Below are 55543 nucleotides of genomic sequence, written 5' to 3'. Positions count from 1 at the left end.
GCAGCAGAGCTTCGTGAAGACCGAGGGCGAGGTGCGCGAGGCCAACCTGATCCTGGAAGGCATCGTCTGCGCCGCCTGCGTCTGGCTGAACGAGCGCCATCTGCGCCAGCTGCCCGGCGTGCTCGCCGCCGACATCAACTTCTCCACCCACCGCGCCCGGGTGCGCTGGGACAGCGGCCGCATCGAGCTGTCGGAGATCCTGCACGCGGTGCAGGAGATCGGCTACCTGGCCTACCCCTTCGACCCCGGCCGCCAGGAAGAGCTGTTCCGCAAGGAGCGGGAGACGGCGATCCGGCGCCTGGCCATCGCCGGCCTCGGCATGATGCAGGTGATGATGTACGCGGTGCCGGTCTACCTGGCCGACGCCGGCACCATGGGCCTCGACCTCCAGGCCCTCATGCGCTTCGCCAGCCTGATCCTGACCACGCCGGTGGTGTTCTATTCGGCCTGGCCGTTCTTCCAGGGTGCCTGGCGCGACCTCAAGCTGCGCCGCGCCGGCATGGACGTGCCGGTGGCGCTCGGGGTCGGCTCCGCCTACGTGGCCAGCATCTACGGCACCTTCACCAGCAGTCCCGACGTCTACTTCGACTCGGTGACCATGTTCATCTTCTTCCTGCTCACCGGCCGCTTCCTCGAGATGAACGCGCGCAAGCGCTCGGCCGAAGCCGCCGAGTCCCTGGTCAAGCTCATCCCGGCCGCCGCCACCCGGTTGCCGCACTGGCCCGGCGGGCGCGACGAGGAACTGGTCGCCGCGGTCAAACTGACCCCGGGCGACCACGTCCTGATCGGGCCGGGCGACAGCTTCCCAGCCGACGGCACCGTGGCCGAGGGCGAATCGAGCGTCGACGAGTCGCTGCTCACCGGCGAATCGCACCCGCTCGCCAAGCACCCCGGCAGCACGGTCATCGGCGGCACCATCAACCTGGCCAGCCCGCTGGTCATCCGGGTCGACAAGATCGGCGCCGACACCGTCCTCTCCGGCATCGTCCGCCTGCTCGACCGCGCCCTCGCCGAGAAGCCCAGGCTGGCCCTGCTGGCCGACCGGGTGGCCTCGTGGTTCGTGCTCGGCCTGCTGGCCGTGGCCGCCACCGTCGCCACCACCTGGTACTTCGTCGACCCGGGCCGGGCATTCTGGATCACCGTCTCGGTGCTGGTGGTGTCCTGCCCGTGCGCCCTCGCCCTGGCCACGCCGGCCGCCCTCACGGCGGCACTCGGGCGCCTGACCCGCATGGGCCTGCTGTCCACGCGCGGCCACGCCCTGGAGACCCTGGCCCACGCCAGCGACTTCGTGTTCGACAAGACCGGCACCCTGACCACCGGCGAGTTCCAGTTGCGCGCCTGCGTCGTCGAGCGCGGCGACCGGGCCGCCGCCCTGGCCCTGGCGGCCGCCCTGGAACAGGGTTCCACCCATCCGGTCGCGACCGCCCTGCGCGAGGCGGCCGGGCCGCTGACGACGGCCGCCAGCCAGCTCCGCTACCAGCCCGGCCAGGGCATCGAGGGCCATGTCGACGGCCGCGTCTACCGGCTCGGCACGCCCGCCTTCGTGGCCGCCCAGGCCGCCGCCATGGAGGCCGGCATGACCGTGGTCGGCCTGGCCGACGCGGACGGCCCGATCGCCTGGTTCGGCCTCGGCGACGAGGTACGCCCGCAGGCGGCCGAACTGGTCGCCCGCCTGAAGGGGATGGGCATGCGCCTGCACCTGTTCTCCGGCGACCGGCCCGAGAACGTGGTCGCCCTGGCCCATCGCTTGGGCATCGAGGACGCCCGCGGCGGCATGCTGCCGGAGGACAAGCTCAACGCGGTGAAGGCCCTGCAGGGCGCGGGCGCCGTGGTGGCCATGACCGGCGACGGCGTCAACGACGCCCCGGTACTGGCTCAGGCCCAGGTCTCGGTGGCCATCGACCAGGGCGCCGAGGCCGCCCAGGCCGCGGCCGACATGGTCCTGCTGTCGAGCGAGTTGTCGCGCCTGGCCGACGGCGTCCGCGTCGCCCGCAAGACCCAGACCATCATCAAGCAGAACCTGGCCTGGTCGGTGCTCTACAACGGCATCGCCATCCCGGCCGCGGCCATGGGCCACGTGACGCCCTGGCTGGCCGGCATCGGCATGTCGCTGTCGTCGTTGCTGGTGGTGCTCAACGCCATGCGCCTGTCCGGTTACAAAGGCGACCCGTCGGAGTACAGTCCGGCCACCGGAACCCAGGAAGGCTGAGGAATGGAAATCCTATACATGCTCATCCCGATCAGCGTCATCCTGGTCGGCCTCATCGCCCTGCTCCTGCTGTGGGCCGTCAAGCACGGCCAGTTCGAGGACATGGAGGGCCCGGCACACCGGATCCTGCTCGACGACGACTCCCCGGTCATACCAACAACAGAGGAGGAACGCGACGCAAAAAAATAGGGAAAATGATCGAATTGTCAATATGACATTTAGCCGCATTTTGATTGACATCAGTCAACCCCGTTTATTAGGATGCCGAAGTCGATTTTCGGCGCTGCAAAAGTAGAACCCCGTCATCACCTGCGAAGGAGACCCCGTATGGAAGCGACATACAACTACAAGGTCGTCCGACAATTTGCCATCATGACCGTCGTCTGGGGCATTGTTGGGATGCTGGTTGGCGTACTCATCGCCGCCCAGTTGATCTGGCCTGATATCACCCTGCAACTACCCTGGCTGTCTTATGGCCGACTGCGTCCCCTGCACACCAACGCGGTCATCTTCGCGTTCGGCGGCTGTGGCCTGTTTGCCGCCTCGCTGTACTCCGTGCAACGCACCTGCCAAACCCGTCTGCTGTCCGACGGCCTTGCCTCCTTTGTATTCTGGGGCTGGCAACTGATCATCCTTTCGGCCGCCGTTTCCTTCGTCCTGGGCATCACCTCGGGCAAGGAATACGCTGAGCTGGAATGGCCGATCGACCTGATGATCGCCGTGGTCTGGATCGCCTACGCCATCCTGTTCTTCGGCACCATCATCAAGCGCAAGACCCAGCACATCTACGTGTCGAACTGGTTCTTCGGTGCCTACATCGTGACCATCACCCTGCTGCACGTGGTCAACAACCTCGAACTGCCGTGGATCCTGGGTGGCAGCACCTCCCTGTTCGGCATTTTCAAGTCCTATCCGGTCTACGCCGGCGTCCAGGACGCGATGGTGCAATGGTGGTACGGCCACAACGCCGTGGGCTTCTTCCTGACCACCGCCTTCCTCGGCATGATGTACTACTTCGTGCCCAAGCAGGCCGGCCGTCCGATCTTCTCGTATCGGCTGTCCGTCGTGCACTTCTGGTCGCTGAACTTCATCTACATGTGGGCCGGTCCGCACCACCTGCTGTACAGCGCCCTGCCCGACTGGGCCCAGTCCCTCGGTATGGTGTTCTCCCTGATGCTGATCGCTCCGTCCTGGGGCGGCATGATGAACGGCATCATGACCCTGTCCGGCGCCTGGCATAAGCTGCGTACCGATCCGATCCTGAAGTTCCTGATCACCTCCCTGTCCTTCTACGGCATGTCGACCTTCGAAGGCCCGATGATGTCCGTGAAGACCGTGAACGCCCTGTCCCACTTCACCGAGTGGACGGTCGGCCACGTGCACTCCGGCGCCCTCGGCTGGGTCGCCATGGTGACCATCGGCTCCATGTACTACCTGATCCCGCGCCTGTTCGGCCGTGAAGAGATGTACAGCACCCGCCTGATCAACGTCCACTTCTGGTGGTCCACGATCGGCGTCGTCCTCTACATCGCCTCCATGTGGATCGCCGGTGTCGCCCAGGGCCTGATGTGGCGCGCCACCAACGCGGACGGCACGCTGACCTACAGCTTCGCGCAGTCGGTCAACGCCATGTACCCGTTCTGGACCATCCGTCTGGTCGGCGGCACGATGTTCTTCCTGGGCATGCTGATCATGGCCTACAACGTCTGGAAGACCGTCGCCATGGGCAAGGCCGTCAACGACGCCGCCATCCCGCAAGCCGTCCACGCCTGATCGAATAGGAGAGACGAAACATGTTCTCGCATAAGCTGATCGAGAAGAACATCGGCTGGCTGATCGTGCTGACCTTCCTGGTCGTCAGCGTCGGCGGCCTGGTCCAGATCGTGCCGCTGTTCTTCCAGAAATCCACGACCGAACCGATGCCGGGCCTGAAGCCGTACACCGCCCTGCAACTGACCGGCCGTGACGTGTACATCCGGGAAGGCTGCTACCTCTGCCACTCGCAGCAGGTGCGCCCGTTCCGTGCCGAGACCGAGCGTTACGGCCACTTCTCCGTGGCCGGCGAATACGTCTACGACCGCCCCTTCCAATGGGGTTCCAAGCGGACCGGTCCGGACCTGGCCCGGGTCGGTGGCCGTTACTCGGACAACTGGCATTACGTGCACCTGATGAACCCGCGTGACGTCGTTCCCGAGTCGAACATGCCGGCTTACCCCTGGCTGGCCAATTCGGCCGCCGACGTTGCCGACATCCAGGCCAAGATGCGTACGCTGAACGTCGTCGGTCACGGGTACACGGAGGAAGAAATCGAGGCCGCGCCTGCCGCTCTGGAAGGCAAGACCGAGTTGGACGCCCTGATCGCCTACCTGCAGAGTCTGGGCACGACCCACGGTCCGAATCCTGAACCCCTGAAATTCTGAGGCAAAGCGAATATGGACTCCGGCATCATCGGTTCCGTCGTCACGGTGGTCTTCTTCCTGCTCTTCGTCGGCATCGTCTGGTGGGCCTACCACAAGGACAACCGGCAGAAGTTCGAGGATGCGGCCAACCTGCCCTTCGAGGAGGGCGACGACGGCATCGACCGCCGGCGTTCCTGACCCGATCGCGAGGAGATATAAATGATTGCAGGCTACGCAGTACCTGACTTTGTCAGTGATTTCTGGCACTTCTACATCGCGGGGATCACCATCGTGTCGATCATCGCCGTGATGTGGTTCCTGAAGGCCCAGACCACCCAGAAGCTCGCCCCCGGTGAAAAGGCCGAGCTGATGGAGCACGCCTGGGACGGCGACCTCCAGGAGTTCAACAACCCGCTGCCGCGCTGGTGGCTGTATGGCTTCTGGGGCCTGATCGTCTTCTCGATCATCTACCTGGTGCTGTACCCCGGCCTGGGCAAGTTCGCCGGCGTCTGGAACTGGTCTTCGGCCACCCAGTACTCCGAGGAAAAGTCCCGCGTCGACGCCGAGTTCGACAAGGTGCTCGAGCCCTTCAAGGGCAAGGACATCATGGCCGTGGCCGCCGACCCGACCGCCAAGGAGATGGGCCAGCGTCTGTACCTGACCTATTGCATGCAGTGTCACGGTTCCAACGCCCAGGGTGACGGCAAGAACTTCCCGAACCTGACCGACGGCCAATGGCTGTTCGGTGGCGATCCGGACAGCATCCAGGCTTCCATCTCCGGTGGCCGTCTGGGTGAGATGCCCGCCAACCTGCTCGGCGACGAGCAGAGCGCCAAGGAAGTGGCCAACTACGTCCTGTCGCTCGGCGGCAAGCCGCACGACGCCGCTCTGGCCGCCGCTGGCCAGGCCAAGTTCGCCGCCTGCGCCGGCTGCCACGGTGAAGACGGCAAGGGCATGGCCGCTGCCGGCTTCCCGAACCTGACCGACGACGCCTGGCTGTACGGTGGCAGCGAAGCGGCCATCGAGGAAAGCATCATCAAGGGTCGCAAGGGTGGCATGCCCGCCTTCCAGGACATGCTGGGCGACGCCAAGGTGCACCTCCTGACCGCCTACGTCTGGGGCCTGGGTGGTGGCGAGAAGCCGGCCGCCGCGCCTGCTCCGGCCGCCGCCGCTGAAGCCGCACCGCAGCAGTAAGCAAAGCTAGTTCCGTTCGGATGCCCCCTTCGGGGGGCTCCGCGGGCAAGCGGATTGTCCCAGTCCCCTTACCCGCGGGTTCCCGCGCAATACACATAAAAAGCCCGCGTCCCTTTGTTTGGAGGAGAACCAGACAATTGGCAACTACGCAGCAGAGAGAGAAGGAGCCTCAAGGTGGCGGAAAAGGATACCAAGCAACAAGAAATGAGCACGGAACCTGAAGAGATTCAGCTTTACGAGGTAAAGCAAAAGATTTACCCGCGTGCCGTTCAGGGCGTGTTCAACAACTGGCGCATCGCGCTGGTCCTGTTCACCCAGATCGTCTATTACGGTCTGCCCTGGCTGACTTGGGACGGCCGCCAAGCCATCCTGTTCGACCTCGGGGCGCGCAAGTTCTTCCTGTTCGGCTGGGTGTTCTGGCCGCAGGATTTCGTCTGGCTCGCCGCCATCCTCATCATGTCGGCCCTCGCGCTGTTCCTGTTCACCGCGGTCGCCGGACGTCTCTGGTGCGGCTACGCCTGCCCGCAGACCGTCTACACCGAGCTGTTCATGTGGGTGGAAAGCTGGATCGAGGGCGATTACAAGAAGCAGCAGAAACTCAACGGCCAACCCTGGAACGCCGAGAAGATCGTCAAGCGCGGCGGCAAGCACGTCGCCTGGGTGGTCCTGTCGCTGTGGACCGGCTTCACCCTCGTCGCCTATTTCACCCCCGCCACCGCCCTCCTCCAGGAACTGGTCACCTGGACCCTCGGCCCCTGGGAAACCTTCTGGATCTTCTTCTACGCCCTGGCCACCTGGGGCTTCGCCGGCTTCATGCGTGAGCAGGTGTGCAAGTACATGTGCCCGTACGCCCGCTTCCAGAGCGCGATGTTCGACGACGACACCCTGATCATCACCTACGACTACCAGCGCGGCGAACCGCGCGGCTTCCGCAAGAAGGACGTCGACCACAAGGCCCAGGGCCTGGGCGACTGCGTCGACTGCGGCATCTGCGTCCAGGTCTGCCCGACCGGCATCGACATCCGCAACGGCCTGCAATACATGTGCATCGGCTGCGCCGCCTGCATCGACGCCTGCGACCAGGTGATGGAGAAGGTCGGCTATCCGAAGGGCCTGGTCCGTTACTCGACCCAGAACGTGATCGACGGCAAGTACCCGGACCAGGACATTCTCAAGCACGTCTTCCGGCCGCGCACCTTGTTCTACACCGTGGTCTTCTCCGGCATCATCGTCGCCTTCCTGGTGACGCTGGCGATGCGCATACCCCTGCGCGTGGACGTCATCCGCGACCGCCTGACCCTGTCGCGCGAGAGCGCCAGCGGCGGCATCGAGAACATCTATCGCCTGCAGATCATCAACATGGACAGCAAGCCGCACCAGTACACGATCTCCGCCAAGGGCATCGACGGCATCAAGGTAGCCAGCGGCGACAAGATCGACATCCCGGCCCTCGGTACCGAGAACCTCAACGTCACCCTGGAAGCGCCCCGCCTGTCGATCAACCGGCCCACCCAGCCGGTCATGTTCGAGGTCCGCGCCCTGGATGACGAGCGCTTGGTCCGCGAGGCCAAGTCCAGTTTCCTGAAGTGAGCCGAAAAGACATGAATACGACCATGCTGGAGAAAAAGACGGTCTGGTGGAGCGAGCCGATGGTGTGGCTGCTCATCACTTTGCCGCTGACCGCCGTGATCGCCGGCACGCTGACCGTGTGGATCGCCGTCAAGAACGCCGACACCCTGGTCAAGGAAGAACATGTCAAGGACGGCATGGGCATCGCCAAGGTCGCCGATCGCGACATCAAGGCCGCCCAGCTCGGTGTCGTCGCCACCCTGCAGGCGGAGCCCGGCCGGCTCGTGCTCAAGCTGAGCGGCCACTTCGCCAAACCGCAGAGCGGCCTCACGCTCACCCTGGTGCATCCGACCGACGAGCGCCAGGACATGGTGCTGCTGTTCAGCCCGGCCGGGCCGGACAGCTACGCCACCGCCTACGCCAGCCTGCCGGCCGGCAAGCGCCTGCTCGAACTCGCGCCGGGCGACCGCTCCTGGCGGCTCGCCGGGCAATGGCAGGCCCCCTTCACCGGGACGCTGCAGCTCGCTGCCGCGTCCCAATTTTCCTCAACGCAGCACTCACCAAACCAGCCTTAAGGCATAGCTCTAGGAGAAGACGATGGACGTCGTAATGAAGGAACTTTTCGGCAGCGATATTGGCCTGCTCAGCCTGTTCACGATTGGCTTCATCATCGCCATGGGCCTGTTCATCTGGTATCGCCTCGCCAAGAACTCGCACGAACAGTGATCCCCCTTGCCCGGCCGGTGTCCCGGCACCGGCCGGCAAGCCTTCAAGCCAACAGCGCGGACAACTGCTCGCGACTGGCTTGGTAGTTCTCCCGATCGAAGAAGTCCTGCATCAGGAAGGCTTCCATGCGGGGGTAGAGGCCGATGGCCTCGTCCAGCTGGGCATCGTTGCCCTTGGCGTAGGCGCCGATGGTGATCAGGTCGCGGCTGCGCTGATAACGCGCATATAGGCTCCGAAAGCGGCGCACCTGCGCGAGTTGTTCCCGACCCAGCAATTCCGTGATGACGCGCGAGATCGACTGTTCGATGTCGATGGCGGGGTAATGCCCCTGGTCCGCCAGATGCCGCGCCAGGACGATGTGCCCGTCCAGGATGGCACGGGCGGCATCGGCAATCGGGTCCTGCTGGTCGTCGCCTTCCACCAGCACCGTGTAGAACGCCGTGATCGAGCCGGTGCCCGGGCGGCCGTTGCCGGCCCGCTCGACCAGCTGCGGCAGCTTGGCGAACACCGAGGGTGGGTAGCCCTTGGTCGCGGGCGGTTCGCCGACGGCGAGGGCGATTTCCCGCTGGGCCTGGGCATAGCGGGTCAGCGAATCCATGATCAGGAGCACGTTGAGACCCTGGTCGCGGAAGTATTCGGCGATCGCCGTGGCATAGGCGGCGCCGTGCAGGCGCTGCAGGGGCGGCGAGTCGGCCGGCGCGGCCACCACCGCGGCCCGGCGCAGGCCCTCGTCGCCGAGAATGTTCTCGATGAATTCCTTCACCTCGCGGCCGCGTTCGCCGATCAGGCCGACCACGACGACGTCGGCCGAGGTGTAGCGCGCCATCATGCCGAGCAGCATCGACTTGCCGACGCCGCTGCCGGCGAACAGGCCCATGCGTTGTCCGCGTCCGACCGTCAGGAGGGCGTTGATGGCCCGGATGCCGACATCCAGGACGTCCTTGATCGGCTCCCGTTCCATCGGATTGAACGGCCGGCTGTACAGGGGCACCCGCTTGGACGGCTCCAGGCCGCCCTGGCGGTCGAGCACCCGGCCGACCCCGTCGACCACCCGGCCGAGCATCTCCGGCCCCACCGCGACCTGGCGGATGCGGTCCTCGATGCGCCGTTTCCGGGTGTAGGCGATGCCGATCCGGGGGTAATCGAAGTTGCAGCTGCGGTAGGGTTCGACGATGGCACCCGGGCCGAGGCCGTAGACGTCCGTGGACGGCATCAGGTACAGGCGGTCGCCGTGGAAGCCGACCACCTCGGCGTCGACCTGCTGCCCCTCGGGCATGTACACCTTGCAATTGACGCCGGTCGGCAGCTTGATGCCGGAGGCCTCCATGACCAGGCCGGCGACCTTGGTCAGGCGCCCGGTGACGCCCCAGGGCGAGGCCTGGGCCACGGCCTCCTGGCAATCGCGCAGATAACCGGCGAACGCCTCCGCCCTCACTCCAGCCATTCGGCGTCGCTACCGAGACAGTCGACGATCTCGCGCCAGCGCACCGGCAGGCGGGCGTCCACCTCGCTGTGGCTGGACTCGATGCGGAAACCGCCGCGCTCGATCCGGCTGTCCGCCACCACCTTGAACGAGAAGTGCGCGTGCTCGGTTTCCATGAACTCGCGCAGCGGCTCGACATCGTCCGGGTGCGCCAGGATGCGCAGGTGTCCGGTCAGGCTGGGCAGCGCCGTCATGGCCTCGCGGACGATCTCCTGGATCATGCCCTGCTTGACCCGCAGGCTGGTGCGCACCATCTGGCGGGCCACCGCCAGGGCCAGGTCGAGCAACTCGGCGGCGATCGCCTCGTCCTGGCGCACGCCCTCCTGGTCGAGCGCGTCGGCCAGCGCAGCGAGCTGCGCGGCGACGGCAGCGGCAGCCGCGCGACCGGCCTCGTAACCGACCTTGTAACCTTCCTCGTGGCCGATCTTGAAGCCCTCCTGGGCGGCCTGCTGGTGCATGCGCTCGAGTTCCTCGGCGGTCGGCAGGGCCATCGGCAGCTTCTCCTCGGCCGCCGCCGGCTTGGCCGCCGGGCTCTCGTCGAAGCCGAGCAGCTCCCAGCGCTGGTAGGCGGTGAGGCTCTCCTTCGGGATCACGGGCGAGGCCATGCTACTCGACCATGCCTTCCTCGCCGCCCTTGCCGCCGAGGACGATCTGGCCCTCGTCGGCGAGACGGCGGATGACCTTCAGTATCTCCTTCTGTTCCGCCTCGACCTCCGACAGGCGCACCGCGCCTTTCGACTCCAGGTCTTCCTTGAGCGCCTCGGCGGCCCGGCTGGACATGTTCTTGAATATCTTGGCCTTGAGTTCCTCGGAGGTACCCTTGAGGGCGATGATGAGGGACTCCGACTGGATCTCGCGCAGGAGCAACTGCACCGAGCGGTCGTCGAGGTCGAGCAGGTTGTCGAAGGTGAACATCTGGTCCTGGATCTTCTGCGCCAGGTCGGGATCGTTCTCGCGGATGCTGGCCAGGACCGAGGCCTCGATCGCCCCGCCCATGTAGTTGAGTATGTTGGCGGTCGACTTGACCCCACCCAGGGCGCTCTTCTTGCCCCGTTCACCGCCGGCGAGCAGTTGCGTAAGGACTTCGTTCAGCTCGCGCAGGGCCATCGGCTGGACACCTTCCAGGGTGGCCACACGGAGCAGGACGTCGTTGCGCAGGCGTTCCGGCAACAGGTTGAGCACCTCGCTGGCGTGGTCCGGCTCCAGGTGCACCATGATGGTGGCGATGATCTGCGGGTGCTCGTTGCGGATCATCTCGGCCACGGCCGCGGCGTCCATCCATTTCAGGCTCTCGATGCCGGCGTTGTCGTTGCCTTGCAGGATGCGGTCGAGCAGGTGGGCGGCCTTGTCGTCGCCCAGGGCCTTGGTGAGTACGCTGCGGATGTATTCGTCGCTGTCGGCCAGCGAAACGCGGCCCTCGGTCTCCTTGCGGAAGTCGCTCAGCACCGTCTCGATCTGGCCGCGGTTGACGTTGCCGATGTTGGCCATCGCCGCGCCCAGGCGCTGGACCTCCTTGGGGCCGAGGAACTTGAATACCTCGGCCGCCTCGTCGTGGCCGAGGGCGAGCATGAGGATGGCGCTCTTGTGGATGCCCTCTTCGCTCATTCCTTGGCCATCCATTCCTTGACCACTTCGGCGACGATCTTCGGATTCTGCTTGGAGAAGTCGCGCACCGAGTTGAGGTTGTGCTGGTAGGCATCCACCTGCGAGCGCACCTCGGGCGCCATGGTGTCGCCGTAGTCTTCATCGAGCCCAGCGCCGGCACCGCCGTGGCCCTCGCCGGGCAGCGTCTCGGGAACGCGTACCAGGTCGCGCAGGAGCGGCCGCAGGACACCGAACACGAGATAGAAGGCGAGACCGAAGATGAGCAGGTTCTTGAGCAGCTCCTTGGCCAGCGAGATGTTGTCCGGGTCCTTCCAGACCGGCGCCTCGACCTCCTCCGCCTTGGCCTCGGTGAAGGCGGCGTTCACCACGTTGACGGTATCGCCGCGCGCCTGGTTGTAGCCGAGCGCCTCCTTCACCAGATTGTTGATCTGGTCCAGTTCCTGCGCCGGGATCGGGGTCGGCTTGGCATCCGGCTCGTTGCTGGCGCGATAGTTGACCACGACGGCCGCCGACAGGCGTTTGATGCGGCCGAGCGACTCGCGCACGTGGCGGATGGTCTTGTCCAGTTCGAAGTTGGTGACGCTGTCGCGCCGGCTGCTGCCGCCCGCCCCCGCCGCCGCGTTGGCGCCCCCGGCGGCCCCCGCGTTGGCGCCTGTCGGGGCCGTCAGCGGGGCGGTGGCCGGGCCGGGCGGCTGGTTGGACAGGGCGCCGGGGATGCCGCCCGCCTGGTTGCCGCCGCCACCGCTCTCCTGCGACGACTGCTGGCTGCGCACGGCCTGGGTTTCCGGGCTCGGATTCGGCTTGTACGACTCGCTGGTCGACTCGTCCTCGGAGAAGTCGAGATCGGCGCGCACCTCGGCCTTGACGTTGTTGGCGCCGACGATCGGCACGACGATGGCCTCGATACGCTGGGCGTAATAGCCCTCCAATTCGCGCACGTAGTCGAACTGACTGGAACTGAGGCCGCGCAGGGAGGCGGAATCGCTGCGGCTGGTGAGCATGTTGCCGGCCTGGTCCACCACGGTGACGTGGTCGGCGGCGAGGTCCGGCACGCTGCTCGACACCAAGTGGGCGATGGCGCCGACCTGGTTGGTATCGAGGGTGCGCCCGGCGTACAGGTTGACCAGCACGGAGGCCGACGGCTTCTGCTGCTCGCGGATGAACACCGAGGGCTTGGGGATGGCGAGGTGGACCCGGGCCGCCTCGACCGGGGCCAGGGTCTGGATGGTACGCGCCAGCTCGCCCTCGAGGGCGCGCTGGTAGGTCACCTGCTCCTGGAACTGGGTCATGCCCAGCTTCGGATTGTCCATCAGCTCGAAGCCGACCGAACCGCCGCGCGGCAACCCCTGCGAGGCGAGCTTGAAGCGGACGTCGTAGACCTGGTCGGACGGCACCATGATGGCCCCGCCGGCCTCCGTCTTATAGGGCACGTTCATCTGCTGCAGGGTCGCGACGACGCTGCCCGCGTCGCGCTCGGACAGGCCCGAGAAGAGCACCCGGTAGTCGGGCGTGCGGCTCCACAGCACGGCCCCGACCAGCAAGGCGATGGTCGCGGCCAAGGCCACCACCACCCCCATCTTGCGGGAGCCGGGAAGGGCGTTGAATCGTTGGAGCGGGTTACTGGGGAATTGCTCTTGAGGTGTGGCCATCCGCGCGCCGTGTCAGGTCTCAGATCGTTCGGCCACAGGCATCAGACCTGCATGTTCATGACTTCCTGGTAGGCGGAAACCAGCTTGTTGCGGACCTGCACCATGGCCTGGAAGGATAGGCTGGCCTTCTGCAGCGAAACCACCACGTCCTGCAGGTTGGCGGCATCGCCGGCGGCGTATTGTTCGCTGAGCTGCTTGGCCTCCTGCTGGGTGTTGTTCACCTCGGCCACGGCGGCCTGCAGGAGCGCGGAGAAGTCCTGCCCGGCACCGGCATCCTGAGCGGGCGTGACGTTGCCGGCGGCCTGCGAGGCCACCGCGCGCAACTGATTCACCATTTGCTCGATGCCTGGATTCACCATGGCCCCATCTCCGCTCGGACTGCCTGCATTATAGGCCGCAATCCTCCTCCAACTCACCATCCTCGCGATATTTTTGCAGCTTGTAGCGCAGCGTGCGCTCGCTGATCCCGAGCGCCTCGGCGGTGCGCTTGCGCGATCCCTGCAGGCGGCGCAGGGTATCCAGGATCATCGTCTTCTCCATGTCCTTGATCTGGCCCGGCCGGGCCTCCGGCTCGGCGTCGCGCTCGGCAACCGGGGCCGCCTGCGGCCGGCGCGGCAGCATCAGGTGTTCCGGGTCGATCCGGCTGCCGGCCGCCAGGATCATGGCACGCTGCACGACGTTGCTCAGCTCGCGTATGTTGCCCGGCCAATCGTGGTTGCTGAGTTCCGTCCCCGCCGCCGCCGACAGGCTGAAGCCGTCGCGCCCGACCAGGCCGGCATGCAGCCTCAGAAAATGCCGGGCGAGCGGCAGGATGTCGTCGCGCCGGGCCCGCAACGGCGGGATGTCGATCGGGAAGACGTTGAGGCGGTAATAGAGGTCTTCGCGGAAGCGGCCTTCGCGCACCCAGGCGGCCAGGTCGCGGTTGCTGGCCGCCAGGACGCGCACGTCGAGCGGGGTCGGGCTGCGCGCGCCCAGGCGTTCGACGGCCTTCTCCTGCAGCACGCGCAGCAGCTTGGCCTGGACGTGGAGCGGGATCTCGGAGACCTCGTCGAGCAGCAGGGTGCCGCCCTGGGCCTGTTCGAACTTGCCGGTATAGGCGCTCGCGGCACCCGTGAAGGCGCCCTTCTCGTGGCCGAACAGGGTCGACTCGACCAGATTCTCCGGAATGGCGGCACAGTTGACCGCCACGAAGGGCCCGGAGCGGCGTGCCGAATGCTCGTGCAGGTAGCGCGCCACCACTTCCTTGCCGACCCCGGACTCGCCGGTCAGCAGGACCGTGGCATCGGTGCCGGCGACCCGGTCGGCGATGGCCAGCAGGGCCCGCATGCGGTCATCCTCGGCGATCAGCTCGGCGCTCCCCGCCAGCCCCGGCGCCGGCAGGTAGCGGGCCACCACGGCGAGCAAGCGGTCGGGCTCGAACGGCTTGGCCAGGTAGTCGGCGGCGCCGTCCTTCATCGCCTCGACGGCGCGCTCGATCTGGCCGTAGGCCGTCATCAGGATGAATGGGATGCCCGGGCGCAGCGCCTTGACCCGGCGCAGCAGTTCGTGGCCGTCCAGGCCCGGCATCTGGACGTCGGACAACACCATGTCGACGTTGCCGCGCGCCAGGGCGGCCAGGGCCGCCTCGCCGTCGGGCGCCACGACGACGGCGTGGCCGGCCAGCTCCAGGGTATCGGCCAGGGCCTCGCGCAGGGCCGCGTCGTCCTCCACGACCAGGATGTTCGGGCGCCGCTCAGGCATCCTGGCCTCCCTTCGCATCGGCCCGGCCGGCGACCGGCAGGAAGAGCGCGAAGCGGCTGCCCTGCCCCGGTTCGGACTCGACCTCGACCCAGCCGCCGTGGGCGTCCGCGGTCTGCTTGACGATGGCGAGGCCGAGGCCGCTGCCTTCGCCGCGGGTGGTGAAGAACGGCTCGAACAGGCGTTCGCGATCGGCCTCGGCGATGCCGTGGCCCTGGTCCGCGACCCGGAAGGCGACGAAGGCGGTGCCGGTGACCACGGTGAAAGTGACGGTGTCGCCCGGCCGGCTCGCCTGGACGGCATTCTCGAGCAGGTTGATGAGGGCGCCCTGGAGCGCCTGGCGGTCCGCCTCGATGCGCTCGTCGTCACCCTCGCGATGCAATTGCACGGCCACCTCCAGGGTGGCCGCCTGCGGCTCGATCGCCTGCCAGACCTCGTCGGCGAGGGCGTGCACGGCGAACAGAGTGCGCCGGCCCTGCTGGCCCTTCACGAAGGCCAGCATGTCCTGGATCAGACGTTCCAGGTAGCGCAGCCGGCCCAGCGTCTTGTCGGCGAAGCGCACCCGGTCGGCCTCGGCCAGGCCCGGCCTGGCCAGGTGGCCGACGTAGAGCAGCGCGGTGGCGAGCGGGGTGCGCAGCTGGTGGGCCAGCTTGGCGGCCACCTCGCCCAGGATGGACAGGCGCTCGCGCCGGGCCAGCTCGCCGTTGGCGGCGGCCAGTTCCGCCGACAGGCGGGCGACCTGGCCCTGCAGCTCGGCATAGGCCCCGGACAGCCGTTCCGAGGTCTCGCTGAACAGCTTGAAGGCCTCGCGCAACTGCTGGTCGTCGAGCGGCGGGATATCGGGTTCCATAGCGGCGATTGGATACCCGATTGCCGGAGCCGCGTCAAACCCGGCCGCGCCGGTCACGGCCCGAATACGAACACCGCCGCCGCCTTCGCGAACAGGGCATCGCCGGAGGCGTGGCCGTCATCCGAGGTGCGCACCCGGGCCACCAGAACCAGTCTGCGGACCTCCTTGGCCTTGGCCTGGGCGGTCTGGACGGTCTGCTCCCAGGCCGCCGGCAGGGGCAGGAGGACACGCTTGGCCAGCTTGCCGCCGGTTGCCGCCGGGAATTCCCCGGCCGTCACGCGCAGGGGCGCGGGCGCCGGTCCCGGGCCGACGCCCGGGCAGGCCATCTTGGCGAGGTCGGGCAGGCCCGCCACCCCGCGCGCCTCCAGGTTGTCCAGCCAGCGCACCACCTCCAGGCGCGGCGCGCACACGGCGGCGAGCTCGAGGTCCACGTCCAGGCCGCCGGCGGAGGCGAGGCCGACGGTCTCGGCCGCGAGGTCGAGGTCCACCGCCAGGGCCTCGCCGGCCGTCCAGGTCTCCGGCACGGCGCGCCAGGCCACCCGCCAGTGGCGCCGGAACATCTCGCGGTGCTCGTGGCCACCGTCGTCCTTGCGCCACAGATAGCCTTCGAGGAAGCCGTCCAGGGCGTTCGCCTCGCCGCTCAGGCCGAGGCCGGTGACCGGACCGTCACTGCCGAGCAGGCGGCCTTCCGCTTCGGCCAGGGCGGGCCATTCCTTGCCGCCGGGCGCGACCATGACGCTGCGCAACAGGCGCCATTTGGCGGCCGCCTGGACCGCCGGAACGGCCTTGGCCGGTGCCGCGGGCGGGGCGGCCGGAGCCGGCGCAGGCGGCACGGCCGCGACCGGCGCGCTGGCCGCCGGCACGGGTGCCGGCGTGCCGGCCGCGGGGGCGGGCATCGGCTCCGGCACGGCCGCCGGCGTCGCCGCCACCGGCGCTGCGGGCACTGCTGCCGGTTTGGCCGGCGCTTCCGGCGCGCGCGGGGGCGGCGGCACGTCGGGCTTCGCAAGCATGGCCGCGCTCGGCAGCATATCGGGCAGCGGCAGGTTGCGTTCGGCGGCGGCGACATCCCAGGTGGCGCTTTCCAGGAGCGCCTTGACCGCGATCGGCAGGCGGCTGGCGTCGACCGGCGCGACGGCGACCAACTGGTATATCTCGCCGCCGTGCATGGTCACGATCTGGAAGACCTGGCCGTCGCCGCTCTGGCTGGGTCGCCGGCAGATGCGCCAGCGCGTCCCGGCCACCTCCAGCCAGTCGAGCTGGACGCGGTCGCCGTAGCGGCGGCGCCAGCTGCGCTCCAGCTGATCCATGAACTGCCCCTCGCCGCCCTTGAGCTTGGTCCGGTGCCGGGGCAGGAATATCTCGAGCATGGTGTCGTGGGAACCCATGCGCAGGACCAGGCTGTCGAGGTCGTTTTCCTCCGTGCTGCTGCCCCGTTGCCACACCTCCGCGACGTTCAGGCCAAGCGCGCCGACCGCCATGTCGACCGCCGCGGCCGGCACGGCCAGGGCCAGCAGCCCGGCGGCGAGCCAAGCCAGCCCGAATCCCCGATAATTCATATCTATGCCTTCTCTCTCTGAAAACATGGCGCCGCAGGCGCGCATCGAATTCCCCGAACACCTGCCGGTTTCCGCGCGCCGCGAGGACATCGCCGCGGCCCTGACCGGGCACCAGGTCGTCATCGTATGCGGTGAAACCGGTTCCGGCAAAACCACCCAGCTGCCCAAGATCGCCTGGGCCGCCGGGCGCGGCCGCACGGGCCTGATCGGCATGACCCAGCCGCGCCGGATCGCCGCCAAGAGCGTCGCGAGCCGCCTGGCCGAGGAGACCGCCACCCAGCTCGGCGGCTTCGTCGGCTGGCAGGTGCGCTTCACCGACCAGGTCGGCCGCGACAGCCGGATCAAGGTGATGACCGACGGCATCCTGCTCGCCGAGACGCAATCCGATCCACAGTTCCGTGCCTACGATACCCTGATCCTCGACGAGGCGCACGAGCGCAGCCTGAATATCGATTTCCTGCTCGGCTATCTCAAGACCCTGCTCGGGCAACGCCCGGACCTGAAGCTGATCATCTCCTCGGCGACCCTGGAGGCGGACCGCTTCTCGGCCTACTTCGGCGCCGCCCCGGTGGTCGAGGTATCCGGCCGCACCTACCCGGTCGAGGTGCGGTACCGGCCGCCGGCCGAGACCGGCAAGGCCGCCAAGGACGCCGACAAGGGACGCGACGAGGAAGAACCCGACCTCGAGGCCGCCCTGCTCATGGCCGTGGACGAACTGGCGCGCGAGGGCACCGGCGACATCCTGGTCTTCCTGCCCGGCGAACGGGAGATCCGCGACGTCCAGGAGGCCTTGCGCAAGCACCACCCCCCGCATACCGAGATACTGCCCCTGTTCGCCCGCCTGTCGGTGACCGAGCAGGAGCAGATCTTCAAACCCCACAGCGGCCGCCGCATCGTCCTGGCCACCAACGTGGCCGAGACCTCCCTCACCGTACCGGGCATCCGCTACGTGGTGGATACCGGCCAGGCCCGGGTGAAGCGCTACTCGATCCGCAACAAGATCGAACAGCTCAAGGTGGAGAAGGTCTCCCAGGCCTCCGCCAACCAGCGTACCGGGCGCTGCGGCCGGGTCGCCGAGGGCATCTGCATCCGTCTCTACGACGAGCAGGATTTCCAGTCGCGGCCGCCCTACACCACGCCGGAACTGCTGCGCTCCTCCCTGGCCGGGGTGATCCTGCGCATGAAGTCGCTGCACCTGCCCGAGATCGGCGCCTTCCCGTTCCTCGACCCGCCCGAGCCGCGCCGCATCCACGACGGCCAGGCCCTGCTCCGGGAACTCAACGCCCTGGCCGAGGACGGCCGCCTGACCCGGATCGGCCGCGAGCTGGCCCGCCTGCCGCTCGACCCCCGGCTCGGCCGCATGCTGGTGGCGGCGCGCGAGAAGGCGGTCCTGCACGAGGTCCTGGTCATCGCCGCCTTCCTGTCCACCCAGGACCCCCGCGACCGGCCCCTGGAACGCCAGGCCGCCGCCGACCAGAAGCACGCCCGCTTCGCCGACGAGAACTCCGACTTCGTGGCCATCCTCAAGCTCTGGCGCCACGTCGAGGAACTCAACAACCACCGCAAGTCGCAACGCAAGTTCCGCGACGCCCTGGCCGAGGACTTCCTGTCGGCGCGCCGCGTGCGCGAGTGGCGCGAGGTGTACGGCCAGCTCACCACGCAGGTGAAGGAACTCGGCTGGAAGGTTGCCGACGCCCTGCCCGCCGTGCCCACCGAGGAGGCCGGAGCCGACGCGCCGGCCGGCTATGCCAACCTGCACCAGGCCCTGCTGCCCGGCCTGCTCGGCAACCTGGGCATGCTCACCGAGGAAGGCCTCTATCTGGGGGCCCGCGAGACCAAGTTCCTGCCCTTCCCGGGCTCCGGGGTGAAGAAGAAGCCCAAGTGGGTGATGGCGGCCGAGATCGTCGAGACCCGCCGGATCTACGCCCGCACCGTCGCACGCATCGAGCCGGACTGGATCGAGCATGCCGCCCGGCACCTGCTCAAGGTCAGCTATTCCGATCCGCATTGGGCCAAGAAGCCGGCCCACGTCGCCGCCAGCCTGCGCGCCACCCTGTACGGGCTGCCCGTGGTGAACGGCCGCAAGGTCCACTACGGTCCCATCGACCCGGTCCAGGCGCGCGAGATATTCATCCGCGCCGCGCTGGTGGCGGGCGAGTACGACACCCGCGCGGCGTTCTTCGGCCACAACCGCAAGCTGCTCGCCCAGATCGACGAGCTGTCCCACCGCTCGCGCAACGCCCGCATCGCCGTCGACGAGGAGGACCTCTACCGCTTCTTCGACGACCGCATCCCGGAGGGCATCCACAACGGCGCCGCCTTCGAGAAATGGCTGCGCGAAGCCGAGGTCAAGTCGCCGAAGCTGCTGCACCTGCGCCGCGAGGACCTGCTCAGGGAACGCGGCGCCGATGCCCGCGACTTCCCCAAGGAACTCGACCTGGGCGGCGTGAAGTTCGCCCTGGCCTACCGCTTCGACCCCGGCGCCGAGGACGACGGCGTCACCCTGCTGGTGCCGCTGGCGGCCTTGAACCAGGTACCCCAGGGCCGTTGCGACTGGCTGGTGCCGGGCCTCCTGGAGGAGAAGGCCCTGGCCCTGATCAAGGGCCTGCCGCAATCGGTGCGGCGCGCCTTCGTGCCGGTGCCCGAGTTCGCGCGCGCCGCGGCCGAGGCCCTGCGGCCGGGCGAGACGCCGCTCACCGAGGCCCTGGCCGATTTCCTGGCCAAGACCACCGGCCAGGCCATCGCCCGCGACGCCTGGCGCCCGGAGGCCCTGCCGGCCCACCTGACCATGAACTACCGGGTCCTGGACGAGCGGAACCACATCGTCGCCGAAGGACGCGACCTGCCCGCCCTGCGCCGCGAACTGGGCGGCGAGGCGGCGCGCAGCCTGCAGCAGGCGGCCGCGCCGGACGAACGCGCGGACCTCGGGCGCTGGGATTTCGGCGACCTGCCCGGCCAGGTCGAGCTGACCAGCGGCGGCCGCAAGATCGCCGCCTACCCGAGCCTGGTCGAGGACGCCGGCCAGGTCGCCCTGAAGCTGCTCGACAGTCCGGCCCTGGCGCGGGAACAACACCGGCGCGGGGTCTGCCGGTTGCTCTGGCGCGCCTTCCCGGACCTGCTCAAGCAGGTCGAGAAGGACCTCGGCGTGCGCCTGAAGCCGGCCGCCATGCAATACGCCCTGCTCGGCAACGCCGTGGCGGCGCCGGCCGCTGCCGGCGGCAAGCCGCAAGACGGCCGCGGCCAGACGAACCTGACGCTCAACCAGCTCCTGGCCGACGTCCTCTACTCCGCCGCCCGGGCCGTCCTCGCCGTCGACCCCGCCGACCTGCGCCGGCAGAACGAGTTCGACAGCGCCGCCCAGACCGCCCGGCCGCGCCTGGCCGAACAGGCCCGGGAGACGGCACGCCTGGCCGCCGAGTGCCTGGAGCACGGCCATCGCCTGAACCAGCAACTGGCCCGGGCGCCGGCCTCGAAGGAGGCGGCCGCCGACCTGCGCGCGCAGTTGCCCGGCCTGGTCTTCCCCGGCTTCGTCGGCCGCCTGGCCCCGGCCGTCCTGGTCCACCTGCCGCGCTATCTCAAGGCCATGGAGCGGCGCCTGGAGAAACTGCCCGGCCGCCCCGAGCGCGACGCCCAGATGATGCGCTCGCTCACCCCCCTGCTCGGGCAATGGCAGGCCCGTGCCCGGCGCGAGGAGCAGACCACCGGCCTCAGCCCGGAGATGGAGGCGTTCCGCTGGCAGCTCGAGGAACTGCGCGTATCCCTGTTCGCCCAGGAACTGAAGACCCCGGAACCGATATCCGTGAAACGGATGGAGAAACGCTGGGCGGAGCTGATCGCACGCTAGGGAAACGGGGCGTCGTTCCCCATGCCCGTACAGGCGGGCATCTTCGCCTTCCATGCAACCGGGCCCCCGCCCTCGGGGGAACCGGACGGAACGGACCGGACAACCCCGGTCACGAGCGGAAGCGCGCCTGGGCGGCCCGCCAGGCCCGGGTCTTGGCGCTCCAGACCCAAACGTAGTGCAATCCGGACACCGACACCAGGGTGCCGGTCAGGAGGGTCAGGTAGCCCAGGAAGGTGAGCCCCCAGCCCAGCGCGAGGTCGGCCAGGGCGAGGGCGACGAGGACGAACTCGGCCGCCGTGGCGGCCTTGCCCCACCAGGTCGGCGCCACTTCCAGGCCGCCGGTCAGTTGCCGGAACGCCGCGGCGCCGAGCAGCACGATGACGTCGCGCAGGGCGACCAGCGCGCCCAGCCAGAGGGGCAGGATCTCCAGCCAGACCAGCATCATCAGGGTGGACAACAGCATGGCCTTATCGGCGATCGGGTCGAGCCAGGCGCCCAGGACGCTGCGCTGGTTGAGCAGACGGGCGAGGTTGCCGTCCAACAGGTCGGTCAAAGCGGCGGCGGCGAACAGCCAGAAGGCGACATCCAGGCGATCCTGGGCCAGGTACCAGACCACGAAGGGCACCAGCGCCAGCCTGGACGCGGTGAGCAGGTTGGGAACCGTCAGGTTGGCCCGGTTCATGACGCGGCGGCAAGGGCCGGCAGGACGGCCCGGGCATTGGCGCTGGTGGCGCGCGCCACCTCGGCCGGGTCGAGGCCGCGCAACTCGGCCAGGGTGGCCGCGATGCGGGCGAGTTCGGCCGGTTCGTTGCGGGCACGGCCGAGCCAGGCGGGCGGGATGTCGGGGCTGTCGGTCTCCAGGACGATGGCCTCCAGGGGCAACTCGACGGCCAGGGCGCGCAGCCGGGTCGCCCGTTCCCAGGTGAAGGCGCCGCCGAAGCCGAGCCGGAAACCCAGGTTCAGGAACGCATCGGCCTGCTGGCGACTGCCGTTGAAGGCGTGCGCGATGCCGCCCGGCACCCGGGTCCGGCGCAGGTGTTTCAAGATGGCGTCGACCGCCCTGCGGCAATGCAGCAACACCGGCAGGTCATAATCGCGGGCGATTTTCAGCTGCTCGGCATAAAAGAATTCTTGGCGGACGAAATCCAGACCGGGTACGAACAGGTCCAGACCGATTTCCCCGATGGCCACCGGGCGCCATGCCTCGACCTGCCGGCGCAATTCGGCCAGATCGCCTTCGGCGTGGCTGTCGACGTAGATCGGATGCATCCCCCAGGCCGGCCGGCAACCCGGATAACGCTGGCAGGCCGCGGCGACCGCGCGGCCGTTGGCGGTGCTGATCGCCGGCACCACCTGCGTCGTCACGCCGGCCGCGCAGGCGCGCCCGTAGACGGCGTCACGGTCGGGATCGAATTCCGCCGCATCCAGATGGCTGTGGGTATCGACGAGGTCGGCCAGACTCATAGCATGAATTTTATTGATATTGAAAAATACGGTACCTGTATGACGAAATAAATATACGTAATAAATTAGGACTTCCTTATATTGATATGGTAATAATTTGAATTGTGAGCTAACCATAACCTAGTTATTTAGGACCGGCAGCATCGGCTGGAGTATCCGGCCAACACCGGAGCGTAACAACTGGAAAGGACGATCATGGCGAAGATCGACATCATCTCGATGGAAGACCTGCCGAGCGTGCAGGCGGTGGAAAAGCGGCTGGGCGTGTCCCGCCGCGAGTTCCTTAAACTCTGCTCAGGCATGGCAGCCACTCTCGGGCTCCCGGCCACCGCGGCAGCGGAAATCGCCGAGGCAGTGGCGAATCCGACCAAGCGGCCGTCGGTCATCTGGCTGCACTTCCAAGAGTGCACGGGCTGTTCGGAGTCGCTCCTGCGCGCCGAACATCCGACGCTTGAACGCTTGATCCTCGACGTCATCTCCCTCGACTATCACGAGACCCTGTTCGCCGCCGCCGGCCACCAGGCCGAGGCCGCCCGCAAGGCCGCCATGGAAGCCAACAAGGGCAAGTACCTGCTCGTCGTCGAAGGCGCCATCCCGACCAAGGACAACGGCATCTATTGCAAGGTCGGTGGCCAGACCGCCATCGACTTGGTCAAGGAATGTGCCGCCGGCGCCGCCGCCGTGGTGGCGATCGGTTCCTGCGCCTCCTGGGGCGGCATGCCCTCGAGCGGTCCGAACCCGACCGGCGCCTCCAGCGCCAGCACGGTGCTCGGCAAGCCGGTGGTCACCATCCCCGGCTGCCCGCCCAACCCGTACAATTTCCTGTCCGCCGTCGTCTACTACCTGACCTTCGGCAAGCTGCCCGCCGTCGACCAGCTCGGCCGCCCGCTGTTCGCCTATTCGCGCCTGGTGCACGAAAACTGCGAACGCCGTCCGCACTTCGACGCCGGCCGCTTCGCCCTGGAATTCGGCGACGCCGGCCACCGTCAGGGCTGGTGCCTGTACAAGTTGGGCTGCAAGGGTCCCGAGACCTACGCCAACTGCCCGGTGATCGGTTTCAACGATGTCGGCGAGGTGTCCTGGCCGGTAGGTTGCGGCCACCCCTGCATCGGCTGCACGGAACAAGGCGTCGGCTTCACCAAGCCGATCCACGCCCTGGCCGAACTGAAGTCGGTGCAACCGCCGCTCGGTTACCCGAAGGTCGACGAATCGCGTGGCGTCGGTGCCACGATCGCTTCGGCCGCCGCCGTCGCGGCGCTGGCCGGCGCGGCCACCGCGGCCACCTACAACCTGACCAAGAATCTGGGCAAGAACCTGGCCGTCGAGTCGGATGAGCCCAAGGACAAGGAAAGGGCCGAATCATGAGCATGGACCGTCGTCAGTTCCTGAAAGGGGTGCTGGCGGGCGGCGCGGTCGCGGCTACGGCGGCCCCGGCGCCGGCCGAGGCCCGGGGCAATCTGACCATGCCACCGAAGGCCATGGGCCTGCTGTATGACGGCACCCTGTGCATCGGCTGCAAGGCCTGCGTCTCCGCCTGCAAAGAATCCAACGGCCTGCCGCCCGAGTTCTCCACCGAGGACCACATGTGGGACACCCCGCTGGACATCTCCGGCAAGACCAAGAACATCATCAAGATGTACAAGGACGGCACCGGCGAGGTGAAGGATCGCGAGAAGGACGGCTACGCCTTCATGAAGCATTCCTGCCTGCACTGCGTCGACCCGTCCTGCGTGTCGGCCTGCCCGGTCTCCGCGATGCGCAAGAATCCGGAAACCGGCGTGGTCACCTACGACCCGCATGACTGCATCGGCTGCCGCTACTGCGTCCTAGCCTGCCCCTTCGACGTACCCCGCTTCCAGTACGACAAGGCCTTCCCGCAGATCGTCAAGTGCGAGCTGTGCAGCCACCTGGCGTCGCCGGACAACCACACCCGGTTCGAGTATTCGGCCTGCGCCCAGGTCTGCCCGACCGGCGCGACCATCTTCGGCCCGACCGACGAGCTGATGGCCGAGGCCAAGCGCCGTCTGGCCCTGAAGCCCGGCACGGACTACATGGTGCCGCGCGGCAAGCTGGGTGGTGGCGACTGGCAGATGGCCAAGGCCGCCAACTACGTGCCGCAGGTCTACGGCGAGAAGGAACTGGGCGGTACCCAGGTCCTCAAGCTGTCCGCGGTCCCGTTCGACAAGCTCGGATATCGCGACCTGCCGGAACGCTCGTTCGCCTCCATCTCGGAAACCATGCAGCACAGCCTGTACGGTTACCTGATCGCCCCGGTCGTGGTGCTCGGCGGTCTGGTGGTGGCGGCCAAGCACAGCTTGCGCGATCAAGACGAAGACCAGGAGTAGCCAGATGTCGAATCACGCACATTCCGCTCCCGCCCCCCTGGGGGGCTCCCTGGTCACCTCGCTGACCAAGACCATGGCCCTGCTGATCCTGATCGCCGGGGCCGTCCTGGTGGTCCGGCTGGTGCTGGGCATCGGTTCGGTGACCAACGTCAATGACGGTTACACCTGGGGTATCTGGGTCGTCTACGACGTCATGGTCGGTTCCGCCTTCGCCTGCGGCGGCTATTCGGTCGCCCTCCTGGTGTACATCTTCAACAAGGGCGAATACCACCCGCTGGTCCGGCCGGCACTCCTGGGCAGCCTGTTCGGCTATACCCTGGCCGGTGTCTCGGTCATCATCGACCTGGGCCGCTACTGGAACACCTGGCACATCTTCACGCCCGGTTGGGCCCAGATCAACTCGGTGATGTTCGAAGTGGCGACCTGCATCTCGCTGTACGTGGTCGTCATGTGGATCGAGTTCTCGCCGGTGTTCATGGAGAAGTTCAACAAGGACGAGCTGCGCAAGAAGCTGGGCCGCTGGATGTTCCTGTTCATCGCCCTCGGCGCCCTGCTGCCCTCCATGCACCAGTCCTCGCTCGGTTCCATGCTGATCGTCCTCGGCACCCAGCTGAACCCGCTCTGGCAGAGCCTGCTGATCCCGGTGTTCTACCTGCTGACCGCCATCAGCGTCGGCTACGCCATCGTGATCTTCGAATCGACGGTATCGGCCATCGGCTTCAAGCGGCCGTTCGAGCTGGGCATCCTGGCCAAGCTGTCCAAGGTCATGTGGGGCGTCATCCTGGTCTATCTGGTCGTCCGCGTGGCCGACCTGGTGGTGCGCGGGGCCGTCGGCGAAGCCTTCAAGCCGAACATCATGGCCCTGATGTTCTGGATCGAGATGGCGTTCTTCGTCGTCCCGGCCGTGCTCCTGGCCAAGGCGTCCAACCGCCGGCGTCCGGACAAGCTGTTCCTGTCCGCCGCCTGCATGATGACGGGTACCTTCCTGCTGCGCATCAACAGCTACCTGGTCGGCTACGAGACCGGCGACGGCTGGAACTACTTCCCGTCCCTGGCCGAAATGGGCCTGACCATCGGTATCATTGCCATCGAGATCCTCGGCTACGTCGTCCTCGTTCGTCTGCTGCCCGTGCTGCCCAAGCACGAGGCCGCCGTCAAATAACCCTGGAGCAGAAACATGAGCAAACGCATCACCATCGATCCCATCACCCGCATCGAGGGTCACCTGCGCATCGACTGCGAAATCGACGGCGGCAAGGTCAAGAAGGCCTGGGCCTCCGGCCAGATGTGGCGCGGCGTCGAGCAGATCCTGCTCGGCCGCGACCCGCGCGATGCCTGGACCATCACCCAACGCATCTGCGGCGTCTGCACCACGGTGCACGCCATCGCCTCCGTACGTGCCGTGGAAAACGCCCTCGACCTGGAAATCCCGGTCAACGCCCAGTACATCCGCAACCTGATCATCCTGGCGCACGCCGTCCACGACCACATCGTGCACTTCTACCACCTGTCCGCGCTGGACTGGGTGGACGTGGTCTCGGCACTCAAGGCGGACCCGGTGAAGACCGCCCAACTGGCCGAGTCGCTGTCGACCTGGAAGGGCAACAGCAAGCACGAGTTCGCCGCCGTGAAGGAGCGCCTGTCAGGCTTCGTCGGCACCGGCCAGCTGGGCGTCTTCGCCAATGGCTACTGGGGCCACCCGGCCATGAAGCTGCCGCCGGAAGTGAACCTGCTCGCGGTCGCCCACTACCTGCAGGCCCTGGACATCCAGCGCAAGGCGAACAAGATCGTCGCCATCCTCGGTTCCAAGACCCCGCACATCCAGAACGTCGCCGTGGGTGGCGTCGCCAACCCGATCAACCCGGACGCCCAGTCGGTGCTCAACGTCGAGCGTCTGATGGCGATCAAGGGCTGGATCGACGAACTGGCCGACTTCGTCCATAACGTCTACCTGGTCGACGTCTCCGCCATCGGCGCGTTCTATGCCGACTGGACCCACCACGGCGCCGGCATCATGGACTACCTGTCGGTACCCGACCTGCCCCTGGACGGCAAGGGCACCCAGTTCGCCCTGCCCGGCGGCTTCGTGCCCGGCGGCGACCTCACCAAGTTCAAGCCGATCACCAAGTTCGGCGACCCGTTCTTCGTCGAGGGCGTCAAGGAAAGCTCCAAGCACGCCTGGTACAAGGGCAGCGACCCGCTGCATCCGTACAAGGGCGAAACCGACCCCGACTACACGGACTTCCAGGACGACGGCAAGTATTCCTGGGTCAAGTCGCCGACCTTCCTCGGCAAGCCGGCCCAGGTCGGGCCGCTGGCGCGCGTCCTCGCCATGGCCGCCGCCAAGCACGAACCGACCCTGAAGTACCTGACCAAGCTGCTCGACACGGCCAGCACCGTCGCCGGTACCAAGATCCCGCTCGCCGCGGTGCACTCGACCATCGGTCGCCACGCCGCCCGTGCGGTCTCCTGCAACGTCCAGGTCGACGAGCTGAACAACATGTGGAACCGCCTGGTCGAGAACATCGGCAAGGGCGACACCCACACGTTCAACAAGCCGGTATTCCCGAAGGGCGAAGTCTCCGGCGTCGGCTTCCACGAAGCCCCGCGCGGCGTCCTGAGCCACTGGATCGTGATCGACAACGGCAAGATCAAGAACTATCAGGCCGTGGTGCCGACCACCTGGAACGCTGCCCCGCGCAACGAGAACGACGCCCCCGGCCCGTACGAGATGTCGCTGGTCAACAACCCGGTGGCCGACCCCGAGCGTCCGCTGGAAGTGCTGCGCACCGTGCACTCGTTCGACCCCTGCCTGGCTTGCGCGGTACACGTACTCGACGTCGACGGCAGCAGAAAGTCGACGGTCCACGCCGGCTGCAACAGCGGCGATCAGTGCTCGATCGGTTCCTGAGTTTCCCCTCCTCCCTCAGGAATGAGATCATTGCGACACCCGGCCTCGGCCGGGTGTTTTTTCGTCTATGGAAGACCCAGCCATGCGTATCGTAGTCCTCGGCGTCGGCAACATCCTGCTCACCGATGAAGGCATCGGTGTGCGCGCCATCGAAGAACTCGGCCGCCGTTACCAAGTCCCCGCCGAAGTCGATCTGCTCGACGGCGGCACCTCGGCCATGGAACTGCTCGACGACCTCGCCAACTGCAACCTGTTGATCATTGCCGACTGCGTCCGCGCCGGCAGGGCGCCCGGCACCCTCCTGCGGCTCAAGGACGAGGAGATCCCGGCCCTGTTCCGCACCAAGCTGTCGCCTCACCAGGTCGGCCTGCCCGACGTCCTGGCCACCCTGGTCATCACCCACGAGGCGCCCGAACACACGGTGCTGTTCGGTGTCGAGCCGGAAAGCCTGGCCACCCACATGGGCCTGACGCCGATCGTCGAGGCGGTGTTGCCCGTGCTCGTGGACGCGATCGCCGCCGAGATCGCCGCTGCCGGGATCGCCATCCCGGCGCGCTGAGGCGCCGTGGCGCAGGCCTGTCTCGCCCTCGACCTGCCGGACTGGGCGACGCCCTACGAGGCGGTCGGCCGCGTCTTCGCCGACGACGCGGCGCGCATGGCACTGGCGGTCGAGTTGGCGCGCGAGAACGTCGAACGCGCCAGCGGCGGCCCCTTCGGGGCGGCGATATTCAGTCTCGACCAGGGCCGCCTGCTGGCGGTCGGCGTCAACAGCGTGGTGCGCCTGAACAGTTCGGTCCTGCACGCCGAGATGCTGGCCATCATGCGGGCCCAACGGGCGCTCGGGCGCTACACCCTCAACCGGGCACCCGGCTACGCCCTGTACACCTCCTGCGAACCCTGCGCGATGTGCCTCGGCGGCATCCTGTGGAGCGGTGTCCGGCGCCTGGTCTGCGCCGCCCCGGCCGCCGCCGCCCGCCAGGCCGGCTTCGACGAAGGGCCCGTCGATGCGGCCTCCTATGCGGCGCTGGAGCGGGCCGGCATCGAGGTCCGGCGCGGCGTCCTGGCGGAACCGGCCAGCGCGGTGATCGCGCGTTACCGCGCCCTCGGCCGACCGATCTACAACCCCTGAACGGGCGCGTCCGGACGCGCCAGCCATTTCAGCAGGGTTTCGAACAGGCGGTCGGGGTCGACCGGCTTGGCGATATGGTCGGCCATGCCGGCGGCGAGACAGCGGTCCCGGTCCTCGTCGAAGGCATTCGCCGTCATGGCCAGGATCGGTACCCCGGCGCAACCCGGCAGTTCGCGGATCGCCCGGGTCGCATCGACCCCGTTCATCCTGGGCATCTGCATGTCCATCAGGATGAGGTCGTATTCGGCCTCGCCCGCCATCGCCACCGCGCGCAGGCCGTCGTCGGCGACGTCGACGTGCAGCCCCGCCTCCTCGAGAAGACCGCGGGAAACCTCCTGGTTGATCGGTTCGTCCTCCACCAGCAGGACGCGGGCGCCCGGGAAACGCCGGCGCAGTTGCTCCTCGGCCGGGAGCCCGGGTCGGGCCGGACTGACTTCGGCGTAACCGGGCGCGCGCGCGAACCGCGCGGTGAACCAGAAATTGCTGCCCCGGCCGGGCCGGCTGTCGACGCCGATGTCGCCGCCCATCATCAACACCAGGCGCTTGCTGATGGCCAGGCCGAGGCCCGTGCCGCCGTACTTGCGGGTCATCGAGCCGTCGGCCTGCTCGAAGGCGTTGAACAGGCGCCGCTGGTCCTCGACGGCGATGCCGATACCGGTGTCGCGCACGTCGAAGCGCACCACGGCCTCGCCGGCGCCCGACTCGATCAGGGCGGCGCTCAAATCGACGCTGCCGGCGCTGGTGAACTTGATGGCGTTGCCGACCAGATTGAGCAGCACCTGCCCCAGACGCATGGCGTCCCCCTGCAGGAGCAACGGCGCAAGCGCCGGATCGATGGCGCGCGTGAGTTTCACGCCCTTCTCGGCCGCCTTGTCGGCGACCAGGCTGAACAGGTTCTCCAGCACCTCGCCGAGGCTGAACGGGTGGCTCTCGAGCACCAGCCGCTCCGCCTCGATCTTGGACAGGTCCAGGATGTCGTTGATGATGCCGAGCAGGTGATGCGAGGCCTGGCGGATCTTGCGCAGCTGATCGGTCTGCCGGGCGTCCTCGGCCCGGCGCAGGGCGAGGTCGGTCATGCCGAGGATGCCGTTCAGCGGGGTACGCAGCTCGTGGCTCATGTTGGCCAGGAAGGTGCTCTTGGCCCGGCTGGCCGCCTCGGCCGCCTCCTTGGCGACCGAGAGGGCGGCCGTACGCTCGGCGACCTGCTCCTCGAGGTGGTGGCGATGCCGTTCCAGCTCCGCTTCCGCCTGCTTGCGGCTGGCGATGTCGCGGAACACGTTCACCGCGCCCTTGATCTCGCCATCCTGGGTCATCGCCGTGACCGTGAATTCGACCGGGAAGGCGCTGCCGTCGCGGCGCCAGTACAGGTCATCCTTGACCAGGCGGCGCTGGCCGTCGTGCAGGGTCAGGGAGATCGGGCAGTCGGCCGCCGGGTAGGCCGTGCCGTCGCTGCGGTGGTGGTGGGTGAGCGCGTGCAGGTCGTGGCCGACGCCGTCGCCCTCGGCCCAGCCGAACATGCGCCGGGCGGCCTGGTTGAAGAACAGGATGCGGCCGTGCACATCCACCCCGCAGATGCCCTCGCCGGCGGAGTCCAGGATCAGCTCGCTCTGTTTCCGGGCCGCTTCCGCCACCTTCGACGAATGCTCGAGCCGGGTCGTGTACTCCGCCTTCTGCCTCAGCATGGCCTCGTGGTCCGCCTCGCGCCGCCGCCAGCCGCGATAGGCCAGCCAGGAGGAGACCAGGGTGGCGAGCACGAACAGGGCGGCCAGGGCCGCGACGCGCAGGGTGTCGGTACGCCATTGCGCGAGGAAATCCCGGTCGGCGAGGCCGACGACCATGTAGAGCGGATAGGTGCCGACCTGGCGGAAGCAGTACGTGCGCATGATGCCGTCGATGCCCGAGCGGGCGTTGTAATGCGCCGCGCTGCGGCCGGACCCGAGCAGGTTGCGCAACTGCGCCGAGGGCGTCGTGGCGCCCACCGTGGCGCCTTGCCGGTCGGCCCGGCTGTAGCGGGCGATCAGGCGGGTCTTGTCCCACAGCCCGGTGTTGCCGTTCGGCCCGAGGTTGACCTTGGCGAACAGCTGGATGAAATGGTCGACCGCGACCGACGCCTGGACCTCGCCGGCGAAACGGCCGCCCGGGCCGTCGATCCGGCGCGCGACGACGACGATGGAACGGCCGTCCGGACCGTCCGGATACGGGCGCGAGAACAACAGCTCGCCGGCCGCCGCCTCCGCGCCGCCGATCAGGCCGGGCACCACCGGCGGCCGCGCGCTGCCCGCCACGGCCAGGGCATTGCCGTCGGCGTCGACGACCCAGAGCCCGAGCACATCCGGCACATGATCGGCCTGGTCGGCGACCACCGCCTGCAAGGCCGGCTTGTCGACGCCGCCGCGACCGGCCTCGCGGCCGAGTTCGTCCTGCACGGTGAGCAGGGAGATGTCGATCTTGCCGATGAAACCGATCAGGCCTTCTTCGAGAATGCGGCCGTAATTCTCGGTCAGCTCGGTCGCCTGCTCGATCGCCCGGTCGTGGTTCTGGGCCACCAGCAGCGCGACCATGCCGGCCACGAACAGGCTGACCAGGACGGCGCCGCCGAGCCAGAGCAGCCGGACGAACCGATACCTGTCCTTGATCGACTGCGCCAAACCGTTGCCGTTCGTCACTCGCTGTCTCCGCGCCTCATGGGGTGGCGCACGGGCCGGCGCACCAGACAACCGCGCCGGCCAACCGCGCCACGTGCCCCTTTATCGGCAAAACCGGCGCCGGCTATAGCCCCGGTGCGGCGGAAGCCGGTCCGCTGCGGGCCCCTGCTTCAACGGTAGCGCGCCTCCATCAGGTCGATCTGGCGCACCAGCTTGCGGGATATCTCATCCGAGATCGCCGTGTCGCGGGCCAGCTTGAACACCGTCTCCCGTTCCGCCTTCAGGGCCGCCAGGCGCAACGCCACCTCGGCCCGGTCGGCCTGGCGCAAGTGGCCGGCGTCGACCGTGCCCGGTACCGCCCGGTCGTCGATGCGGTGCCTGTAGTCGGCCATGACCCTGACCGCGGCGTTGGCGTACAGGTCGGCGTCGGCGCCGCTTTCTGCCGCCAGGGCGTGGTGCGTCGACTCGATCGCGGCGAGGGCGGCCAGGGCCGCCTCGTGGCGGGCGAGGTCCTCCTCCAGGCGGTCGGCCGGCTCTTCCGGCAGGGTCAGCCCCTCCAGCACGCGCGGCAGGCCGACGCTGGCCAGCAGGAGCGAGAGCAGGATCACCGAGGCGGCGAGGAAGATCACCAGGTCGCGGGCGGGGAACTCGGCGCCGTCCGGGAGCAGCAGCGGCAGGGTCAGCACGCCCGCCAGGGTGACCGCGCCGCGCACGCCGGCCAGGGCCATGACGGCGATGATGCGCAGGCGCGGCTTGGGCAGCGCCCCGCCCTGGCGGCGCGCCTTGAACAGGCTGAAGCGCCAGGCCGCCCAGACCCAGCAGAAGCGCAGCAGGACGAGGATGGCGCCGATCGCGAGGACGTAGGCGAGCAGCCACCAGGGCGACAGATGGCCGGCCTCCTCCACGGAATCGGCGGCCCGGCGCAGGATGCCCGGCAGCTGTTCGCCGAGCAGAACGAACATGATGCCGTTGAGGGTGAACTGCACCATCTCCCAGACCGCCGCACGCTGCACCCGGGTGGTGGCCAGGGCGCGCCCGGACAGTTCCACGTAGCTCATGGTGATGCCGGCGGCCACCGCGGCGAGGATGCCGGACGCCTGGACGTGCTCGGCGACCAGATAGGCGCCGAACGGCGTCAGCAGGTTGATCAGGATGGGCGACCCGCTCTCCTCCCCGAAATGGCGCGACAGCCAGCTCTGCGCCAGGCTGACACCCAGGGTCACCGCGACGCCGGCGGCAACGCCGGCGAGCGACACCCAGACCAGGGTGAGCGATGCCGTGCCGAGCGAAAAGCTGCCGGTCATCACCGCGGCCACGGCAAAGCGGAAGCAGACCAGGCCGGAAGCGTCGTTGAGCAGGGATTCGCCCTCGAGTATGTGCATCAGGCGCTTCGGGATGGGCACCCGGGCGGCGATCGAGGACACCGCCACCGGGTCGGTGGGCGAGACGATGGCGGCGAAGGCGAAGGCCACTTCGAGCGGCATGGCGGGAATCAGCCAGTGCACCAGCAGGCCGGCCCCGAGCACCGTGAAGACGACCAGGCCGAAGGCCAGCGCCAGGATGATGCCCTTGTCGCGGAACAGGCCGGTCTTGGGGATGCGCCAGCCATCCAGGAACAGCAGCGGCGGCAGGAAGAGCAGGAAGAATATCTCCGGGTCCAGGGCGACGCCGTGCACGGTCACCGCCGCGACCAGGGCACCGAGGGCGATCTGCACCAGCGGCAGGGGCATGGAGAACGGCAACATGCGCACCAGATAGCCGCTGGCCACCACCGCAAGCAGCATTGCCAACACAACCTCGATCGAATCCATGTCTCCGCGTCACCCCTCCGAAGCCGGTAAGGGTACCGCAGGCGGCCGCCCGATTTCGGCCGGGCGGCAAAAATTTGCCGGGGCCGGGCCGCCCGTCACACTCTCGCCACAGACCGGCAACCCGACGAAGCAGTCCGAAATCGCCGGACGCGGCCGGCGAATCGATGTGACTATGCTATTAAGCGTCCGTCGTCGGAGTGCTGCGATGTACTTCCAGGTGAGCCACGTCACCACGTACCGATACAGCCGACCGGTGCGCCTTGGGCCGCACTGGCTGCGCCTGCGTCCGCGTTGCGACGGCGGCACGGAACTGCTGCGCCACGAACTCGACATCGAGCCGATGCCGGCCGGCCGGTCGGACGTGCTGGACGCCGACGGCAACCTGGCCACCCGGGTCTGGTTTCTCGGCGAGACTGAGAAGTTCACCGTCCGCAGCCGTTTCGAAGCGCGTACCCGGCTGATCGACCCTTACGACTACCTGGCCGAGGCCATGCCCTGGGGCGCCCTCTACGCCCCCGCCCTGGCGCGCCGCCTCGCGCCCTGGATCGGCGCCGCGGCGGCGCCGCGGGGGGTCCTCGAGCTGGCGGCACAGGTCCGTGCCGGGGCCGCGGACGGGCTGGAATTCGTCCACCGCCTCAACGCCGACCTGCACCGGCGCATCGACCGCGAGATCCGCGACAGCGGCCGCGCCCACCGGCCCGAGGAAACCCTGCGGCGCGGCCGCGGGGCCTGCCGGGACCTCGCCGTGCTGTTCGCCGCGGTCTGCCGGAGCCAGGGCATCGCGAGCCGCTTCGCGAGTGGCTACCAGCAGGGCCGCGCGGACACGAGCACGCGCTACATGCACGCCTGGCCGGAGGTCTACCTGCCCGGCGGCGGCTGGCGCGGATTCGATCCCACGCACGGCTTGGCGGTGGCCGACCGCCACGTCGCGGTCGCCGCCGCCGCCGATCCCGAAGACGCCGCCCCGATCGAGGGCAGCTACCAGGGCGACAGCCCGTCCAGCCTGCGTGCGGAGGTGCGCATCCATGTCGAGGACTGATTCCGGCGCCGCCGCCTTCGACGCCGCCGTGGCGCGCCACGACGCCGACGTCGCCGCCCGCGGGCTGACCATCTGGGTGGGTTCCGAGCCCACCTTCACCGACCGCGCCGCGCAGTCCCCGGAATGGCTCAACCAAGCCCTCGGCGGCGACAAGGAGGCGCGAGCCCAGACCCTGGCCGAGCGCCTGTGCGCCCGGTTCCCGGGCAGCCTGCTGCTGCACACGGTCGGCCGCCAATATCCCGGCGAAGAACGGCCGCGCTGGAACCTGGGCCTCTACCGGCGCCGGGACGGCCGCCCCGTCTGGCCGCCCCGGCCGGTCGCCGAGGCGCCGGCCGACCTCGACGCCTGGACCGCCACCCTGGCGGCGGAATTGACCGGCCGCGGCTGGCACGTCGACGCGGTCGCCGGCGCGGCGGCCTGTGAGCGGCGCGTCCTGCTGCGCACCGACCCCGGCGTCGCGATGCCGGCCCCCGACGACCCGCGCCTGGCCCGGGCGCCGGTACACACCCGGCCGACGCCGGCGGGCGGCCTGACGGACGACCTTGCGGCCGCCGGCCTCCACCTGTTCGCCCTGAGCCTGCCCGACGAGGGCCCGGTGCCGGCCGTCGAACTGCCGATGTTCGCCGACGTGGCGACCTTCCTGGCGGTGCTCGAATGCCTGGCCGCGGCTGCGGCCGACTGCGGCCTGCCCAGGCCGCGCCTGACCGGCTATCCGCCCCCGTGGATGCCCTGGTCGAATGGACCACGGTAACCCCGGACCCGGCCGTCATCGAGGTCAACACGGCCCCCAGCGTCGACGCCCGCGACTTTCTCGCCCGCAGCCGGGCGATCTACGCCACGGCCGCGGACGAGGGGCTGGCCCCCTATCGGCTCTATTACAACGGCGCCGTCGCCGACTCCGGCGGCGGCGGCCAGATCACCCTGGGCGGGCCGAGCCCGGACGCCAGCCCGTTCCTGCTGGCGCCGCGCCTGCTGCCGCGCCTGGTGCGCTTCCTGAACCGGCACCCGGCCCTGTCCTACCTGTATTGCCACGACTACATGGGCAGCGGCGGGCAATCGGTCCGCACGGACGAACGGGGCATGGATACCTTCGACGAACTGCAGTTGGCGCTTGCCCTGCTCGAACGCGACCCGGCGCCCTCGCCGGAACACCTTTGGCACGGTCTCGCCTCGTTCCTCTGCGACGCGGCGGGCAACAGCCACCGTGCCGAGGTCAACATCGAGAAACTCTGGAACCCGTTCCTGGGCAGCCGTGGCAAACAAGGCCTGGTGGAATTCCGCGCCCTGCGCATGCAGCACAGCCCCGAACGGGCCACTGCCCTGGCCTGCCTGCTGCGCGCCCTCGTCGCCTTCCTGGCCTGCCGCGACGATGCCCTGCCGCTGCTCGACTGGGGTCGCGAACTGCATGACCGGTTCGCGCTGCCGTTCTACCTGGAACAGGACATGGAGGCGGTCCTCGGCGCCCTGGCCAGCGCCGGCCTGGAACTGGACGAGGCGATCACCGCGCGCCTGCGCCTGGACGAATTCCGCCACCTGGGCAACGCCGAGCTGCCCGGCTGCGTCCTGGAAATCCGCCGCGCCCTGGAGTTCTGGCCATTGCTCGGCGATGCGGCCAGTCCGGAACAAGGCGGCAGTTCCCGGCTCGTCGACGCCAGCACGGCACGCCTGGAAATACGTCTGCGCCCCCGGCCCGGAGCCGGACCGGACTGGCAGGCCTGGCGCATCGCCACCTGCGCGGTCGCACTGCCCATGCGCCCGGAGCGGGACCGAGAGGGGGAACTCAAGGTATTCGGCCTGCGCTACCGCAGCTTCGTGCCCGGCTGGGGCCTGCACCCCGGGCTGGGCAGCCAGACGCCGGTCCGGCTGCGGCTGAGCCACCCCGATCTGGCCGAAGCCTACCTGGTCACCCTGCACGAGTGGCGTCCCGCCGGCGGCGGTTATCCCGGCCTGCCGGACAGTCTCGCGGAGGCCGCCAACCGCCGGGCCGAGCGCATCACGGTGGAGCGCCAGGACGGCGTCGACGCCGTCGCCGCTGAGGCCGACCCGCACCCCGGGCTGAACGGCTTTTATCTCGACCTGCGCACGCGGGATTGCTGATCCCGGCAGCGCGGCACGCCGGCCTGGCCGGGCGGTCGGGAAGCACTCGGCGCCCGGCCTCGGCAGCGGCGCGGCCGGGCGCGCCCAAGCGAGGGCGAACTTTACCGAACTGTATGCTCGTTGTAAGACGCAAACGGGGACACTGAGGACTCCTTCATTGGACTCCTCTTTAGTTTTCCTTCGCACACTCCCGGCACCCCGCGTGCCGGTTTTTTTTGCCCAACGCCGGCCATGCCGAACCGGCACGCGCGCCGTGGCGTGCCCGGAGCGGACCGGGCGACGGGCGGTTTGGGCAACCGGCCGTCTTGACGGCAGGTCAGCGCTTGCGCACCAGCGTCAGGCCGTCGGCAAACGGCAGCATCACCTGGTCAACCCGGGCGTCGTTTCTGATCCTCTCGTTCAGCGACCGCATGATTGCCACCGCCTTGGCCTTGCCGGGTTTCCACCGGGCCTCCTGGGTGGCCGTGGCCTCGACGACGCCGCCCATGCACATGACGTTGTCGAGCACGATCAGCCCGCCCGGCTTGGCCAGGATCAGCGCGCCTTCGTAATACTCGTCGTATTCCCTTTTGTCGGCATCGATGAATATGAAGTCGAATGTCCCGGCCTCGCCCTGGTCGAGCAGATCGCGCAGGGTTGCCAATGCCGGTCCGAGACGCAGGTCGATCATGCCGTCGACCCCGGCCTCATGCCAGTAACGGCGCGCCATGGTGGTCCAACGGGTACTGATGTCGCAGGTCACCAGACGACCGTCGCCAGGCATGGACAGCGCCACGGCCAGCGCGCTGTACCCGGTGAAAGTGCCGAGCTCCAACGCCTTGCGCGGCTCGAGCAGCTTGACCAGGAACGACAGGAACTGTGCCTGCTCTGGCGTCGTCTGCATGATCGCAAAGCGGTCCTGCGCCGTTTCCTCCCGCAGGCGGGCCATGATCGCCGGCTCACGAAGCATCGACCTGAGGTAGTCGAGCAGTTTGCCTTCCCCCTCGCCCTGGACGTTCATCTGCGTTGCTCGCCGCTGCGTCCGCGGAATGCCGACGTGATCGAGTCGATGGTGCGTCGAATCCGCTGCCTGAGATCGTAGTTCCAGCGCAAACCGCTGCGTTCGGTGTCCCAGATGCCATCTCGGAAACCCAGGTCCGCCGGGTTGTTCCTGATCTGGTCCCACAAACGCTCGAAGTAGGCCCGATACCATTGCTCGAGCCACGCCTCGCCTTCGCCCTGCGGCGCCGGGATCGGCTCGATGACGACGCGAATCCGGTCCGGCGCGACCCAGGTGCCCGAGAACCAGCACGTCACGGCCCCGCTCAAGCGCGCCAACTCCCCGATGCCAACCGAGAACCGCACTTCCTGGTTCGCACACCGCACCACCATCTTCTTGGCACCCTGCTTGCCATCCGGCGCGGCCAAGAGCACGCCGTTCCGGCGCAGATGGATCAGACCACGCACCAAGGACTGCTCGCGGCCCGCCTTGGAATCGACCAATAGGCTATTCGGGAACACGGCTGCACTGGCCGGGCTGTCGGTAAGGGCAAGCACCGGGTAGGTGGTTTCGAGGAGCGCGAACCTGGCTATTCTGGCCGGCCCGAGGTGGGCTGAGACCAGGATCACCCCCTTGCCCGATGCAAGGGATCGCTCCAGCGGCGTCCAGTCCACCGGCTCGATCAGTGGCCGTATCTGATCGGCGCGGTTTTCCTTTTGCAGGTAGCGGCCGTATAGGAAATGGGCGGAATACCCCCAACAGGCGGCTCGATACCAGGTCTGTTCATGTTCCGGCCGGATTCCCAGGTTGTGCCGCGCAAAGGGCAGGATCGCCCTTCTTGCCGGCCATCTGGGCGGGCGGTCGTCGAGGTCGCGCAGGGCGGCCCTGAACGGAAGGTTCTCATCGAAGACCGGCTTGTGCTTCTTCCACGACATCGACGAATCATTCCTTTCCGAGGACGACCGAGGCCAAGTCGCCAACCCGGACCTTCCCGTTGGCTTCACGCGGCAGACTGCTTTTCACCACGACGCGGGCCGGAACCTTATAGGCGAGCAGTTGCGCGCGACATGCCGCCATCACGCTCTCGGGCGTCACCTGTTGCGAGCTTGCCTCGACGACGGCGCACAGCGCCGGCTGGCCGGCACGCTCAAACGGGAGGACGGCGACGTAGGTTACCGGGAACGCCCGTCGAATGGCCAATTCCACTTCGCTACGGTCGACCTTGTAGCCGCCCACGTTGTAGACGTCGTCTCTTCCCAGTATGTGCAGTCGGCCCGTCTCGTCGAGGAAGCCTTTGTCGCCGGGCAGGACATAGCCATCGACCGTCGCCAGGGCATGGTCCGCCTCGGCATAGCCGACGCAGACGGACGAACTGCGGATGCCGACGCTGCCCACGACGAGTGGCGCGCTCATGGCGCCCTGGGAATCGAATATGGCCACCTCCACCCCGGGATACGGTCGGCCGACGCACCCTTCATCGAAATCGTCGCCGAGATTCACGGTCGCACTCAACGTCTCGGTCGACCCGTATTGCTCATGCACGGGGACGTCGAAGCGGCCGCGGAAGGCATCGTGGGCCGCCTGGCTCAGATGACCGGTCGAACAGATGCAGTGCCGCAGGGAGGCGAATACGCCCCGGTCCTGCGGCGGCAGGAAGCACTTGCCGAGCATGTCGATCATCGTCGGCGTCACCATGGTCAGGGTCGGCTGGAACCGCTTCGCCGCGGCCATCAGCTCGGCCGGGATGAAGCGTGGCAGCGGAAATATCGCTCCGCCGACGGCCAACGTGGCATACATCCCCAGTGCGCCATAGGCGTGATAGAAGGGCGATGGCGCGAGGAAGCGGGTGCCGCCGTCCAAGCCGAGGCCGGCGGAGAAATGGCGATAATCCTCCCGTATCTGCGCCTCGGTTCGTTGAATGTGCTTGGGACGGCCACCCGAACCCGAGGTGAACTGTTGGACGAGCACGTTGCCCGTCGTCTCCGACGGACTGCCCCGCCCGTCCCCTCGGCACTGCCAAAGTCCGCCTGCAACCGCCGAAACGGCCGGCATGGGCGGCCACGGCAACGTCACCGGCAGGGCCGTCGCCGCAATGAATCGGAGGCTGGCCGTGGCGGCCGCCGTAGCGAGTTCCGGCGCGCCCATTCGGGGGTCGAGCGGCACGGCGACGCCGCCCGCCTCGAAGAGGCCGAACAGCCATATGAGGTAGTCGAGCGAGTTGGGAAACGCCAAACCGACGCGTACCCCGGGTCCCACGCCGAGACCGCGCAGTCGTGCGGCGACGGCGGCCACGCGGTCGGCCAACTCGGCGTAGCCGAGCGTCCCGGCAACGGTGACGACGGCCGGCCGTTCAGCGTCCGCTTGCGCCCAATGGCGGATCAGATCGCGTGGTCCCGGTAGCATGCCCGACCCCATCATCCGGCGCGTTTGCCATCCAGGTAGTCGACCAGGCTGTCGAGGGTGGCGAACACCTGCTCCAAGTCCTCGGCGTCGATCTGAATGGCGAATTCGTTCTCCAGCGCCACAACCAGGTTGACCAGCGCAAGCGAATCGAGCGACGGGGAATCGAAAAGCGCGGCCCCCCGCTCCACCACCCCGGCCAGTTCGCTCTCCTGGACCAATATCGACCTTAACGCCGGCAAACAACGGATTCTGGTGTCATCGTGCATCTGGGAACGCTTTCATACGCAAGTGTCGGTCGATCGGGATTTTATCGTTCTCCGCCCAAGCATCCGCTCATCTCGAGCAGATTCACCGCAGAACGCCATGCCCGTTCCGCCCTTTGCATCGGCGTCAGGCAGGCGAGCATCTCCCGGTTCGGCACTTCCACGCTGATGATGGCCGACTCCGGAATTCGGCTCAGGAACGAACGCAGGTCCAGTTCGCCTTCGCCGGGAAACAGCCTGGCGGTCCTCGCCAGTTGCCGCACGGTGTCCGGATCGCGGGCGAAGTCCAAGGGCGCATCGCAGATCTGGGCCAGGGGTAGCCAGCTTGCCGGCAATGTCCGCAGTTCATCCAGGGACGAACCTGCGCTGTGGAAATGCAGGGCATCGACGAGAATCCCGACATTCGGCTGGCACGCCTGTTCGACGACCCGCAAGGCTTGCGCCAGACAAGCCGTCCGGGTCCACGTCATCGGCTCGAGGTTGGCTGTAATGCCCAGCGGAGCGGCCATTTCGCACAGACGTGCGAAGTTGTCGATCAACCTGGCCTCGAGCTCGTCATCCCCTACCACGGTGACGTACCGGGCATCCAGCATGGCGACGCGGTCGAGGAAAGGCCTGCAGTCAGCGATCTCGGTGTCTGGTTTCAGGTGCACGATTTCGACGTCGCCGACCCTGACGCCGGTGTCGCGCAAGGCCGCCTGCGTCTCCCGCAGCAAGCCATCGTCATCCGACAAGGGATAGCCTGGTTCAGACGCCGTCGCCGGCAGCAGCCTCAGCCCGACATGGGTAAACCCTGCCCGGGCAGCGATCCGGATGGCCTCGACAGGTCCGGCATCAGGGATGGTGAGAAAGGCTAACGATAACGGGTGCATCTCGAATTCCAACGACTGCAGCCTGGATTATGACCGCACCCGGGCGGAAAGGTCTGTTCCAAGGGACATCACGGCAGCGGCAACTCAGCCGCAGGGCGTCTTGTTGGCCCTGCGACTCCGGCCGCCGGGACGGCGGGTCTGCACCGGTGCTTCATGGCCGCTGCCGGCACGAGGCAGACGTGTAACAGCAACCTCCAGATAGGCCGTGATCCAACTGAAGACCGGTCGCAGGATCGAGAGCCGCAGAGGCCCAAAAGCGTCGACAGGAGAATGCTGCCCGGCGCGCACTACGTCGGCCGGTCGGTACTTTGCCGTCGCCCGGTGGCTTTGGTGTCTCGGCCTGGTGCCCGGCAACGCCCCAAACCACTGACCTGCGCCCTTTTTGAGAGGGCTTCCAAGATCTCGCCTACACAACCTCCAAGAAAGCAAAAGGCCGCCCGGAATGGCGGCCTAAGTGCTTGTTTCTGTTGGTGGGCCCGCAGGGGCTCGAACCCTGGACCAAAGGATTATGAGTCCTCTGCTCTAACCGACTGAGCTACAGGCCCGTCGGGGCGGTTGCCCGCCCCGATGAAACGTCAATCGAGGAAACTGCGCAGACGCTCGGAACGGGACGGGTGGCGCAGCTTGCGCAGGGCCTTGGCCTCGATCTGGCGGATGCGCTCGCGGGTCACGTCGAACTGCTTGCCGACCTCTTCGAGGGTATGGTCGGTATTCATCTCGATGCCGAAACGCATGCGCAGCACCTTGGCTTCCCGGGAAGTCAGGGAATCCAGGACCTCCTGGGTGGCGTTCTGCAGGCTGGAATACAGCGCCGCGTCGACCGGAGCCAGGGTGGACTGGTCCTCGATGAAGTCGCCCAGGTGGCTGTCCTCGTCGTCGCCGATCGGGGTCTCCATGGAGATCGGTTCCTTGGAGATCTTCATGATCTTGCGGATCTTGTCCTCGGGCATCTCCATCTTGATCGCCAGGGTGGCCGGGTCGGGCTCCTGACCGGTCTCCTGCAGGATCTGGCGGCTGATCCGGTTCATCTTGTTGATGGTCTCGATCATGTGCACCGGGATGCGGATGGTGCGCGCCTGGTCGGCGATCGAGCGGGTGATGGCCTGGCGGATCCACCACGTGGCGTAGGTGGAGAACTTGTAGCCACGCCGGTATTCGAACTTGTCCACCGCCTTCATCAGGCCGATGTTGCCTTCCTGGATCAGGTCGAGGAACTGCAAGCCGCGGTTGGTGTACTTCTTGGCGATGGAGATCACCAGGCGCAGGTTGGCCTCGATCATCTCGCGCTTGGCGCGCCGCGCCTTGGCCTCGCCGGTGGACATCTGCTTGTTGATGTCCTTCAGTTCCTTGACCGGCAGGCCGGCCTGTTCCTGCAGCCCGCGCAGCTTGCCCTGGTGCTCGTTGATGTCGTACTGCTGGCGCTCGAGCATCTCGCAGTACGCCTTCTTGGCCGCCATCTCGTGGGTGACCCAGTCGTCGCTGCCTTCGTGGCCGGGGAAGCTCTTGATGAAGTGCGGGCGGGGCATGCCGCACTTGTTGACGGCGATGTCCATGATGGCGCGCTCATGGCTGCGCACGGCTTCCACCATGTTGCGCACGCTGTCGCAGAGGTTCTCGACCTGGCGGGCGGTGAAGCGGATGCCCATCAGGTGGTTGGTGATGTCTTCCTGCAAGGCCAGGTGCTGCTTGCTACCGCGGCCATGCTTGTGGATCGCGGTGCGCATCTTGTCGTTGGTCTTGCGCACGGCGGTGAAGCGCTCCATGGCGTCGGCCTTGAGCTGGGCCAGATTGGCCGCGGACATGCCGCCACCGCCCTCGCTGTCTTCCTCTTCGTCCTCGTCGCTGGCCTCGGTCTCCTCGGCCATCTGCATCGCGATGTCTTCGCCGGCGCTGTCGACCAGACCGTCGACCAATTCGTCGACCCGCATTTCTTCCTTGTCCACCTTCTCCGCCATCTCGAGGATTTGGGTGATGGTGAACGGGCAGGCGGAGATCGCCTGCACCATGTGCTTGAGGCCTTCCTCGATACGCTTGGCGATCTCGATCTCGCCCTCGCGGGTGAGCAGTTCGACGGTACCCATCTCACGCATGTACATGCGCACGGGGTCGGTCGTACGGCCGAACTCGGCGTCCACGGTGGACAGGGCCGCCTCAGCCTCCTCAACGGCATCCTCGTCGGCGACGGGGGCCGGCGACTCGGACATCAGCAGGTCTTCCGCGGCCGGGGCCTCGTCGTAGACCTGGATGCCCATGTCGTTGATCATGCTGATGACGCCCTCGATCTGCTCGGCATCCAGCATGTCGTCCGGCAGATGGTCGTTGATCTCGGCATAGGTCAGGTAGCCGCGTTCCTTACCGAGCAGGATCAGGCTCTTCAGCCGGGTCCGGCGGTCCTCGGTGGTGTTGCTGGCTGCATTGTCGACCGCCTGCACGAGCGCGGCGGCCTGCTTTTCCGCCTGCTTCGCCGTCTGCTTGCCGGCTACTCGCCGAGTCGTCTTCTTTTCCGTCGCCATCGCGTATTACTCTCCAGTGAGGAGTTGCGCAAAATCGTGTATTTTACACGATTCGATTCATTTTCCCTACCGGTCGGATTTGACCTCGTTCAACCGATCCAGTTTCTTTTCTTTTAGCGCCGCCATGTAGTTGGCGCGATCCTCGGGCGAGATGTCGCTCAGTTTCTTGCCGGCAAAGGCGTGCACCTGCCGACGCGCCGCCTGGTCGATCAGTGTCGCCCAGGCACCGCGCAGGTCGGCCTCGGAGTCGTAATCCTCCCCCAGGCCAGCAGACCGGCCGCCGCCGCGTGAATCAGATCCTCGCCCGGCCGGCCGCGGTAGTACTCGATCAGGTCGCGCACCTCGGCCAATTCCGGGTGTTCGCGCATCGCCGCCAGGATCGCCTCCAGCTGTGCCACCTCGGCTTCCTCGGCATGGGCCAGCTCCGGCAGATTGCGCAGCCTCTCCGGCTTGTGCAGGATCGCCTGCAGGACGACCCGGGCCGGGGTCGGCAACGCCGCACGCGGCCCGGCCGGCGGACGCGCGGGGGCCAGCCGCCGTTCCTCGCGCACCGACAACCCGGATAGCGCGGTCAGGCGCTGGCGCAGGCTGCGGGCCAGCAGCGGGGCCTTGGCCATCTGGCTCAGATAGGGTTCGACCAGCTTGACCAGGCGTACCTTGCCCTCCGGCGAGGTCGGCTCAGCCTTCGTGGAGAGTTCCTCGAACAGAAAATCGGACAACGGCTTGGCCTGGTCGCACAACTGCTCGAAGGCGTCGTGCCCGGCCTGCCGGACATAGCTGTCCGGGTCCTCGCCCTGGGGCAGGAAGAGGAAGGTCGCGCGCTTGCCGTCCGGCAACTGCGGCAGGGAGTTCTCCAACGCCCGCCAGGCCGCCTTGCGCCCCGCGGCGTCGCCGTCGAAAGCGAAAACGATGTCGTCGACGAGCTTGAACAGCTTGGTCACATGCTCGGGCGTGATTGCCGTACCGAGGGTCGCCAAGGCGTTGTCGACCCCGTGCTGGGCCAGCATCACCACATCCATGTAGCCTTCGACCACCACCGCCCGGCCGGCCTGCTGGATACCGCGCCGGTTCTCGTACAGGCCGTACAGTTCGCGGCCCTTGTGGAACAGCGGGGTTTCCGGGGAATTCAGGTACTTGGGCTCGCCCTGGCCGATGACCCGGCCGCCGAAGGCGATCACCCGGCCACGTTCGTTGCGGATCGGGAACATCACCCGATCGCGAAAGCGGTCGTAGCGCTTGCCCTCGTTGACGATCACCAGGCCCGCCTCTTCCAGGCCGGGATCGTGATAGTCGGCCACGGCGGCGGCCAAACCCTGCCATTCGTCGGGCGCATAGCCGAGCCCGAAGGTCGCGGCGGTGCGTCCTTCCAGGCCGCGGCCCTTCAGATAGTCGATCGCCTTGGTGCTGGACTTGAGCAGGCCCTTGTAGTGCTGGGCCGCCTTCTCCATCACCTCCAGCAGGTGATCGCGCCGGCCATCCTCGGGCTTACCGCGCTGACCGTCGTCCGGCACGGTCAAACCGTAATGCTCGGCCAGTTCCTTGACCGCCTCGACGAAGCCCATGCCGGCGTGCTCCATGAGGAAGGAAATCGCGGTACCATGGGCCCCGCAGCCGAAGCAATGGTAGAACTGCTTAGTCGGGCTGACGGTGAAAGAAGGCGTTTTCTCGCCGTGGAAGGGGCAACAGGCCATGTAGTTGGCACCCTTCTTCTTGAGCGGGACGTAGCGGTCGACCACCTCAACGATGTCGACCCGGTCGAGCAATTGATGGATGAAGTCCTGGGGAATCATTGCCCAAGGAAAATTAGGGGGTCCCCCGGAATTTTAGGAGACGCGGGGATTAAGCCAAGGCCGATTTGATGCGCGCCGATACGGCACCCATGTCGGCGCGTCCGGCCAGCCTGGGTTTCAACCAGGCCATCACCTTGCCCATGTCCTTGGCCGAGGCGGCGCCGGTTTCTGCCAGCGCGCTGCCAATCAGGGCGGCGAGTTCTTCTTCGGTAAAGGGTTGCGGCATGTAGGCGCCGAGCACCCCGATCTCATCCTGCTCCTTGTCCGCCAGGTCCTGGCGGTGGGCGGCGAGATACTGGGCGACCGCGTCCTTGCGCTGCTTGATGAGCTTTTCGACCACGCCGACGAAGCCGGCGTCGTCCAGCTCGATGCGCTCGTCGATCTCCTTCTGCCTGACGGCGGCCAGGAGCAGGCGCAGGGCGGACAGGCGCGCGCTTTCCTTGGCGCGCAAGGCCCCCTTCATGTCCTCACTGAGTTGCTGCTTGAGGGACATGACGGCGATCGACGGCGGCGGGGCTCAGTACAGCTTCGGGGGCAGCTGCTGGCTGCGCAGGCGCTTGTATTGGCGCTTGACGGCGGCAGCCAGCTTGCGCTTGCGTTCCTGGGTCGGCTTCTCGTAGAACTCGCGGGCGCGCAGTTCGGTCAGCAGACCGGTCTTTTCCACGGTGCGCTTGAAGCGGCGCATGGCCACTTCGAACGGCTCGTTTTCCTTGACGCGAATGCTCGGCATGGATATTTCCAGGCAGTAAAAATGAATTCGCGCATTATATCAGGGCAAGGCCCCGTGACAAGTTAAAATGTCCGGACCTGATCAATACACCTTCATCATGTTAGTCCTCGGTATCGAATCCTCCTGCGACGAGACCGGCATCGCCCTGTACGACACGGAACGCGGCCTGCTCGGCCACGCCCTCCACTCACAGGTCGCCATGCACGCCGAGTACGGCGGCGTGGTGCCCGAACTCGCCTCGCGCGACCATATCCGGCGCGCCCTGCCGCTCACCCGGCGGGTCCTGGCGCAGGCGGACCGGCGCCTCGCCGACATCGACGGCATCGCCTATACCCAGGGTCCCGGCCTGGCCGGCGCACTGCTGGTCGGCGCCAGTATCGCCGCCGGCCTGGGTGTCGCCCTGCGACGACCGGTGGTCGGCGTGCACCACCTGGAGGGGCATCTGCTGTCGCCCCGCCTGGCGGATCCGAAGCCGGAGTTCCCTTTCATCGCCCTGCTCGTCTCCGGCGGCCACACCCAGCTGATGCGGGTGGACGGCGTCGGCCGCTACCGGCTGCTCGGCGAAACCCTGGACGATGCGGCCGGCGAAGCCTTCGACAAGACCGCCCAACTGCTCGGCCTCGGCTATCCGGGCGGGCCGGCGATCTCCAAGCTGGCACTGACCGGCGATCCTGGCCGTTACAAGCTGCCCCGGCCGATGCTCAATTCCGGGGACCTCGATTTCAGCTTCGCGGGTCTGAAGACGGCGGTCCTCACGCTGGTGAAACGCGAGGGTCTGGACCACGCCGCCGATATCGCCGCGGCCTTCCAGGCCGCCGCCGTCGAGGTCCTGGCGAGCAAGGCGGTCGAGGCCGTCCGGCAAAGTGGCATGCAGCGACTGGTCGTGGCCGGAGGCGTGGGCGCCAACCGGCAGTTGCGCGAGCGCCTGGACGCCGAAGCGGCGCGCCGCCGCTTCGCGGTCTATTACCCGCCGCTCGACCTGTGCACCGACAACGGCGCCATGATTGCCTACGCCGGGGCCCTGCGCCTGGCCGAGGCCGGTCCCAGCGACGGCCGCTTCGCCATCCGGCCGCGCTGGGATCTGGGCGAACTTACGGCGCCCTGAGGGCGCCGGCGTTCAGTTGCTGCCGCAACGCTCCATGCTCGAGGCGAGTATGGCGTCGACCCGGGCCTGGGTCAGCACTTGGGCCTCGTAGACGACGCCGGCGGCTTCAAGGTTGCGTACGAAGGCGCGCAGATGGTTGCGCGAACCGCACTGCAGGTGGCCGTAAGCGGTCTGCAGGTCGCTATGGCTGGTCGCCAAGATGGCGGCATCCAGGTCGCCGATATCCACCTCCTCGACCAGGGCACCGGTGCGGAACGCCGCGACCACCGAGACCTGGCCCTGGGCCAACAGTTGATCGTAAAGGTCCTGCAGGCGCGGATCGCTGAACATGCCCGCCGTCGGCAGCGCCGGGTCGGCGATGCCGTAGCGCGCCAAGGCGCTGCCGAGCACGCTGAAATGGGTCGCCTCGCTGTCCGCGATGTTGGCGAACACCATGCGGTCCCAGCGCTCGTCGAGGGCGACGTAGAGGTCATGGGCGAGCTTTTCCTCTTCCCGCATGTAGCTCAGGTCGCTGATCTCCTGGGCGCTCAGCGCGGAAGTGCCGGACTGACCGTTCTTGCCCTTGCCCGCGAGGGCGGGCTGGGCCAGGAGCAGGGTCAACAGGGCGGCGTATACGAATGCTTTCATCGGTTTCCTTTCCAAGGGTGGTGAATCTCCTCCCTGGCGCCGATGAGAACATGGCTAAAACGCCACCGGGATGTGGCAAATTGTCGCGTCAGTCCAGCCTGAGATAGGCGAGCAGGTGGTGCAGCCAGGCCAGCGCCACCTCGGGCATGAACAGCAGATAGGACACCACGGCCATGCCGACCAGGAGCAGGAAGCTCCACAGCACGCTTTCCGGGTGCAGGACGCCCCAATAGCGCATGGCCAGGAACACGGCATCCTTGCGGTGCTCGGACAGGCGCAACCAGCGCGTCGCGAGGGTGGCGAACAGGTAGACGCCGTAGCCGCCGGTCAGGGCCGCCAGGACGACCCGGAATATCGTGATCGGATCGAGCGGACCGCCTTGCTGGCTGCGGAAGAACAAGGACACCACGCCGACCGCGACCGAGGCCGCGAAGGCGAGGCCGATGTTCGCGACCATGCGTCTGCGCTCGCGCGCCAGGTCCTGCTGGCGCTGGATGAAGAAGGCATCGACCTCGGCCTTGAAGTATTCGGTCTTGTCCTCGACCAGGTCGGATATCTCCCGCTTCATCAACGCGATGCGGTCGTCGAGCACGGTGGACAACTTGTCGGCGGCGTAGTCGACCAGTTCCTGGACGTCGTCTTTGGTGAACTGGCGCTGGTTGTGCAATTCCAGGGAAATCTTGTCCAGCTTGGCGTCGATCACCTCGCTGGCGCCGGCGATCACCTCGCGCAGTTCCTGGCCGGCCGCGTGCACGCCCTCCTGGACCACCACGGACAGTCGCTCGCCGGCCCGGTCGATGGCCGACTCGGAGGCGGACGCCAGGCTGTCCTTGGCGTAGTCGATATCCTTCTGGAACCAGGCCATCAGGTCCTCTTCTTGAAAGCGGCCTCCTCACCCGAGAGCAGGCGTGCGATGTTGGCCTTGTGGCGCCAGAAGAGCAGTGCCGCCAGGCCGAGGATGGCGCCCGTGGCGACGGCGTTGCCGTCGATGAACCAAGCATAGACGGGCGCCGTTCCGGCCGCGACCAGGGCCGAGAGCGAGGAGACGCGGGTGACCAGGAACACCACCAGCCAGGTCGCCGCGCAGGCCAGGCCCAGCCACAGGTTGAGGGCCAGGAGCAGGCCGAGCGCGGTGGCCACGCCCTTGCCGCCCTGGAAGCCGAAGAACACCGGCCAGATGTGGCCGAGCAGGACCGAAAAACCGGCCAGGGCGGGCACGAAGTCGGGCAGGCCGTAGCGGGCCGTGGCCCACTTCGCCAGGAGCACGGCGGCCACCCCCTTGAGGGCGTCGCCCAGCAGGGTCAGGGCGGCGACCGCCTTGCGCCCGCTGCGCAGGACGTTGGTGGCGCCCGGGTTGCCGGAGCCGTAGCTGCGCGGGTCGGCCATGCCGAAGGCCTTGGAGAAGATGACCGCGAAGGAGAGTGAGCCGATCAGGTAAGCGACCAAAATGGTCAGGGCGGAGGCAATCATGAGTAGAATACTGGGCCTTATTTCTTGGTCCGTGCCATGGACATACTGTTTCTCAGGGACTTCCGACTCGAAACCATTATCGGCCTATACGAATGGGAGCGCAAAGCGCCCCAGCCCATCCTGATCGACCTGGAGATCGGTCTCTACGACCACAAGGCCGGCCATAGCGACGACATCCGCGACACCATCGACTACGGCAAGGTGGCCGAACGCATCCGGGCCTTCGCCGCCAGCCAGAGCTTCCACCTGGTGGAGACCCTCGGCGAGCACATCGCCGACATCGTGCGCAACGAATTCGGCGCGCCCTGGGTGCGCGTCACGCTGCGCAAGCTGGCCATCATGCGCGGGGTCAAGGAACTGGGCATCATCATCGAGCGCGGCAGCCGCCTCTAGCGCCACCCGGTCCGCGTCATGTCCCCCGCCGACTACGCCTACATGGGCGCCATCCTCCTGGCCGCCTATTTCATCCGCGGCATCTCCGGCTTCGGCTCGGGCCTGGTGTCGGTGCCCCTGCTGGCCCTCAAGCTGCCACTCACCTTCGTGGTGCCGCTCATCCTGCTCACCGACTTCAGCACCTCGCTGGTGCTCGGCGGCCTGAACTTCCGCCAGGTCGCCTGGACCGAGATTCGCCGGCTCTTCCTACCGGGCCTCATCGGCGTGGCGGCCGGTACCCTGCTCCTGGTATCCCTGCCCAAGACGCCCATGCTGATCGGCCTGGGCACCTTCGTGATCCTGTTCGCCGTGCGCACCCTGCTGTTCGCCGGCCGCACGCCGCGGCCGGCCGCGACCTGGTGGGCCTGGCCAGCCGCCCTGACCGGCGGCACCGTGGGCGCGTTGTTCGGCACCGGTGGCCCGCCCTACGTGATCTACCTGTCGCACCGGCTGTTCGACAAGGGCCAGTTGCGCGCCACCTTCTCGGGCCTGTTCTTCATCGAGGGCCTGGCGCGTATCGTCAGCTTCACGCTGTCCGGCCTGCTGCTGGACGGCCGCCTGTTCTGGGCCTACCTGGCCGCCATGCCGATCGCCCTGGCGGCGCTCTGGCTGGGCAGCCATGTCCACACCCGCCTGAGCAACCGGCAGATGATGCAGGTGATCAGCCTGATCCTGCTCGGCAGCGGCGCATCCCTTTACATCAAGGCGCTGGCCTAACCGGCAAGACGGCCGAGCAGTTCGGCCTCCAGCTCCGCCAGCGCCAGGCCGGCCGGCTCGCACATCGCCTCGGCGAGCGGCTGCCAGAGCGGCCACGCCGGATCGTCCGCCCCGGCACCGCCGTCGAGCAGGTGACCGGCCAGACGGACCAGGACGGCGAGACTGCGCACCGGCTCGGCGAGCAGGTCGGGATGACTGTCGTGGTGATGGCGGATGGTCTCGGCCACCTCGGCGGGCAGTTGCCAGTTGCGCGCCACCATCAGGCCGACCACGGCATGGCTGGCGTGCCGCTCGGCGTCCAGGGCGGCCAGGTCGGGCCAATGGCCGGCCTTGAAGGCCTGGGCGTAGGCGGGGTCGCGCCGGCACAGCACCGCAACGCCGCAGTCGTGGAAGATGCCCGCCTGGTAGGCGATATCCTCGCGCACGCCGCGCGGCCGCAGGACCCGGAGCGCCGCCACCACCAGTTCGGCGACCGTTCCCATGCGCCGCCAGAGCGTGTGCATCACGACATCCAGCGCGCTGTCGTGCAGGGCCACGCGCATGCCCTCGCTGCGCACCACCGCCAGGGTGGTGGCAAGACCCAGCAGGGTGACCGCCTTGTCCAGGGAGTCGACCTTGACGCGCAAGCCCAGCACGGGCGAACCAACGACGCGGAAGACCGCCCCGGTCAGCGCCGGATCGCGGGCGATCGCGCGGGCGTACTCGCGTGCCCCGGCGCGGTCGTCGCCGGCGAGCGCGAGGACTTCGAGCAGGGCCGCCGGCATGGGGGGAATCTTCACCCCCGAGGCCAGGATCGCCTCGATCAGCCGGTCATCGTCGTCTGCATGCACGCTTGCCTCCCAGTCAGCCGGGCCGATACTGGCTCAGCCGCGCGGATGGTGCAAGCGATGCAGGTTCTTCAGGCGCTCGCGCGCCACGTGGGTGTAGATCTGCGTGGTCGAAATGTCGGTGTGGCCGAGCAGCATCTGCACCACGCGCAGGTCGGCACCGTGGTTGAGCAGGTGGGTGGCGAAGGCGTGGCGCAGCGTGTGCGGCGACAGCGGCGCGACGATGCCGGCCTGGCGCGCGTAGCGCTTGATGGCATACCAGAAGGCCTGGCGGGTCATCGCCGCCGCCCGGGCGGTGACGAACAGGGCATCGCTGGGCCGTCCGACCAGCAGGGCCGGGCGCGCCTCGGCCAGGTAGCGTTCCAGCCAGACCAGCGCCGGCTCGCCCATGGGCACCAGGCGTTCCTTGGCACCCTTGCCCATGACCCGGACGACCCCCTCGCGCAGACCGAGCGCCGCGACCGGCAGGCCGACCAGTTCGGAGACGCGCAGGCCGCAGGCATACAGGAGTTCCAGCATGGCACGGTCGCGCAGGCCGAGCGGTTCGGCGACCTCGGGGGCCTCCAGGAGGGCTTCGACGTCGGCCTCGGTCAGGCTCTTGGGCAGCGGCCGCGGCAGGCGCGGCGCTTCGATGTTGACGGTGGGATCGTCGGCACGCAGGCCCTGGCGCAACAACCAGCGGTAATAGCGCTTCAGGGCCGACAGCTGGCGCGCCAGGCTGCGCGCCGCGACGCCCTGGCGCAGGGTGCGGTCGGCCAAGAACTGCTGGACATCGCCGGCGTCGGCCGCACCCAGGCGCCGGCCGGCCTTGGCCAGCCAGGCGGCGAACTGGCTGAGGTCGCGCCGGTAGCTCTCCAGACTCCTGGGCGACAGGCCGTCTTCGAGCCAGAGGGCGTCGCAGAAGGCGTCCAGGTCAGGATCCGGCGTCGGCGCCTTCATGGTGCAGCAGCCACTGCTTGACCGCCATCGGAAACCCCGCCGTACCGTGCATGAAGCCACCCAGGCCGTGCGCGGCCAGGACCCGGTGGCAGGGGATGACGATGGGGATGGGGTTGTCGCCGACGGCCTGGCCGACGGCACGCGGGCTGCTGGCGAGTTCCTCGGCGAGCTCGCCGTAGGTGCGGGTACGACCGGGTGGGATGGCCAGCAGGGACTGCCAGACGCGCTGCCGGAACAGGGTGCCGGCCGGGGCGAGGACCAGTTTCCAGACGTGCCCGGGGTCGGCGTAATAGGCCTCCAGCTCGTGCGCGACCCGGTGCACCACCGCTGAGCCGCTGGGCCGCAACGGGGTTTCCGGCGGCAGGAAGTCGAGACCGGACAGCGCCTCGCCGAGCAAGCGGACACCGAGGGCCCCGAACGGCGCCGGCAGGACGGCGTCGTAGTCGGGCCCGCTCATGCCCTGATGCTCGGCGGACCGGGTCGGCGGAACTATTGGCAGACCTGTTGCAGGTTGAAGGACAGCAGGTTGGAGGCGTTGACCAGGTTCATGCCGCCGGTCACCAGTTCATGCAGGAGCTTGGTCGGCGGCGGCGTGATGCCGACCACCTCGGTCGGGCACTTGAAGGTGACCACCACCAAGGGCTTCTCGCCGGTCGGATAGACCTTCTTGATATGGGGCAGGATGGACTGGCCCTCGGTCGGCAGGCTGGGCAGGAGGTCGCGGATGTTGCCGGCCATGCTGGAGAACGGGCTCTCGCCTGCGGCCGCCGCGGGAGCCGCGGCCGGCGTGTAGCTCTGGCTGCTCGGCGCGCTCCAACTCGGCAGGTAGGGATTGCCCGACGTCGCGGCCGGCGCGGCGAGCTGATAGGTACGTGCCGGGACGGCCGCCACGGCATAGCCGGGCGCCGCCGCAGGCTGGGCCGCCGGCAGATAGGGATTGGCGACCGGTGCCGCGGGGCCGGCCAAGTAGGGATTGATCGCGGCGGCCGCGACCGGCGCCGCGGCCGGTGCAACCGGCGCCACCACGGCCGACGCCTGGGCGGCCGGGGGCGTCTGGCGACGCTTGTTCTTGGCGACCGTCTTGGCCCGGACATGCGACTTGGCCTTGGCTTTGGCCTTCGGCTTGACCTTGGCCTTGGTGACCTTCTTGATCGTCGGTTTGGCCGCTTCGGCACTCCAGGCCGGCCCCGCGCACACCAGCGAGACGGAGGCCAGACAGACCGCGGCCAGTTTCAGGAACGGCAAACTCATCATCGACACCTTCCCATGGCAGCTTGCGCTGAATCTATGCAACGTAGCGACTAAGCCACCCCGCGTCAACGAGAACGGCCGCTTTCGCGGCCGTTGCTTGATGTCGATCAAAGATACCGCCTAAAGGTGCGGTTCGATGATGCGCCGGTACCACTCGTGGAAGTGCACCATGCCGTCCTCGGTAGGCGACTGGTACGGGCCCTCCTGGCTGACGCCCTGCTGATGCAGCGCCTTGCGGCCGTTGTGCATGCCGTAGCAGATGTCGTCGTCCTCGACCGCGGTCTCCCGGTAGGCGGCCTGCTCGGCCTCCACGTACTCGCGCTCGAACAGGGCGATCTCTTCCGGATAGTAGTACTCGACCACGTTCAGGCAGGACTCGACGCCGGTCGGCACGATGGTGCTCACGCACAGGGTGTGCGGGTACCACTCGACCATGATGTTCGGGTAGTAGGTCAGCCAGATGGCGCCGAACTCGGGCGGCCTGCCGTCGCGGTAACGCAGCACCTGCTCGCTCCAGCGCTTGTAGACCTCGCTGCCGGGCCGGGCCAGGGCATGGTTGACGCCGACGGTCTGCACCGACCACCAGTCGCCGTATTCCCACTTCAGCTCGTCGCAATTGACGAACTGGCCGAGGCCGGGATGGTAGGGCACGACGTGGTAGTCCTCCAGGTAGACCTCGATGAAGGTCTTCCAGTTGAACTTGTAGTCGGTGATGACCGTGCGGTCGTAGACGTAGCCGGAGAAGTCGAGGTCCTTCGCGGCCGCCATCCTGGACAGGTCGGCGACCACGTCGCGCTTGCCCTCGAACAGCAGGCCGTTCCAACCCTGCAGGGTCTTCTTGCCCAGGTTCAGACAGGGGTTGTCCGGAAAATGCGGCGCGCCCATGAGCTGGCCGTCGAGGTCGTAGGTCCAGCGGTGGAACGGACAGACGATGTTCGGGTTGCTGCCGCGGCCCTTCAGCATGACGGCCTGGCGGTGCCGGCAGACGTTCGACATGAGGTCGACGCCCTTGGCGTTGCGCACCAGCATCTTGCCGCCGCCGTGCAGCCAATCCAGGACGTGATAGTCGCCCTCGGCGGGCACCATCAGTTCGTGTCCCACGTACCCCGGTCCGTTTTCGAACAGGAGCTTCTGTTCCAGTTCGTAGAGCTTCGGGTCGAAGTACCAGTCCACCGGCAGCGCCGGGCTGGTCTTAGTGAGAACAGATTTGCCTGTCAGTTCGGACATGGCCCATTCCCCCAAGAAGAAATTTTAGTGACAAAAAAGGGAGGGGGATTATCCCCCGCCCCTACAGGCCGGGCAAGCCGAATTTGCAGTCAGGAAGCGCGTTTTAGGGGTATTTGGCGACGACTTCGTAGCCCGAGGCGCTGAGTCCGCCGAGATTCAGGAGCAGGCTGAATTCATGCTCGCTCATGGCGGCGACGCCGTTCAGGATGGATTGGTCCTTGCGCAGGTAGTCGGCCGGTGCGAAGGCGCGCTGGGCGATCGCGCCGCCCTGCCAGTCGGTCAGCTTGAGCACCAGGTAGGGCCACTGCTGGGCAACCTCGGAACGGTTGCTGAAACTGACCCGCAAGGTGGCCCGGTTGGGTTGCTCGGGGTCGGTCTCCAGGGACGAGGACTCGATCCGGATCGCCCCGGCATCGGCGGCCAGCGGGATATGGCAACCGAGCGCGCGGCAGGCCGACTCCATGGCCGGCCGCAATTCCGGGCGCCAGGCGACCAGCGGGCCGCGCAGGAAGTAGGCCACCTGGGCCAGCAGGGTGACGACCAGGAGCGCCGCCAGGGCCACCCGCAGGTAATGCCGGGCCGGACCGGGCGGCGGCTCGATGCGGGCGCGGCTGGGCAGATCGGAGAGCAGGATGTCGTCGGTGCCGGCGGCCGGCTCGGGCCTGGCCGGCTCGGCTTCCTCCGCCGCGCCTTTGCCCGGCGCCGCCCCGACCCGGTCGGACAGGCGCAGGACGAAGGCGTCGGTGTCGCCGGGCGCGTCGGTTTCCAGCGGTTCGGGCGGCTCGTCGCGGCGCGCCGGCTTCTTCTCCTCGCGCACGTACCTGGGCATGGCCGGCGGCGGGATGTCCCAGTCCGGCCTGGCCGCCGGCGCGCCGTCGTCGGCCGCCGCCGTGTGGCCCAGGCTGCCGGGCACACCGGCCTCGAACTCCGGCAGCAGGGTGTCGTAGGCGTTGAACACCGCCCGGCAGTAGCCGCAGCGCACCAGCCCGCGCCGCGCCTCGAGCTGGGCGTGGCTGAGACGGAAGGTGGTGCGGCACTCGGGACAGGTGGTTAGCATGGCGCGCCTGGCTGTGTGGTCCCGGAAAACTCTCCTATTTCCGGATTCCAGTCAACAGGGCCCAGCCTTCCGCGCTGGC

General features: G+C 67.8%; 52 protein-coding genes and 1 tRNA gene (1 of these 53 cut by a window edge). 22 read left to right on the top strand and 31 right to left on the bottom strand.

Annotated features, from left to right (window positions below; all coding sequences use genetic code 11):
• The 9 genes from EZJ19_RS05155 to EZJ19_RS05115 all read left to right on the top strand — a co-directional run.
• Positions 1-2209 carry the 3' portion of a heavy metal translocating P-type ATPase gene (locus tag EZJ19_RS05155; RefSeq protein ID WP_131445225.1) on the top strand. The gene continues 248 nt to the left of window position 1, outside the view, so the window shows 2209 of its 2457 coding nt (coding positions 249-2457); the start codon falls outside the window, past its left edge; the stop codon is at positions 2207-2209.
• A gap of 3 nt (positions 2210-2212) precedes the next feature.
• Positions 2213-2398, top strand: coding sequence for a cbb3-type cytochrome oxidase assembly protein CcoS (ccoS, locus tag EZJ19_RS05150; RefSeq protein ID WP_131445224.1), 186 nt, complete (start codon positions 2213-2215; stop codon positions 2396-2398).
• 138 nt (positions 2399-2536) lie between these two features.
• Positions 2537-3982, top strand: a complete 1446-nt coding sequence (gene ccoN, locus EZJ19_RS05145) for a cytochrome-c oxidase, cbb3-type subunit I (protein WP_131445223.1) — start codon at positions 2537-2539, stop codon at positions 3980-3982.
• A 20-nt stretch (positions 3983-4002) separates the two neighbouring features.
• The gene (gene ccoO, locus EZJ19_RS05140; protein WP_131445222.1) at positions 4003-4629 is read left to right on the top strand and encodes a cytochrome-c oxidase, cbb3-type subunit II; all 627 of its coding nucleotides are present in this window, start codon (positions 4003-4005) and stop codon (positions 4627-4629) included.
• Between the two features lie 12 nt (positions 4630-4641).
• Complete coding sequence (locus EZJ19_RS05135; RefSeq protein ID WP_131445221.1) at positions 4642-4806, top strand: cbb3-type cytochrome oxidase subunit 3; 165 nt, start codon at positions 4642-4644, stop codon at positions 4804-4806.
• Between the two features lie 21 nt (positions 4807-4827).
• Positions 4828-5802 carry a cytochrome-c oxidase, cbb3-type subunit III gene (ccoP, locus tag EZJ19_RS05130; protein WP_131445220.1) on the top strand — a complete coding sequence of 325 codons (975 nt, stop codon included), beginning with the start codon at positions 4828-4830 and terminating at the stop codon, positions 5800-5802.
• A gap of 204 nt (positions 5803-6006) precedes the next feature.
• Positions 6007-7392, top strand: coding sequence for a cytochrome c oxidase accessory protein CcoG (gene ccoG, locus EZJ19_RS05125; RefSeq protein ID WP_131445219.1), 1386 nt, complete (start codon positions 6007-6009; stop codon positions 7390-7392).
• A 23-nt stretch (positions 7393-7415) separates the two neighbouring features.
• Complete coding sequence (locus EZJ19_RS05120) at positions 7416-7946, top strand: FixH family protein (RefSeq protein ID WP_165873469.1); 531 nt, start codon at positions 7416-7418, stop codon at positions 7944-7946.
• A 34-nt stretch (positions 7947-7980) separates the two neighbouring features.
• Positions 7981-8097 carry a DUF3149 domain-containing protein gene (locus EZJ19_RS05115; RefSeq protein ID WP_131445217.1) on the top strand — a complete coding sequence of 39 codons (117 nt, stop codon included), beginning with the start codon at positions 7981-7983 and terminating at the stop codon, positions 8095-8097.
• 43 nt (positions 8098-8140) lie between these two features.
• On the opposite strand, the gene fliI is transcribed toward EZJ19_RS05115, so the two are convergent.
• From fliI to EZJ19_RS16005, 8 genes are read right to left on the bottom strand one after another with little or no spacing between them, the layout of a single operon-like run.
• Positions 8141-9541: a flagellar protein export ATPase FliI gene (fliI, locus tag EZJ19_RS05110; protein WP_131445216.1), complete on the bottom strand. Its 1401-nt coding sequence runs from the start codon at positions 9539-9541 to the stop codon at positions 8141-8143.
• The gene (locus EZJ19_RS05105; RefSeq protein ID WP_131445215.1) at positions 9529-10185 is read right to left on the bottom strand and encodes a FliH/SctL family protein; all 657 of its coding nucleotides are present in this window, start codon (positions 10183-10185) and stop codon (positions 9529-9531) included. The genes fliI and EZJ19_RS05105 overlap by 13 nt, the downstream gene beginning before the upstream one ends.
• Before the next feature lies 1 nt (position 10186).
• On the bottom strand, positions 10187-11185 hold the full coding sequence (gene fliG, locus EZJ19_RS05100; protein ID WP_131445214.1) for a flagellar motor switch protein FliG: 999 nt from the start codon (positions 11183-11185) through the stop codon (positions 10187-10189).
• On the bottom strand, positions 11182-12834 hold the full coding sequence (fliF, locus tag EZJ19_RS05095; protein ID WP_131445213.1) for a flagellar basal-body MS-ring/collar protein FliF: 1653 nt from the start codon (positions 12832-12834) through the stop codon (positions 11182-11184). Before fliF ends, fliG begins: the two co-directional genes overlap by 4 nt.
• A gap of 41 nt (positions 12835-12875) precedes the next feature.
• Positions 12876-13193 (bottom strand): flagellar hook-basal body complex protein FliE, encoded by a 318-nt coding sequence (gene fliE / locus EZJ19_RS05090; protein ID WP_131445212.1) that lies wholly within the window; start codon positions 13191-13193, stop codon positions 12876-12878.
• A gap of 28 nt (positions 13194-13221) precedes the next feature.
• Complete coding sequence (locus EZJ19_RS05085; protein ID WP_131445211.1) at positions 13222-14574, bottom strand: sigma-54-dependent transcriptional regulator; 1353 nt, start codon at positions 14572-14574, stop codon at positions 13222-13224.
• Entirely contained in the window at positions 14567-15421 is an 855-nt protein-coding gene (locus EZJ19_RS05080; RefSeq protein ID WP_131445210.1) for a sensor histidine kinase, read from the bottom strand. The genes EZJ19_RS05085 and EZJ19_RS05080 overlap by 8 nt, the downstream gene beginning before the upstream one ends.
• Positions 15422-15474: 53 nt before the next feature.
• Entirely contained in the window at positions 15475-16977 is a 1503-nt protein-coding gene (locus EZJ19_RS16005) for a hypothetical protein (RefSeq protein ID WP_206199318.1), read from the bottom strand.
• 4 nt (positions 16978-16981) lie between these two features.
• Here EZJ19_RS16005 and hrpA point away from each other — a divergent pair, with 4 nt between their 5' ends.
• Positions 16982-20821 carry an ATP-dependent RNA helicase HrpA gene (gene hrpA, locus EZJ19_RS05070; RefSeq protein ID WP_240754660.1) on the top strand — a complete coding sequence of 1280 codons (3840 nt, stop codon included), beginning with the start codon at positions 16982-16984 and terminating at the stop codon, positions 20819-20821.
• 109 nt (positions 20822-20930) lie between these two features.
• On the opposite strand, the gene EZJ19_RS05065 is transcribed toward hrpA, so the two are convergent.
• The gene (locus EZJ19_RS05065; RefSeq protein WP_131445209.1) at positions 20931-21503 is read right to left on the bottom strand and encodes a CDP-alcohol phosphatidyltransferase family protein; all 573 of its coding nucleotides are present in this window, start codon (positions 21501-21503) and stop codon (positions 20931-20933) included.
• Positions 21500-22285: a TatD family hydrolase gene (locus EZJ19_RS05060; RefSeq protein WP_131445208.1), complete on the bottom strand. Its 786-nt coding sequence runs from the start codon at positions 22283-22285 to the stop codon at positions 21500-21502. The genes EZJ19_RS05065 and EZJ19_RS05060 overlap by 4 nt, the downstream gene beginning before the upstream one ends.
• 195 nt (positions 22286-22480) lie before the next feature.
• Between EZJ19_RS05060 and EZJ19_RS05055 the strand changes: the two genes are divergently transcribed.
• From EZJ19_RS05055 to EZJ19_RS05030, 6 genes are all read left to right on the top strand, one after another.
• Positions 22481-23650: a hydrogenase small subunit gene (locus tag EZJ19_RS05055; RefSeq protein ID WP_131445207.1), complete on the top strand. Its 1170-nt coding sequence runs from the start codon at positions 22481-22483 to the stop codon at positions 23648-23650.
• Entirely contained in the window at positions 23647-24630 is a 984-nt protein-coding gene (hybA, locus tag EZJ19_RS05050; protein ID WP_240754659.1) for a hydrogenase 2 operon protein HybA, read from the top strand. Before EZJ19_RS05055 ends, hybA begins: the two co-directional genes overlap by 4 nt.
• A gap of 4 nt (positions 24631-24634) precedes the next feature.
• Complete coding sequence (gene hybB, locus EZJ19_RS05045; RefSeq protein WP_131445206.1) at positions 24635-25792, top strand: Ni/Fe-hydrogenase cytochrome b subunit; 1158 nt, start codon at positions 24635-24637, stop codon at positions 25790-25792.
• A gap of 15 nt (positions 25793-25807) precedes the next feature.
• On the top strand, positions 25808-27541 hold the full coding sequence (locus EZJ19_RS05040) for a nickel-dependent hydrogenase large subunit (RefSeq protein ID WP_131445205.1): 1734 nt from the start codon (positions 25808-25810) through the stop codon (positions 27539-27541).
• A gap of 82 nt (positions 27542-27623) precedes the next feature.
• Entirely contained in the window at positions 27624-28100 is a 477-nt protein-coding gene (locus tag EZJ19_RS05035) for a HyaD/HybD family hydrogenase maturation endopeptidase (RefSeq protein ID WP_131445204.1), read from the top strand.
• Between the two features lie 6 nt (positions 28101-28106).
• Positions 28107-28670: a nucleoside deaminase gene (locus EZJ19_RS05030; RefSeq protein WP_206199317.1), complete on the top strand. Its 564-nt coding sequence runs from the start codon at positions 28107-28109 to the stop codon at positions 28668-28670.
• On the opposite strand, the gene EZJ19_RS05025 is transcribed toward EZJ19_RS05030, so the two are convergent.
• Both EZJ19_RS05025 and EZJ19_RS05020 read right to left on the bottom strand, forming a co-directional pair.
• Entirely contained in the window at positions 28658-31336 is a 2679-nt protein-coding gene (locus tag EZJ19_RS05025; RefSeq protein WP_131445203.1) for a response regulator, read from the bottom strand. The genes EZJ19_RS05030 and EZJ19_RS05025 overlap by 13 nt on opposite strands.
• 149 nt (positions 31337-31485) lie before the next feature.
• On the bottom strand, positions 31486-33099 hold the full coding sequence (locus tag EZJ19_RS05020; RefSeq protein WP_240754666.1) for a Na+/H+ antiporter: 1614 nt from the start codon (positions 33097-33099) through the stop codon (positions 31486-31488).
• A gap of 232 nt (positions 33100-33331) precedes the next feature.
• On the opposite strand from EZJ19_RS05020, the gene EZJ19_RS05015 reads away from it, so the two are divergent.
• Genes EZJ19_RS05015 through EZJ19_RS05005 form a run of 3 tightly spaced genes read left to right on the top strand, consistent with a single transcriptional unit; the run spans position 33332 to position 36262 of the window.
• On the top strand, positions 33332-34165 hold the full coding sequence (locus tag EZJ19_RS05015; protein WP_165873468.1) for a transglutaminase family protein: 834 nt from the start codon (positions 33332-33334) through the stop codon (positions 34163-34165).
• Positions 34152-34916, top strand: a complete 765-nt coding sequence (locus EZJ19_RS05010) for a transglutaminase family protein (protein ID WP_131445200.1) — start codon at positions 34152-34154, stop codon at positions 34914-34916. Before EZJ19_RS05015 ends, EZJ19_RS05010 begins: the two co-directional genes overlap by 14 nt.
• The gene (locus EZJ19_RS05005) at positions 34886-36262 is read left to right on the top strand and encodes a transglutaminase family protein (RefSeq protein WP_165873467.1); all 1377 of its coding nucleotides are present in this window, start codon (positions 34886-34888) and stop codon (positions 36260-36262) included. The genes EZJ19_RS05010 and EZJ19_RS05005 overlap by 31 nt, the downstream gene beginning before the upstream one ends.
• A gap of 316 nt (positions 36263-36578) precedes the next feature.
• On the opposite strand, the gene EZJ19_RS05000 is transcribed toward EZJ19_RS05005, so the two are convergent.
• The 10 genes from EZJ19_RS05000 to rpsU all read right to left on the bottom strand — a co-directional run bounded on the left by EZJ19_RS05000 (position 36579) and on the right by rpsU (position 45812).
• On the bottom strand, positions 36579-37262 hold the full coding sequence (locus EZJ19_RS05000) for a class I SAM-dependent methyltransferase (RefSeq protein ID WP_131445198.1): 684 nt from the start codon (positions 37260-37262) through the stop codon (positions 36579-36581).
• Positions 37259-38176: a lysophospholipid acyltransferase family protein gene (locus EZJ19_RS04995; RefSeq protein WP_131445197.1), complete on the bottom strand. Its 918-nt coding sequence runs from the start codon at positions 38174-38176 to the stop codon at positions 37259-37261. Before EZJ19_RS04995 ends, EZJ19_RS05000 begins: the two co-directional genes overlap by 4 nt.
• A 7-nt stretch (positions 38177-38183) precedes the next feature.
• Positions 38184-39644, bottom strand: coding sequence for a class I adenylate-forming enzyme family protein (locus EZJ19_RS04990; RefSeq protein WP_165873466.1), 1461 nt, complete (start codon positions 39642-39644; stop codon positions 38184-38186).
• Between the two features lie 11 nt (positions 39645-39655).
• Positions 39656-39910 (bottom strand): acyl carrier protein, encoded by a 255-nt coding sequence (locus EZJ19_RS04985; protein ID WP_131445195.1) that lies wholly within the window; start codon positions 39908-39910, stop codon positions 39656-39658.
• A 41-nt stretch (positions 39911-39951) separates the two neighbouring features.
• Entirely contained in the window at positions 39952-40791 is an 840-nt protein-coding gene (locus EZJ19_RS04980) for a sugar phosphate isomerase/epimerase family protein (RefSeq protein WP_206199316.1), read from the bottom strand.
• Positions 40792-41247: 456 nt separating this feature from the next.
• Positions 41248-41324 (bottom strand) — tRNA-Ile (locus EZJ19_RS04975).
• 30 nt (positions 41325-41354) lie between these two features.
• Positions 41355-43292, bottom strand: coding sequence for an RNA polymerase sigma factor RpoD (rpoD, locus tag EZJ19_RS04970; protein ID WP_131445194.1), 1938 nt, complete (start codon positions 43290-43292; stop codon positions 41355-41357).
• A gap of 209 nt (positions 43293-43501) precedes the next feature.
• Positions 43502-45082 carry a DNA primase gene (gene dnaG, locus EZJ19_RS04965; RefSeq protein WP_131445193.1) on the bottom strand — a complete coding sequence of 527 codons (1581 nt, stop codon included), beginning with the start codon at positions 45080-45082 and terminating at the stop codon, positions 43502-43504.
• A gap of 49 nt (positions 45083-45131) precedes the next feature.
• Positions 45132-45575, bottom strand: coding sequence for a GatB/YqeY domain-containing protein (locus EZJ19_RS04960; protein WP_131445192.1), 444 nt, complete (start codon positions 45573-45575; stop codon positions 45132-45134).
• Between the two features lie 24 nt (positions 45576-45599).
• Entirely contained in the window at positions 45600-45812 is a 213-nt protein-coding gene (gene rpsU / locus EZJ19_RS04955; RefSeq protein ID WP_131445191.1) for a 30S ribosomal protein S21, read from the bottom strand.
• A gap of 97 nt (positions 45813-45909) precedes the next feature.
• On the opposite strand from rpsU, the gene tsaD reads away from it, so the two are divergent.
• The gene (gene tsaD / locus EZJ19_RS04950; protein ID WP_131445190.1) at positions 45910-46917 is read left to right on the top strand and encodes a tRNA (adenosine(37)-N6)-threonylcarbamoyltransferase complex transferase subunit TsaD; all 1008 of its coding nucleotides are present in this window, start codon (positions 45910-45912) and stop codon (positions 46915-46917) included.
• Positions 46918-46929: 12 nt separating this feature from the next.
• On the opposite strand, the gene EZJ19_RS04945 is transcribed toward tsaD, so the two are convergent.
• The 3 genes from EZJ19_RS04945 to plsY all read right to left on the bottom strand — a co-directional run bounded on the left by EZJ19_RS04945 (position 46930) and on the right by plsY (position 49014).
• Positions 46930-47544 (bottom strand): DUF2202 domain-containing protein, encoded by a 615-nt coding sequence (locus EZJ19_RS04945; protein WP_131445189.1) that lies wholly within the window; start codon positions 47542-47544, stop codon positions 46930-46932.
• An 88-nt stretch (positions 47545-47632) separates the two neighbouring features.
• Entirely contained in the window at positions 47633-48409 is a 777-nt protein-coding gene (locus EZJ19_RS04940) for a hypothetical protein (RefSeq protein WP_131445188.1), read from the bottom strand.
• On the bottom strand, positions 48409-49014 hold the full coding sequence (plsY, locus tag EZJ19_RS04935) for a glycerol-3-phosphate 1-O-acyltransferase PlsY (protein ID WP_131445187.1): 606 nt from the start codon (positions 49012-49014) through the stop codon (positions 48409-48411). Before plsY ends, EZJ19_RS04940 begins: the two co-directional genes overlap by 1 nt.
• Positions 49015-49050: 36 nt before the next feature.
• On the opposite strand from plsY, the gene folB reads away from it, so the two are divergent.
• Together folB and EZJ19_RS04925 are read left to right on the top strand one after the other, a co-directional pair.
• Complete coding sequence (folB, locus tag EZJ19_RS04930; RefSeq protein WP_131445186.1) at positions 49051-49407, top strand: dihydroneopterin aldolase; 357 nt, start codon at positions 49051-49053, stop codon at positions 49405-49407.
• An 18-nt stretch (positions 49408-49425) separates the two neighbouring features.
• Positions 49426-50163 carry a sulfite exporter TauE/SafE family protein gene (locus EZJ19_RS04925; RefSeq protein WP_131445185.1) on the top strand — a complete coding sequence of 246 codons (738 nt, stop codon included), beginning with the start codon at positions 49426-49428 and terminating at the stop codon, positions 50161-50163.
• Here the strand turns inward: EZJ19_RS04925 and EZJ19_RS04920 are convergent.
• The 6 genes from EZJ19_RS04920 to EZJ19_RS04895 form a co-directional block, all read right to left on the bottom strand.
• Complete coding sequence (locus tag EZJ19_RS04920) at positions 50160-50993, bottom strand: HDOD domain-containing protein (protein WP_131445184.1); 834 nt, start codon at positions 50991-50993, stop codon at positions 50160-50162. The genes EZJ19_RS04925 and EZJ19_RS04920 overlap by 4 nt on opposite strands.
• Before the next feature lie 33 nt (positions 50994-51026).
• Positions 51027-51929 carry a site-specific tyrosine recombinase XerD gene (gene xerD, locus EZJ19_RS04915; RefSeq protein ID WP_131445183.1) on the bottom strand — a complete coding sequence of 301 codons (903 nt, stop codon included), beginning with the start codon at positions 51927-51929 and terminating at the stop codon, positions 51027-51029.
• Positions 51904-52386, bottom strand: coding sequence for a methylated-DNA--[protein]-cysteine S-methyltransferase (locus EZJ19_RS04910; protein ID WP_131445182.1), 483 nt, complete (start codon positions 52384-52386; stop codon positions 51904-51906). The genes xerD and EZJ19_RS04910 overlap by 26 nt, the downstream gene beginning before the upstream one ends.
• 32 nt (positions 52387-52418) lie before the next feature.
• Complete coding sequence (locus EZJ19_RS04905) at positions 52419-53183, bottom strand: hypothetical protein (protein WP_131445181.1); 765 nt, start codon at positions 53181-53183, stop codon at positions 52419-52421.
• Between the two features lie 117 nt (positions 53184-53300).
• Complete coding sequence (locus EZJ19_RS04900; protein ID WP_131445180.1) at positions 53301-54407, bottom strand: aromatic ring-hydroxylating oxygenase subunit alpha; 1107 nt, start codon at positions 54405-54407, stop codon at positions 53301-53303.
• A 103-nt stretch (positions 54408-54510) separates the two neighbouring features.
• On the bottom strand, positions 54511-55464 hold the full coding sequence (locus tag EZJ19_RS04895) for a DUF3426 domain-containing protein (protein WP_131445315.1): 954 nt from the start codon (positions 55462-55464) through the stop codon (positions 54511-54513).
• Between the last annotated feature and the right edge of the window lie 79 nt (positions 55465-55543).

Source organism: Parasulfuritortus cantonensis (assembly GCF_004337445.1).
Classification (GTDB): domain Bacteria; phylum Pseudomonadota; class Gammaproteobacteria; order Burkholderiales; family Thiobacillaceae; genus Parasulfuritortus; species Parasulfuritortus cantonensis.
This window is presented reverse-complemented; position numbering and strand designations above follow the sequence as displayed.

Coding starts and splice junctions, on each gene's coding strand:
- EZJ19_RS04940 (WP_131445188.1), bottom strand. CDS start 48,409: ATGGCCTGGTTCCAGAAGGATATCGACTACGCCAAGGACAGCCTGGCG.
- EZJ19_RS05085 (WP_131445211.1), bottom strand. CDS start 14,574: ATGCCTGAGCGGCGCCCGAACATCCTGGTCGTGGAGGACGACGCGGCC.
- EZJ19_RS05080 (WP_131445210.1), bottom strand. CDS start 15,421: ATGGAACCCGATATCCCGCCGCTCGACGACCAGCAGTTGCGCGAGGCC.
- EZJ19_RS04945 (WP_131445189.1), bottom strand. CDS start 47,544: ATGAAAGCATTCGTATACGCCGCCCTGTTGACCCTGCTCCTGGCCCAG.
- EZJ19_RS05040 (WP_131445205.1), top strand. CDS start 25,808: ATGAGCAAACGCATCACCATCGATCCCATCACCCGCATCGAGGGTCAC.
- EZJ19_RS05055 (WP_131445207.1), top strand. CDS start 22,481: ATGGCGAAGATCGACATCATCTCGATGGAAGACCTGCCGAGCGTGCAG.
- EZJ19_RS04995 (WP_131445197.1), bottom strand. CDS start 38,176: ATGTCGTGGAAGAAGCACAAGCCGGTCTTCGATGAGAACCTTCCGTTC.
- fliF (WP_131445213.1), bottom strand. CDS start 12,834: ATGGCCACACCTCAAGAGCAATTCCCCAGTAACCCGCTCCAACGATTC.
- folB (WP_131445186.1), top strand. CDS start 49,051: ATGGACATACTGTTTCTCAGGGACTTCCGACTCGAAACCATTATCGGC.
- ccoN (WP_131445223.1), top strand. CDS start 2,537: ATGGAAGCGACATACAACTACAAGGTCGTCCGACAATTTGCCATCATG.
- EZJ19_RS05065 (WP_131445209.1), bottom strand. CDS start 21,503: ATGAACCGGGCCAACCTGACGGTTCCCAACCTGCTCACCGCGTCCAGG.
- EZJ19_RS04895 (WP_131445315.1), bottom strand. CDS start 55,464: ATGCTAACCACCTGTCCCGAGTGCCGCACCACCTTCCGTCTCAGCCAC.
- EZJ19_RS05000 (WP_131445198.1), bottom strand. CDS start 37,262: ATGAACGTCCAGGGCGAGGGGGAAGGCAAACTGCTCGACTACCTCAGG.
- rpoD (WP_131445194.1), bottom strand. CDS start 43,292: ATGGCGACGGAAAAGAAGACGACTCGGCGAGTAGCCGGCAAGCAGACG.
- ccoO (WP_131445222.1), top strand. CDS start 4,003: ATGTTCTCGCATAAGCTGATCGAGAAGAACATCGGCTGGCTGATCGTG.
- fliG (WP_131445214.1), bottom strand. CDS start 11,185: ATGAGCGAAGAGGGCATCCACAAGAGCGCCATCCTCATGCTCGCCCTC.
- EZJ19_RS05105 (WP_131445215.1), bottom strand. CDS start 10,185: ATGGCCTCGCCCGTGATCCCGAAGGAGAGCCTCACCGCCTACCAGCGC.
- tsaD (WP_131445190.1), top strand. CDS start 45,910: ATGTTAGTCCTCGGTATCGAATCCTCCTGCGACGAGACCGGCATCGCC.
- EZJ19_RS05035 (WP_131445204.1), top strand. CDS start 27,624: ATGCGTATCGTAGTCCTCGGCGTCGGCAACATCCTGCTCACCGATGAA.
- fliE (WP_131445212.1), bottom strand. CDS start 13,193: ATGGTGAATCCAGGCATCGAGCAAATGGTGAATCAGTTGCGCGCGGTG.
- hybB (WP_131445206.1), top strand. CDS start 24,635: ATGTCGAATCACGCACATTCCGCTCCCGCCCCCCTGGGGGGCTCCCTG.
- EZJ19_RS04925 (WP_131445185.1), top strand. CDS start 49,426: ATGTCCCCCGCCGACTACGCCTACATGGGCGCCATCCTCCTGGCCGCC.
- hybA (WP_240754659.1), top strand. CDS start 23,647: ATGAGCATGGACCGTCGTCAGTTCCTGAAAGGGGTGCTGGCGGGCGGC.
- ccoS (WP_131445224.1), top strand. CDS start 2,213: ATGGAAATCCTATACATGCTCATCCCGATCAGCGTCATCCTGGTCGGC.
- EZJ19_RS04910 (WP_131445182.1), bottom strand. CDS start 52,386: ATGAGCGGGCCCGACTACGACGCCGTCCTGCCGGCGCCGTTCGGGGCC.
- EZJ19_RS05115 (WP_131445217.1), top strand. CDS start 7,981: ATGAAGGAACTTTTCGGCAGCGATATTGGCCTGCTCAGCCTGTTCACG.
- ccoP (WP_131445220.1), top strand. CDS start 4,828: ATGATTGCAGGCTACGCAGTACCTGACTTTGTCAGTGATTTCTGGCAC.
- ccoG (WP_131445219.1), top strand. CDS start 6,007: ATGAGCACGGAACCTGAAGAGATTCAGCTTTACGAGGTAAAGCAAAAG.
- EZJ19_RS05120 (WP_165873469.1), top strand. CDS start 7,416: ATGCTGGAGAAAAAGACGGTCTGGTGGAGCGAGCCGATGGTGTGGCTG.
- EZJ19_RS05015 (WP_165873468.1), top strand. CDS start 33,332: ATGTACTTCCAGGTGAGCCACGTCACCACGTACCGATACAGCCGACCG.
- EZJ19_RS05135 (WP_131445221.1), top strand. CDS start 4,642: ATGGACTCCGGCATCATCGGTTCCGTCGTCACGGTGGTCTTCTTCCTG.
- EZJ19_RS04900 (WP_131445180.1), bottom strand. CDS start 54,407: ATGTCCGAACTGACAGGCAAATCTGTTCTCACTAAGACCAGCCCGGCG.
- EZJ19_RS05020 (WP_240754666.1), bottom strand. CDS start 33,099: ATGCTGCTTGCGGTGGTGGCCAGCGGCTATCTGGTGCGCATGTTGCCG.
- dnaG (WP_131445193.1), bottom strand. CDS start 45,082: ATGATTCCCCAGGACTTCATCCATCAATTGCTCGACCGGGTCGACATC.
- EZJ19_RS04990 (WP_165873466.1), bottom strand. CDS start 39,644: ATGCTACCGGGACCACGCGATCTGATCCGCCATTGGGCGCAAGCGGAC.
- EZJ19_RS04985 (WP_131445195.1), bottom strand. CDS start 39,910: ATGCACGATGACACCAGAATCCGTTGTTTGCCGGCGTTAAGGTCGATA.
- plsY (WP_131445187.1), bottom strand. CDS start 49,014: ATGATTGCCTCCGCCCTGACCATTTTGGTCGCTTACCTGATCGGCTCA.
- hrpA (WP_240754660.1), top strand. CDS start 16,982: ATGCCTTCTCTCTCTGAAAACATGGCGCCGCAGGCGCGCATCGAATTC.
- rpsU (WP_131445191.1), bottom strand. CDS start 45,812: ATGCCGAGCATTCGCGTCAAGGAAAACGAGCCGTTCGAAGTGGCCATG.
- EZJ19_RS04960 (WP_131445192.1), bottom strand. CDS start 45,575: ATGTCCCTCAAGCAGCAACTCAGTGAGGACATGAAGGGGGCCTTGCGC.
- EZJ19_RS05060 (WP_131445208.1), bottom strand. CDS start 22,285: ATGAGTCTGGCCGACCTCGTCGATACCCACAGCCATCTGGATGCGGCG.
- fliI (WP_131445216.1), bottom strand. CDS start 9,541: ATGGCTGGAGTGAGGGCGGAGGCGTTCGCCGGTTATCTGCGCGATTGC.
- xerD (WP_131445183.1), bottom strand. CDS start 51,929: ATGAAGGCGCCGACGCCGGATCCTGACCTGGACGCCTTCTGCGACGCC.
- EZJ19_RS04905 (WP_131445181.1), bottom strand. CDS start 53,183: ATGATGAGTTTGCCGTTCCTGAAACTGGCCGCGGTCTGTCTGGCCTCC.
- EZJ19_RS16005 (WP_206199318.1), bottom strand. CDS start 16,977: ATGAATTATCGGGGATTCGGGCTGGCTTGGCTCGCCGCCGGGCTGCTG.
- EZJ19_RS05010 (WP_131445200.1), top strand. CDS start 34,152: ATGTCGAGGACTGATTCCGGCGCCGCCGCCTTCGACGCCGCCGTGGCG.